The sequence below is a fragment of the Pirellulales bacterium genome (assembly GCA_036267355.1).
In the GTDB taxonomy this organism is placed as follows: Bacteria; Planctomycetota; Planctomycetia; order Pirellulales; family DATAWG01; genus DATAWG01.
In genome coordinates this window covers 57,672-101,041 of sequence record DATAWG010000008.1, presented here as the reverse complement: position 1 = coordinate 101,041, position 43,370 = coordinate 57,672, and the positions used below count along the sequence as shown (strand labels likewise).

The 43,370-nt window shown below is 61.0% G+C and carries 29 protein-coding genes (1 of these 29 only partly in view); 21 read left to right on the top strand and 8 right to left on the bottom strand.

Going from position 1 to position 43,370, the window contains the following annotated elements:
• Positions 1–136: 136 nt before the first annotated feature.
• Positions 137–397 (bottom strand): hypothetical protein, encoded by a 261-nt coding sequence (locus tag VHX65_02080; protein HEX3997315.1) that lies wholly within the window; start codon positions 395–397, stop codon positions 137–139.
• Between the two features lie 342 nt (positions 398–739).
• On the opposite strand from VHX65_02080, the gene VHX65_02075 reads away from it, so the two are divergent.
• Positions 740–868: a hypothetical protein gene (locus tag VHX65_02075; GenBank protein HEX3997314.1), complete on the top strand. Its 129-nt coding sequence runs from the start codon at positions 740–742 to the stop codon at positions 866–868.
• A 54-nt stretch (positions 869–922) separates the two neighbouring features.
• Here VHX65_02075 and VHX65_02070 read toward each other — a convergent pair whose 3' ends face one another.
• Both VHX65_02070 and VHX65_02065 read right to left on the bottom strand, forming a co-directional pair.
• Positions 923–1,219: a hypothetical protein gene (locus tag VHX65_02070; protein HEX3997313.1), complete on the bottom strand. Its 297-nt coding sequence runs from the start codon at positions 1,217–1,219 to the stop codon at positions 923–925.
• Positions 1,220–1,311: 92 nt separating this feature from the next.
• Positions 1,312–5,691, bottom strand: coding sequence for a tetratricopeptide repeat protein (locus VHX65_02065; protein HEX3997312.1), 4,380 nt, complete (start codon positions 5,689–5,691; stop codon positions 1,312–1,314).
• 607 nt (positions 5,692–6,298) lie between these two features.
• Here VHX65_02065 and VHX65_02060 point away from each other — a divergent pair.
• Positions 6,299–7,519, top strand: coding sequence for a polysaccharide biosynthesis/export family protein (locus VHX65_02060; protein HEX3997311.1), 1,221 nt, complete (start codon positions 6,299–6,301; stop codon positions 7,517–7,519).
• Positions 7,520–7,712: 193 nt separating this feature from the next.
• Positions 7,713–9,671: a hypothetical protein gene (locus tag VHX65_02055; GenBank protein HEX3997310.1), complete on the top strand. Its 1,959-nt coding sequence runs from the start codon at positions 7,713–7,715 to the stop codon at positions 9,669–9,671.
• A 12-nt stretch (positions 9,672–9,683) separates the two neighbouring features.
• Here the strand turns inward: VHX65_02055 and VHX65_02050 are convergent, their stop codons facing one another.
• From VHX65_02050 to VHX65_02040, 3 genes are all read right to left on the bottom strand, one after another.
• Positions 9,684–10,439 (bottom strand): exosortase-associated EpsI family protein, encoded by a 756-nt coding sequence (locus tag VHX65_02050; protein ID HEX3997309.1) that lies wholly within the window; start codon positions 10,437–10,439, stop codon positions 9,684–9,686.
• Positions 10,440–10,572: 133 nt separating this feature from the next.
• Entirely contained in the window at positions 10,573–12,885 is a 2,313-nt protein-coding gene (locus VHX65_02045) for a polysaccharide biosynthesis tyrosine autokinase (protein HEX3997308.1), read from the bottom strand.
• Between the two features lie 533 nt (positions 12,886–13,418).
• Positions 13,419–14,966 carry an archaeosortase/exosortase family protein gene (locus VHX65_02040; protein HEX3997307.1) on the bottom strand — a complete coding sequence of 516 codons (1,548 nt, stop codon included), beginning with the start codon at positions 14,964–14,966 and terminating at the stop codon, positions 13,419–13,421.
• A gap of 730 nt (positions 14,967–15,696) precedes the next feature.
• Here VHX65_02040 and VHX65_02035 point away from each other — a divergent pair.
• Positions 15,697–15,948, top strand: a complete 252-nt coding sequence (locus VHX65_02035) for a small basic protein (GenBank protein HEX3997306.1) — start codon at positions 15,697–15,699, stop codon at positions 15,946–15,948.
• A 132-nt stretch (positions 15,949–16,080) separates the two neighbouring features.
• Here the strand turns inward: VHX65_02035 and hemG are convergent, their stop codons facing one another.
• A complete protein-coding gene (gene hemG / locus VHX65_02030; GenBank protein ID HEX3997305.1) occupies positions 16,081–17,550 on the bottom strand; it encodes a protoporphyrinogen oxidase in 1,470 nt (489 codons plus the stop codon).
• A gap of 230 nt (positions 17,551–17,780) precedes the next feature.
• Here hemG and uvrA point away from each other — a divergent pair, with 230 nt between their 5' ends.
• Positions 17,781–25,445, top strand: coding sequence for an excinuclease ABC subunit UvrA (uvrA, locus tag VHX65_02025; GenBank protein HEX3997304.1), 7,665 nt, complete (start codon positions 17,781–17,783; stop codon positions 25,443–25,445).
• Between the two features lie 41 nt (positions 25,446–25,486).
• Positions 25,487–26,161, top strand: coding sequence for a hypothetical protein (locus VHX65_02020; protein ID HEX3997303.1), 675 nt, complete (start codon positions 25,487–25,489; stop codon positions 26,159–26,161).
• A gap of 238 nt (positions 26,162–26,399) precedes the next feature.
• On the opposite strand, the gene VHX65_02015 is transcribed toward VHX65_02020, so the two are convergent.
• Positions 26,400–26,939, bottom strand: coding sequence for a DUF2617 family protein (locus VHX65_02015; protein HEX3997302.1), 540 nt, complete (start codon positions 26,937–26,939; stop codon positions 26,400–26,402).
• Between the two features lie 314 nt (positions 26,940–27,253).
• On the opposite strand from VHX65_02015, the gene VHX65_02010 reads away from it, so the two are divergent.
• From VHX65_02010 to VHX65_01940, 15 genes are all read left to right on the top strand, one after another.
• Positions 27,254–28,345 (top strand): SMP-30/gluconolactonase/LRE family protein, encoded by a 1,092-nt coding sequence (locus VHX65_02010; GenBank protein HEX3997301.1) that lies wholly within the window; start codon positions 27,254–27,256, stop codon positions 28,343–28,345.
• Between the two features lie 58 nt (positions 28,346–28,403).
• Positions 28,404–28,778 (top strand): hypothetical protein, encoded by a 375-nt coding sequence (locus VHX65_02005; GenBank protein ID HEX3997300.1) that lies wholly within the window; start codon positions 28,404–28,406, stop codon positions 28,776–28,778.
• A gap of 26 nt (positions 28,779–28,804) precedes the next feature.
• Positions 28,805–29,722 (top strand): carboxylating nicotinate-nucleotide diphosphorylase, encoded by a 918-nt coding sequence (nadC, locus tag VHX65_02000; GenBank protein HEX3997299.1) that lies wholly within the window; start codon positions 28,805–28,807, stop codon positions 29,720–29,722.
• A 395-nt stretch (positions 29,723–30,117) separates the two neighbouring features.
• The gene (locus VHX65_01995) at positions 30,118–30,660 is read left to right on the top strand and encodes a hypothetical protein (protein HEX3997298.1); all 543 of its coding nucleotides are present in this window, start codon (positions 30,118–30,120) and stop codon (positions 30,658–30,660) included.
• Between the two features lie 316 nt (positions 30,661–30,976).
• Complete coding sequence (locus VHX65_01990; GenBank protein HEX3997297.1) at positions 30,977–31,753, top strand: hypothetical protein; 777 nt, start codon at positions 30,977–30,979, stop codon at positions 31,751–31,753.
• A gap of 266 nt (positions 31,754–32,019) precedes the next feature.
• Positions 32,020–33,456, top strand: a complete 1,437-nt coding sequence (locus tag VHX65_01985) for a hypothetical protein (protein ID HEX3997296.1) — start codon at positions 32,020–32,022, stop codon at positions 33,454–33,456.
• Between the two features lie 131 nt (positions 33,457–33,587).
• Entirely contained in the window at positions 33,588–33,836 is a 249-nt protein-coding gene (locus tag VHX65_01980; GenBank protein HEX3997295.1) for a hypothetical protein, read from the top strand.
• A 10-nt stretch (positions 33,837–33,846) separates the two neighbouring features.
• The gene (locus tag VHX65_01975; protein HEX3997294.1) at positions 33,847–34,440 is read left to right on the top strand and encodes a prepilin-type N-terminal cleavage/methylation domain-containing protein; all 594 of its coding nucleotides are present in this window, start codon (positions 33,847–33,849) and stop codon (positions 34,438–34,440) included.
• Between the two features lie 14 nt (positions 34,441–34,454).
• Positions 34,455–35,525, top strand: a complete 1,071-nt coding sequence (gene pilM, locus VHX65_01970) for a pilus assembly protein PilM (GenBank protein HEX3997293.1) — start codon at positions 34,455–34,457, stop codon at positions 35,523–35,525.
• 207 nt (positions 35,526–35,732) lie between these two features.
• Positions 35,733–36,569, top strand: coding sequence for a hypothetical protein (locus VHX65_01965; protein HEX3997292.1), 837 nt, complete (start codon positions 35,733–35,735; stop codon positions 36,567–36,569).
• Between the two features lie 19 nt (positions 36,570–36,588).
• Complete coding sequence (gene pilO, locus VHX65_01960; GenBank protein HEX3997291.1) at positions 36,589–37,140, top strand: type 4a pilus biogenesis protein PilO; 552 nt, start codon at positions 36,589–36,591, stop codon at positions 37,138–37,140.
• 81 nt (positions 37,141–37,221) lie between these two features.
• Positions 37,222–37,986 carry a hypothetical protein gene (locus tag VHX65_01955; GenBank protein ID HEX3997290.1) on the top strand — a complete coding sequence of 255 codons (765 nt, stop codon included), beginning with the start codon at positions 37,222–37,224 and terminating at the stop codon, positions 37,984–37,986.
• Between the two features lie 138 nt (positions 37,987–38,124).
• Positions 38,125–40,773, top strand: a complete 2,649-nt coding sequence (locus VHX65_01950) for a hypothetical protein (GenBank protein ID HEX3997289.1) — start codon at positions 38,125–38,127, stop codon at positions 40,771–40,773.
• 189 nt (positions 40,774–40,962) lie between these two features.
• Positions 40,963–42,222 carry a tetratricopeptide repeat protein gene (locus tag VHX65_01945; GenBank protein ID HEX3997288.1) on the top strand — a complete coding sequence of 420 codons (1,260 nt, stop codon included), beginning with the start codon at positions 40,963–40,965 and terminating at the stop codon, positions 42,220–42,222.
• A gap of 158 nt (positions 42,223–42,380) precedes the next feature.
• A protein-coding gene (locus VHX65_01940; GenBank protein HEX3997287.1) for an ATP-binding protein crosses the window boundary here: on the top strand, positions 42,381–43,370 show its 5' portion. The gene runs 510 nt beyond the window's last position; only the first 990 of its 1,500 coding nucleotides appear in the window; its start codon is at positions 42,381–42,383; its stop codon lies beyond the right edge, outside the window.

Here is a 43,370-nt window from a genome sequence, read left to right as displayed (position 1 = left end):
TAGCGGCGCTGTCGTTTACCCTGCCGCTCCTCTTCCGCCTGCCACTCTGGAACACATCTCCGCGCTACCGCTCCACCCACAGGCCAGCTAAAATCAGGCAATCAATCTCCGGAAAGCGACAAAACATCGTGAACGCTTACGGCGGAATCAACACCGGAGGCAAGTTGGTTCCGGGATTGTTGATTCGGGCGAAGTTCTGAATGCGGTTCGTCGGGTGAACCGTATTGCCAGGCAGCGAACGGCCGGTCGAGCGCGGGGCAAAGGCCGTCGGATGGGTGCTGCCGCCGACGTGTCCGCCGCCCGTGCCGCCAAAACCGTGCGCGAATGCCGCGCTCGCAAACAACGTGATTCCGACCACCGCGATTGCCATCGACAGGTTTTGATTGAAGCGACGCATGGCTCAGTCCTCCGAAGCTGGTTTGGTAGGGCGAGCGAAGTGCAAACCCTGATAGCTAGGAAATGACCGAACCGCCGCCTGGCCCGACAGGGATTCGCAAATTTTCCTCAAGAGCCGGAAAAACCGGCATCCGCGGAATAGAGAGCGCAGCCTAGGATACGCCAATTGGACCGCTGCGGTTGCTGGCGCGCAAGGTTGTCGAAAGGGAAATTACCGAGACGATCCGTCACGAAACGATCCGCCGTACGCCAAAAAAAAGGCGGGATGACGAATCGAAAATCCAATATTGGGTAGTTCGATCACGCGCCATTGCGTCGGGGCCGCCGTATCGGTGATTTGAAAATGCTCCGCGAACAAATCGCCACTTGGTCGAATGAAATCAATCGTTGGCAGCGCGGCGTTGAATGGCAGATGAAGATCGCAGATGCCCGCTGCAAACTAAAGTCGGTCTATCCCAAAATTGAGGTGTGACAAAGCACTTGTGTGGCACCATGAATAATCCGAGCTAGAGCGAGGCGTGCCTGTTCAGGGCTTTTCAACCTGAGCGCTGCTGGGGTCGCCGAAATGGGCTGCCGCGCATCGCATGCAACGTACTGCCAGATCGTCGATGCACTGGACCAAAACGAGGATCGACTCATTCTCCGACGACGTGTATTCATCGCGATCGACGTGGCCGTAGCCGCAATCCTCGCACAGCCCATACCTGCCGATTTCAAGATACGCGGGGATGCCGACCAACTTGCATACGGAATCGAACGACGGAACATGCGCGGGATCTTTCGATTCGGTCCAGGCGCGAATATCGCCGTAGGAAGCAGGCATTAAGGGGGCTCGGGGGATCGCGGAATTTTGGTGCTGTGCCAACTTGCTTGAATCGACGGTGACGGCCAGAGACCGGCATACGTTGCGTCGGCCTAAGGCCCGAGGTCCTTGCTCAAGCGATCGTAAAACTCGCGCTCGCTTTTGCGCAGAGCGGTGGGGTCGAGCTTTTGCTCTTTGGCTCGCGTGAAGCTAAGCACAGCGGCGGCGTGGTCGCCCGACAGGTCCTGTGCCAGCGCCAAGTGGAGCAGCTTAACAGGGGCAGGATCGGCTCCCAGGACCGCGTCGTTGAGATCGGCCAGCGCCTTGGGAAAATCGCCCATTGCCACGTAGACCATCCCCCGCGTGTCGAGCACGTCGGTCGTTTGGCCATAGAGTTGCGCCGCTTCATTGATGAATGAGAGTGCTTCGGCGAGGTCTTTTTTGCGCTCCGCCAGGGAAAACGCCAGGTTATTTAGTGCGTGGGAGCGCTGCGTGGCGTCGAGATCATTGCGACGGAGCAAGCCGCGATAGATGCGCTCCGATTCGTCGAAGTTGCCGCTGATCTCGCGGAATTGCGCGAGTTGGAGCAGCAGCGGCGCGGATTCGGGATCGTCGCGGAGCGCTCGCTGATACCATTTCTCGACGCGCTCGATATGTTTCGGCTGAATATGGCTCGGCTGGGATTGGAACACCTCGCCGGCGATCGCCATGACGGCGGGCATGGGAAATGTTTTGAGAGATTCTTCGCACAGATCGAGCGATTCATCCAAACGGCCGATATGGCCGAGGAAACTGGCCAAGAGCAACTTTCCTGACGGTTCGTAATTCGCGTATTCGCGGAACAGTTCTTCCGCCGCCGCATTCAGGCCCAATTGACCCATTTGCATGGCGACATTCCGCAACAGGGGCAGCTTGTCCGGCGGCAAAGGTCGGCTCGGCAAGACGCCATTCAGCAATGCAACCGCTCGATCGGTGTTGCCTTGTTTGACCAAAATCCGGCTCCGCAGCGCCACGGCCGGCGTCAGGCCGCTTCCCGGCATCGTCGGTTCGACCGCATCAAGGCGATCCAACCAGGAGGAAGCATCGGCGGCTTCGTCGTGCCGGATCAACATATCGATGAACGCGATGTAGGCGGCCGGTCCGGCCCTGTGCTCCGATACGAAGTTGACCATCTCGCGACGGGCATCGGCCCAATTGCCGAGTAATTCGTGCAGATGGGCCAAATGAATTTGGTTTGCCGGCGAAAGCGGGGTACACGATTCCAACAGCCCGACGGCCTCACGCCATTGCGACGGTTCTGACGGCCGTTCGCCGAGGAGCTCGGCCAAACGCAGTTTGTCGTCGGTGCTGCCGCTACTTTGCACATTCTCCGCCAACAGGGCCTTGGCTTTGAGAAAATCCGGATACTTGCCGGTGCTCGCCAGCAGGTCTGCCAGGGCACGGCGGGCCCACATCGCATTCGGCTTCTGCTTGGGATCGTTGGCCGCTAGTTTCAAAACCTCGAGTGCTTCTTTGCGGGCGTCTTCGGTGCGGCCGATTTGCAGATAAAAGTTCGCGACCATCCGATGTGTGGAAGAATCGTCGGGCGCGGCTTCCAGCGCCGCCAAGTAGTAGGTTAAAGCTTGCTCATACTGGCCGATCAACGCGTAGCCCGGCCCGAGCACCTGATTGACGCGATCTTCGGGCAATTGCTTGCGCGCTTCCAGCAGCACATCGCGGATCTTGGCGAGCTTATGGTGCGTCGCAAGATGCTCCATCAGCCGGGCCCAAGTTTCGGGCTGGTCGGGGCCGGTGGCCACGGCGCGGCGAAACGAGGCTTCGGCTTCATCCGACATTCCAGCCCGTTCATAGATCTTGGCGATCCAGATGTGGCCGCTTGGATCGCGAGAATCGTCGGGCACCTCGCGTTTCGCGCGTGCGATGGCAGCGGGAAAATCGCGGCTATTCACGGCGGTTTCGACGGCCCAATGGCCCAGCCCGAGTTCGGAGACGTATTCCGGGCTGACGAGATCCAAGGCGGCCTTTTCTTCCTCGGTGCGATTCTGCCGCGAAAGCAGCAGCACGAGCGGCCGGAGGATGAGGGGACTGGGCGGCCCAAGCTTGAGGGCTTTTTGATAGTCGGCGATGGCGTCGTTCTCATGTCCTGGGCCTTCGAGAACCTCGATATCGCCCATGACGCGCGCCACTTCGTACCAATTGGCGCGATCTTGGCTGACTTCTTCGAGCAGCTTTCGCGCGGAGGCGAGTTGCAGCTTTTCGGCGTCGTTGAGCGGGGCGGCGGAACGGTTCGTGGGCGTTCGTTCGCGAACGGATTTGCGCACCAGCGCCACGCTGCGGGCCGCGTCGGCGTAGCGTGCTTCCGCGCTGGCGACACCCATCAGTTTCTGGAACTGCTCGACGATTTTCGACATCATGGCCTCGTCGCCAGTTTCGCGCGCCAAGTCGAACAGGTTGAAACGGATCTTCAAATCGTCGGGGCTGACATCGGCTGCCTTGCTCCAGAATCGCATCGCCGTGTCTTGCTCGCCAAGACTGAGGAATGCCGCGCCCAAGCCGCTCCACAACCGCCCGCGATCGGCGGCTGAAAGCGTATCGCTGCCGGCATCGATCGCGAGCAGCGATGGTTTGACGTTCGGGCCGCCTTGCCGCAGCAGAATACCGGCCCGGTTCAATCGCAGCGCCATGGAATCGCGAATTTCGGGCGGTGCGGTGTCGAGAAATTTCAACGCCGCGGCCGGGCTGTCGGTCTGGGAGGTGATCGTTGCCAGCGCCGACCAGATACCGGGCTCCGCGGGATATTCTTTCCTGGCATCCAAGAGAATCTGGCGGGCTTTATCGAGATCGCCCTTGCGCAACTCGACCTCGGCCTTGACCAGCGCGAGCGCAGAACGCGCCGCTTTGTCGGTCTCTTTGTCCTTCGAGCCGGCGGCATCGCTCGAATCGAGCTGTTGGATGATTTCGTCGACGCGTGTCCAATCGCGCTCTGCCTTGGGCCGGCGCAATTGCTCATCCATTCGCAATTGCACGATCGGCCGCCAAATTTGGGGCGTCGAAAGTGCTTTATCCTTGCCGACGGCCTTGACCAGCAAGTCATAGCGGCGCTTGGCTTCATCGGTTTTTCCCATCGACAGATAGGCCATCGCGATGCCGACCTGCGCTTGATACGACGTCGGGTCCGTTTGGGCAACGCGCTGGCTGGCATCCAATTGCTTGTCGTATTCGCCTAGCTGGCCATAGCATTGGGCGGAATACAGGTCGATTTGTTTGGTGTTTTCGGGTGATTGGGCCAATAGCGGTCGAAGTCGTTCGAACTCTTGCGCCGCCTCGCGCCATTTGCCTTCGAAGAGCAAGACGCGGCCATCCATCAGGTCGATGAGCGGCTTGGCATACTTGGTGTTGCGCAGGGCCCCGAGCGTCGCACGAGCCCCCGCCACGTCGCGCTGCTGGAGTTTGATTTCGCAGAGCATCCAAAGCAGTTCCGGATTATCCGGCATCCGCTTCAGCCCGGCCTCGACTTGCGTGGCGGCGTCGCCGAGCTTGCCCTCGGTGCTCTTGAGGATGGCCCATTGCCGATACATGCTGACATTGGTCGGATACAGTTCGAGCCCGCGATTCAAGATGGCCTGGCATTCATCGAATTTCTTTTCGATGATCGCGGATTGAGCGGCAACGAGGATCACGTCCGGATCGTTCGGCGCTAGTTTGAGGGCAGCTTCCAGATCCTTTTTCGCGGCTGCGATCTTCGCTGCGCTCCCCTTCGCATACTGCTGCCAATAGCGGGCACGCTGAAGATGGGCTCGGTAGGAATCCTTGTTCGCCGCCACCAATTGATCCATCACCAAGTCTGCAACCTGAGGTTGCAGCACCGCGGTGCGTTCGCGCAGCAGGTGGGCCAGGATGTCGTAGGCGTCGATTTGGTGCGGAGCCGTCGCCTTTTTTTCGTCGAAAGTTCGCGCGGTGACGTCGAAGCCAGTCAGCGCGGCACACACGTCGACCGCTTTGTCGTAAAACGACCGCTGGATGTAGCATTGGGCCAACATGATATCGAACTTCGGATCGTGCTTCCCGCGCTCCGGCGCCGTGAGCCACAATAGCGGTTCGACGGCCTCGTCGGATCGCTGGGCGAACATCATCAGTTCGGCATAGGAAAGGCGCAAATCGGCGTTGTCCGGGAGTTGCCGAATTGCCTCTCGCAGCAACTCGAATGCCTGGGTGACCGTATCGCGGTTCGGCTGCTCGAACGCGACCGACTTGGCCAACTGAGCGGCATCGGTGAGCACTTGCGGATCGGGAGTGTCGTTTTGCCGGAGATAGACCACATATTGCCGCAACGCTTCCGTCCGTTTCCCTTCTTTCAACAGGGCCTCGGCCTGCTGCCGCGAGCTTATGGCCGCCTGACCGTACTGAAAGGCATGGGCGAAATACACGCCGACAATTGCCGTAACCGTACAGACCACCAGCACAACGACAAGTTTAATATTCAGACGTTTCATTCGATGTTGCAGTCTGGTTTGCTCGGCGGGACCTAGGTGTCACGCATGAAGGGGAAAAAGGATGCTTTGACGCTTCTCGATGCCTCGCAGATCGAATTTGTCGAAACACTTCTTCTGCGGGCGCAAGTGAGACTTGCGCTGGTAGAGATATGGGAAACTGAATTTGCCCCGGAAGGGAGCAGTTCGAAAGGAGTGCTATGCAAGACCGCCCGCCGCTAGCCAACTGCTAGCTTCCTCCGCGTGGGTGGGACCACGGGCAAACGGACACTTTGCCACAAACGCGTCGCCATGTTGGTGAATTACGCGTGGACGATTGCATCCCTAACGTCCACAACAAATCGAGCGTCCACACCAAAAAAAGAGCCTCTCGTCCCCCACTATCCCAAATTAGCGAGCCAATCGCACGATGGCCAATTCCTCTCAACCGCACCCATTACGCGCCGCCCTGGCAGGGCCTTGAATTACCTTTGCTCCATTGTATTTGCAGCGGCCGATCCGTCAATGAAACGGCGGGGAATTGACAATCCAGAGCCGGGGTCGAATGAGGTTCGCATTGCGCAATCTGGGAAGACTTTTCCGACAAAAGGGAAAGATTGCATGAAGGCCGTTGGCAGACCTTGCCGATTATTGGGCCTGTATGAATGCCAGAAGCTTTAACGACATGATAGCACGCAGCTCTGCTGGCAGTTATTTGCGCCGGTCTTTGCAATTTTCCTGGCTAACTCCGCTGCCGCGCCGGATTTTCGCTTGCAGCGCAGTGGCGGCGTCTTTCGCCATTTTAGTGGCCTTTGCCGGCTGTCACACCATCACGAGCCCGCCGTCGCCCGACGCTCTAATGGCAGCTCAAGCACCTGGCACCCCGCCGATTCCACTTGGCGGCGAGGTGCCGATTGAGAAGTGCAAGGTTTCGTTGCCTCCCTACCGAATCGAGCCACCGGACATCTTGTACATCGACGCCATCAAGATTGTTCCGAAATCGCCATACCGGATTTCGCCGCAGGACATTTTGCAGATCCGAGCGGCGGGGACGCCCGTGGGTCAGCCGATCAATGGCTACTTCACCGTCGAACCGGGAGGCGCTGTCGAACTCGGGCCCGGCTATGGCAAAGTGAACGTCGCGGGGCTTTCGCTCGACGAGGCCACCGAGGCGGTGGAAACCCAATTGCGACGCCTCTTGAAACAGCCCCAGGTCACCGTCGGCTTTGCCCAATTAGCTGGCAATCAGCAAATCGCCGGCGAGCATTTGGTGGGACCGGACGGACGCGTCAACCTTGGCATCTATGGAACGGTTTATCTGGCCGGCATGACCGTCGTCGAGGCCCGAGAAGCGATCGAATCGCATCTTGCCACCTCTCTGGACGATCCGCACATCGCCGTCGACGTCGGAGCTTACAACAGCAAGGTGTACTACGTTATCACGGAAGGTGCCGGCTATGGCGAAAGCGTAAGCCGCTACCCGGTCACCGGCAACGAAACGGTGCTCGATGCTCTGGCGCAGATCAATGGAATCTCGCAGTTGGCCAATAAATCGAAGATCTGGCTCGCCCGGCCCGTGCCGGCAGGAAACTGCTGTGACCAAATCTTGCCGGTGCATTGGAGTCAAATCACGAAAGACGGCCAGACGAACACCAATTATCAAGTGATGCCCGGCGACCGAATCTATCTGTCCGCCGACAAGCTGTATGCATTAGACAACGCGTTGGGCAATGTCATTTCTCCGTTCCAGCGAATATTCGGTGTAGCGACCCTGGCAGTGCAGGGGGTCTTCGGCATACAGCATCCGGGGGCATTGACGGGCTCCGGCGCCATTGGAGGCAGTCATTTTTAATTGCCGCATGGAGGCTTGAAACCCGCGAAACTATTCCGGCATGGATGGCCGGCCGTGCGGCAAATCGGACGAAACGCATACCAAAGGGAAATTTTCGCAGGAACGCTCGGAAGCGAAAAGCTCCATAAATGCCGGGCTCGAATAGGTTCGCTGCAACGAGCATTGCTGCGATGAGCGTTAAGGTGAGGAATCCATGTACCTGAAAATGCCGATCCGACAGTGGTTGTGCGTTCCGCTCGTGCTTTCGCTGGGAGCGGGAGTAGCCATCGGCGGCGACGGCCTGATCGTCGTTCCGAGTGCCCCGGGTTGTCCGTGTTGCAATGGCTATAGCGGACCCTGCCCGGCGAATGTGAAATACTACGGCTATTATCCAACGCATTGGCGTCAATGGCCCGGCACGCAGCCAGCGCCGGCCCCGGTTCCAGCGGTGATCCCACAACCGACCAACGTTCAAGTTCCGCCGGCCATTCAAGAAGCTCTCGGCAAGCCGGGCGAGACAACTGACACGGGAATGGGAAATGCGCAGGCCGCACCCCCAGCCGACTCCGGAGGCTCGGCAGTTCCTACGAATCCGGCGGTTCCGAACGGCACTGCTCCAGGCGCCAATCCGCTGCCGGCAACGTCAGGGCCGGCAACGCCCGGACCGACACTGCCGGGTGCGACACCGCCCGCAGCCGCAACGCCGGGCCCGAACACGCCGATGCTGAACGGTCTGCCGCTGCCGAGCGGATCGCAACCTCCGGGTGCGGCGCCGGTGACTGGACCTTTTTCCAATGACGGCACTACTCCCGGCGCTGCGCCATTTCCGGGCGGCCGCGCTCCCAATATCTTGCCCACTCCAGAGCCTGGCACGACCAAGGGCTCGCAACTTTTCGAACCGTCGGCAACTCCCATGGCGATTTCGATTCGTCCGCAATCTGTCGAGCCGGCCCGGCTGAACCAGGTTTGGCCTGGGCCTGCGCAACCGATGCCAAGCCAGGCGGTTTCGAATCCGCCGAACGCACTGCGAACCCTGTCGGGCCAAACTTCCCTCGCGGTTCTGCCGGCTGCCCAGCCTGATTCAGTTCCACCTGTCATCGCACCGACCACGATGACGGACAATGCCCAACCGACCACCCCGATGACTGCGCCGGCGGCGAACCAATGGCCGCCGGCGAACATGCTTCGCTCGTCGACAATCAGAACGGGCTTTCAATCGCCCGCCGACTCTGCCGCGCCGCGGCCGTCGAACTCCACGGCGGCAGCCTGGATTGAGCCGCTACCGCCGATCGAGCAACCGCGCAGCCGAATCGGCCTCGCCGGCGCCCAAGGATCGGGCAACGAGAATCTCGATTCGCTTCGAATCGTCGGCGAAAGGCCGGCGCAGGCAGTGCCGATAACCGCCGACGATTGGTCGTCCAAGTCTGAGGGCATGGCTTCAAATGCGAATCCGGGGTCGGCTCCGACGGCAACGGCTCGATGGTCGATTCCGAGCGGCCAGCCGGGCAATCAACCTATCCACCCTGCCAGTTACGAAGATCGATCGCACACCATTTGGCCAGCCGCCAATTTCCCCGGCGCGTGGGCTCCGATCGATCGCGGGCCGCCGGCAGCTTCGAACAATGTCCGTTCGGGCGTTGGCATGAGCGGCAATCCGGCGGCAAACGCGCCGGGGGCGATCTGCTCGGCGACGGGTCCAGCAAGGCCGCAAGTTGGCCCGGCGGCCGAAATTCGCTTCTCGCCGCTGCGCGACGCGGTGGCAAATCTGCACACGATCGCCGACGACCGAACGAGCACCTCCATGACGGCCATCGATCCATTGCAGATCGGACGGACGACGGCCGAGGATCAACAACCGGCAATGAAATCGCTCCCCATCGAGAATGGTCTGCCAAAGCAGCGGTTCGAGGCCGCCGACTACGTGTCGCCGGATCGCGGCGCGACAACGAGGGGATACACGGGTGCGCCGTGGCCGGTAGCGGGCGGATCAGCGTGGGGCGCGGGTGCCCCGTCGCCAGCGGGCCAACGCCCGACCGACAACGCGGTCCAACAGGCAAGTTTCCAGCAGGCGGGAGCGACCGCGCAAACGCAATTGCAATCGATCGATCCTTTGGAGGTGGCGCGATCGCTGGGCCCCATACCCTCCGGACCGGTTGCGGCGCCGGTCCGCTAACCAGCCGCTGGATTACGTCGATGCCACCGTTTGCGGCCCAGCGGCCTCGCCCGTGATCGCCTTCGGAACTGCCTTTGGAGCGGCAATCTTGTCGCCGGATTCGCCGGCCGGGAAGAGCACCCGATCGTATGCCGGAACAAGCACCTTGATCAAATCGACGGCCGGCCCTTCTCCATCGTGCTCGTCCGGTCGCCGCACGGTGGTATCGACGTACATCTTGTAGATCGGCTTGGTGCGCCGGAATTGCTTGCGCAGGCCATCTTCGCCGTCGGGGCCTTTCCAAACGCCGTCGCTGGCCCAGCTCCAATAGATTCGCGTCTTGAAGTTCTGTTCTTCCTTGACGTAGACGGCAGTGCGGAATTCGACCTTCGATTTCGCTGCCGTGGTAAACTTTTGCAACACCGCCTCGTCTCCCTCGGCCTTGTAACCTTGGGCCGGATAGCAGCGGTCGGGCCGGTGTTTCGACATATCCAACAGACGCCCGACCACGATGAACATATCGACTCGTTCGCCCGTCGTTTCGTTGGTGTAAATGATCTGGCGATCGCCTTCGGCGCCGGCGGCCTTGCGCATCGAATCCGCCAGTCCCGGTCCGGCCTCCCCGTGCCAGGGACCGATATTCATCGGAAGATCTTTCAGCCGGGCGGCGAATTGCTTCATCTCGGGGATTTCGCCCCACCGCTCGGTCTCTTTCCCCTGCCAAATCGCGGTGCCCACCAACAATGGCACGGCGACGACGAACGGCAGCACGACGGAAAGCCATTTCATGCTCGAAACTCCGTTGAAATAGAAAACACCCCTCACCCCCGGCCCCTCTCCCGCAAGGGGGCGAGGGGAGATCCTGGATCCTCGCCGCCAGCCACTCTCCCACGACAGGCGACGTGTGGTCGCGGATCGAGAACTATGCGGCGGGAAGTTCGACGTTGTAGCGATCGTAAGCACTGTGTTCGTCGACCCCGTTGACCACCGCGCCGACGACCTTCACGCCCGCTAGTTTCAAGCGCTCGCTGGCCTCGTAGACCTTATGGATCTGGCTCACGTCTCGCAGCGTGGAAAGAATTGCGCCATCGACGAATTGCCCGAGCAACATCGGATCGGCCACTTTCAGCACCGGCCCGGAATCGACGACGATGAAGTCGAACCGTGCTTCAAGCCGTGAGAAAATCTCTCCCAGCGCGTCCTTGCCCAGCATCAAGACGGCTTGAGCACAGGCCTGACCCGCCGTGATCATCCACAAATTGTCGGCCGGGGTTGGACGAATCGCGTCGTCGACGTGGACCTCGCCGCGCAACATTTCGCTGAAACCGTATTCATTCGTCAATCCGAACACGTGATGAGCGCCCGGATGCCGCAGGTCGCCGTCGAGCAACAGCGTGCGCCGGCCGGAGCGCGCCAAGCTGGCCGCCAATTGGCTGGCAACGGTCGTCTTTCCTTCCTGATCGACCGCGCTGCTGACGAGATACACGTTGCATGCGCCCGGCTCCGAATTGCGCACCAGCGCGGCGCGAATGCTATTGATCGACTCGGCCACAAGACCGTGGATCGCCCTTCGCGAACGTGCCCGAAGCGCGATTCGTCGGCGACGCAATGCGGGCAGATCGCCCATTACGCGGATGCCGAGCCCTTCGGCCACGTCGTTGGCGGAATTTACACGCCGCGAGAAGAATTCATAAAACGTCGCTGCCGCCAGCGCCAAGCCGAATCCCAAGAAGCCGCCGAAGCCGGCCATGCCATATTGTTTGTATGGATCGACGGCCCGGACCGCACTCGCCTCGCTTTGGAGAGTAACGCGCGGCGGAGCGTCCAATTCGATATTCCATTGCGTCAGCGTGTTGCTCATCTCGTTGACGACGGTTTGCAACTGGGTGATGTCGGTTCGCAGTTGGTCGGCGTCGCCATTGAATTTTTCCAGTTTTTGCACATTCTCCGCCTGCGTGGCCACATCTTGGGTCGAGTGCTTGAACTGGTCGACGTAAAGTTGCCGCTCGAGTTCGAGGGCCTTCATGTTGGCGCCGCCTTCTGCGCCGTTGCGGCGGATGCTTTCGATCAATCGTTGCCGATCGGCGGTGCGAAATTCCTCGATCGACTGTTCGACACTGCTGATCGTGTCGCGAATTCGAACCATCTCCGGCGAGCGAGCCGAATTCTTTACGACCTTGCTGAGTTCCCGCTCCTGGCGGTGGAGCAGAGCCAGGTCGTTGTTGGCCTGGAGGATTTGCGGGTCGCGAGCAATGAGTTCTTCGATTTGAGCGTCGGAAACATCCCCTTTTTGAGCGTCGGCGTACATCTGCTTCGCCATTTCGATCTTCATCGTCAGTTCGGCGATCTGCTTCTGCGCTTCGGCCCGCGATTGCATCAGGCCTTCCAGATCGGCGACCTCAATGCGGTATTTGATTTTGGCGGTTTCGGCGTCGGCGGTGCCGATCTGTTGGTTCAACTCGAAGAGTTGCCGTTCTTTGTCGAGTACGTTTTGTTTGTACGTGCGATACTTCTTGTCCAACTCGTCGCGGCGGCGGAGCTTATCGGTGCGCTCGGTGTCCAACACGCCGCTCATATAGGCATTCACGAGGGCGTTGACGATATCCGGCAATCCATGCGGGTCTTCGTAGCGCAGAGCCACCTTCACATATTCGCTGCCCAGTTGATCGTCGACCGTCAGGTTGTCGGACAGCCACGCCCCGGCATCCAAACCGTGCTCCTTGATGACCGGGACATTCTGAACCGCTTTCGAGTCGAGCACTTTCTGAATCACGAGGCTCGAAGTTTTGATTGCCGCAACCAGATTGCGCTTATACGCTTCGAACTCGACCCCTTCGCCATGATACAAGACGTGCGGGTCCTGGATTTTGACCTGTAACGTGGCTGCCGATTCGAATTTCGTCGGCATGAGTTTCCAGGCGGAATAGCCCAAAGCACCGCCCAGCACAAGTCCCCCGAAAATGGCCAGCCACAGCCGGCGCCGCAGGGCATGCATCAGATTGCCAAACGTCGGCGTGGCGGTCAGAATTTCCGGGCGCGTCGGACCGACGGCCCATGGAAAACCGCTGGCCGACATCATGCCGCCGCTATATGGCACTAATTCGTGGCCGCGATGGTCGTCGGCCGTGGCAGTGCCATTTGGCGAAGCCTTGGAGCCGCCCCCTTGGGGATAGCTGCTTTCGGGATAGCCGTCAGATGAGTTTTCCAGCGAATGGCTGTCGGGAGGAGGGAACACCGTGAAAGTCTCCAGATGAGTCGGGCCGTCTGTTTGCCGCAAACGCCAATCCTAGGGCTGCGGACGCACTTCTTGGTCCAGGCGGATCTCCCAATCCGCCGCTGTTTTGTAACGCCTTGCCAGGCTTTGGCTTATTTCAATTGTCGCGACTGCCCATCACTATGAGCTTGTTGCGCTTTCGCCACATTTTCGATGCCTGAGCGTTGTCCAATCTCGACGCATTTCTTGTTGGTCGCCAGCGATGGGCTGGAAGGGCTTTTTTCCTTGCGCAGGCATTCATGCCTGGGATGCCGATTCAATCAACAAATGGTTGTCCAGCCCCGTTCACGGGGCTTTTGATTTTTCGCGCCTTCAGCCATCGGCAGGGCCAGCGGCTAAAGCCAACTCCTCGGTAAGCCGGCTGAAGCCGGCTGCAACAATTTTTTCGTTGGTCGAAATCCCACGCCTGAAAAGGCGTGGGCTACGTAAGAACGTTCACGACGCCACCATCCCCAACACAATTTTCTTCCTCTGCTTCCTCGCTTACGTTCCGCTCAGCGACGCGCGGACGTTGCTTCTCCAGAAGGCACCGGTTGCGGCGGCTTGCTGGCAACCGAATCGCCAGCCGCGGCGGCCGGACTAACGGCCGGCGGCTTCGCGGATGCTAAATAGTTCGGGAGCGGTTTTGCCGGCAGCGGCTGGGCCGGAATGGGACTTCCAGAATTAACGGGTAACTGCTTGGCGGGCAGCGGCCTTGTCGGAAGGGGCCTCGCGGCAGCGGATGTGGCAGGCGGCGAACTCACTGGCTTGGCCGCAACCGGCCGCAATGGCAATGGCTTCGCCGGATTCGGTTTTTGGACCGACGCGGTCGGCATCGGCCTTGCCGGAAGCGGTTTGGCCGATATCGGCGCCATCGGCGCTGCCGCAGGCTGGGCGATCCGTTTCGGCGTCGCAGCCGACATTGCGACCGCACCGGCATTCGCGCGGCCACTGCCGTTTGTCGTCGCAGCCAATCCAAGCGGTGGAACCAGTCCTTCCTCGTCCTCGATGAACAAGTTCGTGAGAATCTTGTACTCCAAAAACAACAGCACCATCGCCAATGGCATCATTACCAAGCCGGCGCCGTCGTGGAAAAAGTGCTTGAGTTTTTCTTCGCTGCCGGGAAGCAGCGTAAACAAGACCCCGGTTGCGACAATTCGAAGAATATTGACCGCCAATGCAATCGGTACCGAACTCAGCACGATGATCACTCGCTGCCACATTGGAAGATCGATCAAAAGCGCCACGGCGAAGCAGAGAGCGCCGAAGATCGTGAGCATTCGCAGACCGCTGCACGCCTCCTCGACGTTCATCGGAACGCCGTTGTGTCCGACGCTGATTACCGAGCCGCTTCGCACGGCACCCACACCGATCGTCTGCAACACATAGGTGCTCGATGCGGTCGCTTGCGTCTGCAGATCTGCCGATAAGGTGCCATCCAGTTGCTGCGGTAGCGGAAGCATAAAGATCAAGAAAACGATGGGCCAGCCTGCCCAGCGCAAACTCCGCATGCCACCAACCATGACGAACACACCGCCCAAAGCCACGATAAACGAGAACCGTTCGGGCCAATAGTGCGAGGTGTGCGTTGCCCAAAGGCGCATCGCTTCACCGGCCAAAATCCCACCGAAACCGATCCATCGCTCGGCGGCCGAAATCTCGGCAAATGCAATCCGCTGCTGAATGACTAGCAATCCGCCAGCCGCGCTCAGCGCGACTCCAATCGCCTCGAGCAGTTCCACGCTCCGCGCGGGAAGCGTGATCAACGAATCGGGCAGAACGAACGGCAGCAGGCAAATGAATAAGCCGATTCCCAGCAGCGATCCGCCCAACGTGGCCAGCGATTTGATCAACGGGACGGATTCATCGCGCCGCAAGAAAAGCAGCACGCCGGCAAACAGCGGAACCAGGTAGCCGTGAGAGTATTTGGGGTTGTCCCAAAGATTCGCCGTTTCCAGCAGCGAGTTCCAATGCGTCCAAATCAGCAATTCAATGGCGGCGATCAGGATCAGCAGCGGATAAAAGGTCCTTAGCGCGTCTTTCAACCCGACCGACTTGTCCATGATGCGATCCCGCGCCTGCGCGGTCCTGAATCAAGATGCCAAACTTCAGTAGCAACCGCCTGACAAAGAAGAATTCTACGGTGCGCCGAAAAGAGCAGGAAAGCTACGCTATAGCGAATGGAGAACAAATCGAGAAAAGGGCGATGCCGAGCCGACAGCTGAGTTATGACAAAGAAAAGCTCGACGGCGAATCAGCGGCACGCTTGGATAACACCATCAGATTTTGGGCGATCAGATTTTGGGCCACACCGCGGCATGTTCCCTTATGCCAAGCGATGGAATCGAGAACCGATGCTTCCAAGCAAGGAGGTCAATCGCACCGAATCCCATCGCCGCAATCGACCTCCGCGGCAAAATGCGCTCGCGATTTGCTCCCCCTTTGAAGTTGACAGGCGCCACCGCCAACTTCAACTCCACGTGGCCCTACGGCCATCCCTCTGCCGCCGCAACCGCAGGCTTCATTTCACGATAGACACCCCCGCCGGGATTGTCAAACGATTTGTCGCTGAAATTAAGTCTGCCGGAAGCCGGCAACGATTCTTCTCCGCGATTCGGGGAGACAACGGCTATTTTTTCGCAGATTTTTCGCCAGCTCGCAACAAGTGTGGCTTGCCGTTCGTTGCAATTCGAAAAGTTGTTGGACATGTCCACCTTGATCGCGCGGCGGAGCGTTCCTTATACTGAGCGGTTTGCCAATTGGCCGAATGGTTTGATGTGAGGTTCGACGACCATGACGATGGACAAAAGCTTGCGAGTCCGCCGCGGACTGATCCGCGCCCGGGGCGTGTTGACTCGGGCCGAGCGGATTGCTCGCCTGCAAGAGGCCGACCGCTGGAAAGAAGGTCAAAGTGCATTGGGGCTGCCCAAGGTGCGCGTCTTCAAGCTGGCGGTGAAGAAGAAAAAGAAGAAGAAGGAAGAGGAAGGGGAGGAAGGGGCCGCCGCTCCTGCCGCCGCCACAAAATCGGCCGCCAAGGGGAAATAAGCGCGCTCCATCGCCCCGCGGTCCGACATTCCCCCGCGGGCTTTTTTGGCGACCGTGGCCCGTCGCTCGCTTGCGGTTTCGCGCATCGGCGCCGCGCCCCGGCTATTCCCGTCCCTGTTCAGCATCCAGCCTTTAAATCTCGGCCGGCGCCCGCCGCAGGCTTTCCAAGACCCGCTCCGCTGCGGCCTCTCCACTTGCCACGACTTGCGGAATGCCGACGCCTCGAAAGGCATTGCCAGCTAGCGCCAATCCGTGGATCTCCGCCACCCGTGACTCGATCCTGGCCACCCGTTGCAAGTGTCCGAGGTGATACTGGGGCATCGACTGCGACCATCGGGCGACAATCGCCAGCTTCGGCGACCCGCGTGCTCCGAGCAGTTCGGCAATTTCTTCCGTCGCGATTTGCTGCAATTCTTCGTCGCTCCGCTCGAGCAGGTCGGCTTGGCACGCCCCGCCGATGAAAATCCGCAGCAACACCTGGTCGGCCGGCGCCCGGCCGGCGAATTTCTGGCTCGAAAAACTGGCCGATAGTATCCGCCGCCCTTCGATCGCCGGCACCACGAAACCGAAACCGTCGAGCGGGTGGGCGATTTGGTGGCGATCATAGGCCATCGACAATACCGCAGTGCTGGCATAGGGAATCGCCGACAAGTCGTCCGACAACTGCGGATCGACCGCCGCCAGTAGCCGGCCCGCAGCCGGGGCCGCCGTCGCCAGCAGCACGGCATCGAATTCCATCTGATTCGATCGAACGTCGCTATCGGCTTGGATGCCGCTTGCCCTGAACGTCAACCGCCAGCCGGTATCCGATCGCTCGAAAGTGGATACTTTCGTGTTTAGCAGCACCGTCTGGGTCGGCAAACGGGCCTTGATCGCATCGACGAGCGAAGACAATCCGTCTCGCGGCGTAACGAACAGCGAATATCGTGCCCCGCTGGCGTGCGACACTCCGGCATCCCCCTTCGCTCGCTGCCGCAGCGCGCCGCGGATCAGGCTACCGTGGGTCCGCTCCATGTCGATAAACCGCGGGAGGGTCGCCGCCAAGCTAAGCTGCTCCGGGTCGGCGGTGTAGATGCCTGCCACAAGCGGTTGCACGAGCCGCTCGAACGCCTCGCGCCCCAATCGCCGCCGGACGAACGATCCTAAGCTTTCGTCGCCATCGGCTCGACGTCGCGGAACAAAATACTCCCATGCCAACCGCATCTTGCCCGCAGGGCTGAGAATCGGCGTCGTCAGCACCGGCCAGATTCGCGCGGGGGCCATTAACGCGAATCCTTCGGGAACCGCAAGCAAGCGGCCGCGGCGAACGACGAACGCCCGCCGGCCCGCGTGGTTGGTCGAGATCAATTGGTCCGCGATTCCGACCCGCCGGCAGAGATCGAGCGCGGCGGGCAAATTCGTGATGAAACTATCGGCCCCGCATTCGATCAGGAATCCGTCGCGCCGCACGGTCTGTAGCGAACCGCCCAACCGCGGCCCAGCCTCGAACAGCCTAATTTGGCAAGAAGGCTCGAGTTCTCCCAGCCGATGCGCCGCCGCCAACCCGGCAATTCCTCCGCCGACCACCGCAACCCGGAGGCCAATGTTCTTGTCATGTTCCATGGTTGCGATTGTAGCACCAAGCTCGACGCGCGAAACCTCAAGCGTGCCTCGCCATCTCTCGGTGGATTGAAGCACGCTTGCGGTTTCGCGCGTCTGCGTCTCATCCTTGTCCCTCGTCCCTCGCCTCTCGTCCCTAGCCCCTCACCCATCCCTCCCCTACAATACTTCTCGACCGCGACGGATGCGTCGTTCTTGCTATCCCGATTCACCAAAGGATTTCACGCGAGCGCATGCCCGCTTCGGATATTGTCGTCAAGGGCGCCCGCGAACACAATTTGCGGGACGTCGATCTGGTTCTCCCGCGAAACAAGCTCGTCTGCCTCACCGGGGTGAGCGGGTCGGGCAAGAGTTCGCTGGCCTTCGATACGTTGTATGCCGAAGGGCAGCGGCGCTACGTCGAAAGCCTTTCGACATTCGCCCGCCAGTTTTTGGGCCAAATGGCCAAGCCCGATGTCGATCACATCTCGGGGCTCAGCCCGTCAATCTCGATCTCGCAGAAATCGTCGGGGCAAAACCCGCGCTCGACGGTCGGCACGGTCACCGAAATCTACGACTATCTGCGCGTCCTCTACGCCCGCACCGGCCAGGGGCATTGCCCGAAGTGCAATCGCCCGATCACGGCCCAAAGCCGCGAGCAGATCATCGAACGGATCCTGTCGCTGCCGGACGGGACGCAGTTTCTCGTGCTGGCCCCGCTCGTACGGGCGCAAAAGGGAGAGCACCGCGATCTGTTCGTCGATTTGATCAAACAGGGTTTTTCGCGGGCAAGAGTCGATGGCCGCGTCGTGCAGCTCGCCGAAGACCTGCGGCTCGATCGGCAGATGCGGCACTATATCGAAGTGGTCGTCGATCGTCTGACGGCGTCGAGCGGCGTTCGGCCGCGGCTGGCCGAGGCCGTCGAGTTAGCGCTGCGGCTCGGCGAAGGGAGCTTGATTGTTGCGACGCGCGAAACCGCAAGCGATGAGGCTGCCGAGCGCGATGGTGGTGCGGCGGACGATGCTGTGCTCGTCGACGAAGATAATAAAAATGAACCCGATGAAGAGGACGGCCCGGCGAAAGCCATCAAACGCGTCGCCGCCCGCGGTGAGGGCGACATCGTGCTCTCGGCCCACTACGCCTGCACGCACTGCGGCCTGAGTTTTGAAAGCCCTAGCCCGCAATTGTTCAGCTTCAACAGTCCGCAGGGGATGTGCACGACGTGCGACGGCCTCGGCGAAATTTACGGCTTCGATGTCGCGCGGCTGATCCCCGAGCCGAAGCGAACCTTCAAGGAAGGCTGCTTCGAGTTGATGGGCCCATGGAAAGAAATGGGGCGCTGGCGGCGGCACATCTATCAAGGCGTCGCCGATACGATCGAACGGCTGCATGGCCTGCCGCGCGGCACGATGTTGGAAACCCCCTGGCACGGCCTGCCCGCCGAATTGCAGAATCTCTGGCTCTGGGGCACCGGCGAGCAGCACATCACGTTCACCTGGCGCGGCGGCTCGCATGGCCAAAAGTACGGCGGCCATTTCGAAGGCATCTTGCCGCAATTGCTCTCGCGTTATCGCTCGTCGAAGAGCCGCATCCAGCGCCGGCAATTGGAAAAATACATGAGCGTCGTGCGCTGCGGCGCTTGCGGCGGAGCCCGGCTGAACCCACAGGCCCGCTCGGTAACGCTCACGTCGGCGCAGACGAAGTTCGCAGACCGGCCGGAGCGCACGCTGCCCGAAGTGTGCAGTCTTTCGGTGGCCGATGCCGCGGAATTTTTCGGCGCCTTGAAACTCGACCCGATCGGACAAACCATCGCCGCCGAACTGGTAAAGGAAATCCGCGGCCGGCTCGGGTTTCTCGTCAACGTCGGCCTCGAATATCTCACGCTCGATCGCACCGCCCCCACGCTCTCCGGCGGCGAATCGCAACGCATCCGGCTCGCCGGGCAAATCGGCTGCGGGCTGGTCGGCGTGCTCTACATTCTCGACGAACCGTCGATCGGCCTGCACCCGCGCGACAACCAAAAACTTCTCGACACGCTGACGCAACTGCGCGACAAGGGCAACACCGTGCTGGTGGTCGAGCACGACGAAGACACGATGCGGGCCGCCGACACCATCGTCGATTTCGGCCCCGGCCCGGGCGTCCGCGGTGGACACTTGGTGGCGCAAGGCAATGCGACGGCGATCGCCCGTTCGCCTCGGAGCGTTACCGGACAATATCTCTCCGGCAAACTGAAGATCGAAGTGCCGGGCGAGCGCCGCATTATTGCCGTGCGGCCGGCGGAGCCCGCAGCGCTAGCAAGGGAAGGGGCGAGCGGCGAGGGGCGAGGGGCGAGTACGGAGATAGGCGGCGCGGCATGGGAAGTGGTGGATTGGACCGCTCGGCAAGCGGAGGTGTCGCGGCGGCGGCGAGCACGGCTCACCGCCGACGATGCCGATAAAAATGACCGCAATCGTACAAAGAATCAGGGCACGGCGGATCCGCAAGTTGCGGCACCGGCCGCCGCCCCAACGTCCTTCGTTTCGAATTTTTCAACACCCACGCTGCGGATTCTCGGCGCCCGGCACAACAACCTCCGCTCGGTCGATGTGGAAATCCCGCTCGGGGCGTTCGTGTGTGTCACCGGGGTGTCGGGCTCCGGAAAGAGTTCGCTGGTCAGTGATATTTTGGTCGAAGCCCTGCGCAGGGATTTGAACGGCGGTGTCGGTGCGCCTGGGGCATTCGACCGGCTGGAAGGCCTCGAGCATCTTGATAAGCTCATCGCCATCGATCAGTCGCCGATCGGCCGCACGCCGCGGTCGAATCCGGCCACCTATATAAAGGTGTTCGACGACATTCGCGACCTATTCGCCCGGCTGCCGGAATCGAAAACCCGTGGATACAAACCGGGCCGATTCAGTTTCAATGTCAGCGGCGGCGGCGGGCGGTGCGAGGCGTGCGAAGGTAATGGCTCGAACCGGCTGGAAATGGATTTTCTCGCCGACGTGTGGGTTACTTGTCCGGTGTGCGAGGGACACCGCTTCAGCCGCGAAACGTTGCAAGTGCGATTCAAAGGCAAGAACATTGCCGAAGTGCTCGAGATGGACATCCAGCAAGCGCTCGAGCATTTCGAAAACATTCCCGACGTGCGGCACAAGCTGCAAACACTGCACGACGTGGGCCTCGATTACCTCAAGCTCGGCCAACCCTCGCCGACGCTATCCGGCGGCGAGGCGCAGCGGATCAAGCTGGCTCGCGAGCTGGTGAAAAAGAGCACCGGGCGAACATTGTATCTGCTCGACGAGCCGACCACAGGCTTGCACTTCGCCGACATCCGCATGCTTCTGAAGGTGCTGCACGATTTCGTCGATGCCGGCAACACCGTCCTCGTGGTCGAGCATAATCTCGACGTGATCAAAACTGCCGATTGGCTGATTGATCTCGGGCCGGAGGGGGGCTCCGGCGGCGGCCGGATCGTCGGCGCCGGCACACCCGAATCGCTGGCCGCCATGCCCGAATCGCAGACCGGCCAAGCGCTCGCGGCGTATCTCGATCCGAAATTGCAGCGCGAAACGCAAAAGGCCAATGCAGCCGCAAGAGCCCAGCGCAAGAAGGCCGGCGGCAACAACGGCCCAAGCCGCGGCATCCGCGTCCGCGGCGCCGCGCAGCACAACCTCAAAGGCATCGATGCCGATATCCCGCGCGACAAGATGACCGTCTGCTGCGGTCTGAGCGGTTCCGGCAAGAGTTCGCTGGCGATGGACACGATCTACGCCGAGGGGCAGCGCCGCTATGTCGAAAGCCTCAGTTCCTATGCCCGGCAGTTTGTCGGCCAGATGCAAAAGCCGAAGCTCGAATTCATTGATGGCCTGTCGCCCGCCATCGCTATCGAACAAAAACACATGGGGCACACGCCGCGATCCACCGTCGGCACCGTGACCGAGATTTACGATTATCTGCGCGTGCTCATGGCCCGGCTCGGCCAACCCTATTGCCCCGCGTGCGACATCCCGATCGGCACCCAATCGGCCGACGAAGTGATCGACAAACTGATGTCCGAGCCCGAGGCAACACGGCTCTATCTGATGGCGCCGCTCGAAATTCACGTCGGCCAGGAATACGAAACGCTGTGGGACGAGATCCGCGCCGCCGGCTATCCGCGCATGCGCATCGATGGGAAGACGTATAACGTCGACGAGCCGCCGACGATCGATCGCCGCCGCAAGCATTTGGTCGAAGTCGTGATCGATCGAATCACGGTGCGCCCCGACGCTCGTTCGCGGATCGCCGGCAGCGTCGAATCGGCGTTGGCCATGGGCCGCGGCGTGATGCACGTTGCCTATGTGTCGGACACTGCTGCCGAGCCGCGCTGGCGAACCGAGGTGCACAGCCAGCACTTTGCATGCGACCGTTGCGGGCGGAGCTTCGAAAGGCTGACGCCGCACAATTTCTCGTTCAACAGCTCGCTCGGCTGGTGCCCGACCTGCGAAGGCTTGGGCGTGCAAACCGGCGCGAATCCGGCCGCATTGATCCACGACCCGAAACTGACGCTCGCGGAAGGCGCGATCCGGCTCTGGCCCGAAGTGGCGGCGGCGAAGAGCCCGCGCGAAGGGGGACCCGGCGGCGCGCAAAATGAGCCAGTCCCCGGCGGCGCGCCGCCAGTGTTCGCCGCGATGTTGGCCGCGCTCTCGGCTCACACCGGGGTGCCCGCCGACGTGCCGTTCGAGCAACTTACGGCCCGGCAGCGGCGTGTGATCCTCTACGGTTGCGGCGATGAATGGATCGAGGTGCCACAGCCGGCGCCGGCGAATGAACCCGCTCGACGGTCGAGCAAGAAGAACGCGGCCACAAAGGCCGATGGCAAGAACGCGTCGCTCTGGTTCCGCTTTCAATACAAAGGGCTCTATCCGGCGCTCGAGGAGGCCGGCCGATTGTCGCCCGCCATGCGCGGCAAGCTCGATCCGCTGATCGATGAAGTGGAATGCTCGACTTGCGACGGCACTCGGCTGCGCGACGACGCGGCCGCCGTGCGGCTCAAGAATCTCACGATTGGCCAGATCGGTCGCCTTTCGCTTGCCCGGCTTGTCGATGAGCTGGCCGGTTGGCAATGGACGAGCGAAGAAAAGAAGATCGCCGGCGAATTGATTCGCGAGGTGCAAACTCGCGTGCAGTTTCTCGTCGATGTCGGACTGGAATATCTCACACTCGCCCGACCGGCCCCGACGCTTTCGGGCGGCGAAGCGCAGCGGATCCGGCTGGCCAGTCAGGTCGGCAGCGGACTGTGCGGAGTGCTCTACGTGCTCGACGAACCGACGATCGGTTTGCACCCGCGCGACAATCGCCGGCTGCTCACCGCGTTGGAAAAACTTCGCGATTTGGGCAACACGCTGCTGATCGTCGAACACGATCGGGAAGTGGTCCGTGCGGCGGATCAGCTTCTTGATTTCGGTCCCGGCGCCGGTGAGTTCGGCGGTCAGATCGTCGCCCGCGGCACGCCGGCCCAGGTCGCCAAGCTCAAAGGTTCGGTGACCGGACCGTATCTTTCGGGCAAGAAGAATATTCCCATCCCGAGCAATCGCCGCATGGCGTGGGCTGGACCGAGCTTGATCGACTCGCGAAACCGCAAACGAGCTTCGAAGTCGACCGGCGAGGGAAAACGCGCCGGCAGTGTTGCGCGCGGCGCACAGCCGCCGTTGACGGAACCGCCCGGCGGCGGATGGCTCGAAATCGTCGGCGCGCGGCACAACAACTTGCGGAATGTCACCGCGCGCATTCCGCTCGGCACGCTGACGGCGATTTCGGGTGTCAGCGGCAGTGGGAAAAGTTCGCTGATCGAAGATGTGCTGTATCGCTCGCTGGCCCAGAAATTTCATCGGGCCCGCGTGATCCCCGCCGCTCACGACGAAATCCGCGGATTGCAGCGGATCAATAAAGTGATCCGCGTCGATCAGCATCCGCTCGGCAATTCGCCGACCTCGAATCCGGCCACCTACACCGGCGCCTTCGACCTGATCCGCACCCTGTTTGCCCAGCTCCCCGACGCCAAGGTGCGCGGCTATCAACCGCGGCGGTTTAGCTTCAACGCTCCCGGCGGGCGTTGCGAAGCCTGCGAGGGAAACGGCCAGAAGCGAATCGAAATGCACTTCTTGCCCGACGTCTGGGTCGAGTGCGACGTGTGCCGCGGCCGCCGCTACAATCCCGAAACGCTGGCCGTGCGGTTCCACAATCAATCGATCGCCGACGTGCTCGACATGCCCTGCGGCCGGGCCGTGCGGCTATTCGAAGACATTCCGAAAATCCGCCGCATTTTGCAAACGCTGTGCGATGTCGGCCTGGAATACCTGACACTCGGCCAACCGGCTCCGACGCTCTCGGGCGGCGAGGCACAGCGCGTCAAACTGGCCGCCGAATTGGCCCGGCCCGACACCGGCCAAACGCTCTTTCTCCTCGACGAACCGACGACCGGCCTGCATTTCGACGATTTGGCCAAGTTGTTGGACGTTCTCAATCGGCTTGTCGACTTGGGCAACACGGTCGTGGTGATCGAACACAATCTCGACGTGATCAAAACGGCCGATTGGATCATCGACATGGGCCCCGAGGCCGGCGAAGGGGGCGGCTATGTCGTCGCGACCGGCACGCCGGAGCAGATCGCACTAGGGGCGAGGGACGAGGGGCGAGGGGCGAATGGAGGTCAGGCTTTCCAGCCTGACAGCGTTGAAAGGGGCGAGGAAGTAGGGGCGAGGGGCGAGGGGCGACGGCAGAGCGTCGTATCCTCGCCCCTCGCCCCTCGCCCCTCGCCCCCACTTTTGCGGTCGCACACCGGCGAAGCGCTGGCGGCGGTGCTCGCCGCCGGGCCCTATGTCGAACGAGTGCCGCACGATTTCGCCGCGGCAACCGCGAAGCGGCCAAGCGATATCGATATTGCCGAAGTCGGCCGCGATGCCAAAATGCCCTGGGAAGCGGATGGCCGCCGCTGGCATACGCAAGATTGCATCAGCCGTAATGGCCAGCCATGTCGTTGGGACGGACAAATCCTCGCCCGCGTCGTCGACCGCATTCATGAATTAGGCGAGTTCAGTCCGACCGATTGGAAGAATCGTAGCGTCGTCGAAATCAGTGCGCCTAAGAAATCCGACGGTTGGTTCTTCCACGCGATTACGCTCGAGCAATGGCTGCTGAAGCTGAAGTTCCGCGTGGCCCGCAACACGTTCCAGCGCGACGATCTAGTAGCCCGGCTATGGCTCAAGCCGCTGAATCAACTCGCGGAATTGCCCGTCTATGGCAACGAGCCGCGCGTGCAATGCAAGAGCCTGCGTGGGCCGTGGCAGGAAGTGCAGTTGCACGTGCATTCGCTCGAGGAGATCGATCGGCCGGAATTCTGGCAATTCCTCGAACAGGCCGTCGCCGGATTCCAACGATTTACGCAGCGCGTGCAGCAGCGGCCGGAAGATGTGATGCCGTGGAAGGTGCTTGGGCAGAAATGGCATTTCGCTCGCAAGGGATTTCCGCCTGGCAAGAAAGTGCAATGGGACCTCGACCTTCTCGAAGGCCTGTGCGAGATGCTGGCGGAAGCGGCCGAGGGAGCGCAGTTCCTGTGGAACAATCAGCAGATCGTGCACTTGCTCGTTCGCGGCCAAAGCGAGCCCTGGGCAACGATCCACACGAAGCGAACCGACGCCGTGTACCTGCAACTCACCGGCCCGAAGAATCGCTTCGCTTTGGGCCAATTGACCGAATTGGGCAGCGATCGCAATCTCGATACCACGTCGCCGCATTTCGACCGCATCCATTTTTCCTTCCACTCGATCGACGATCTGGGTGACGGCGACATGCGGGCCTTCCTAGCCGATCACGCCGCCGCCACGATGGCCAATGCCCAGTCGTCGAAACAATCGATCTTCGAAAAATCCCCGCGCCTAAAACAAGCCGTCTCGTAGCTCCTCGACTCTTCTCCCCCCTCACCCTCGTCCTTTCTCCGATGCCCGATCCGTTACTGCCCGCGAGTTTTCTCTTTCGCTATAGCGTGCCATGCCGTTACCAGGCGGAGGCATGGAGCGAGGCGGGAGCGAATTTGGGCGAGACGTTTCGGCTGCCGAGCTTCGCGTCGCTCGATGGCGGGCCGGAGGGACACGATCTGCGCTGTGGATGGAGCGAAGCCGGGCTGACGTTTTGGGTGCGCGTCGTCGGAAAGCGGCAGCTTCCCTGGTGCCGCGAGAATCGAGTCGACGAAAGCGATGGCCTGCATCTCTGGATCGACACGCGCGACACCCACAACATCCATCGCGCTGGCCGTTTCTGCCACTATTTCGTGTTTCTGCCGAGCGGCAGCGGCAATCGGCTGGCCGATCCCGTGGCGGCGCAGATGCTCATCAATCGAGCCCGGGAACAAGCTCGTCCGGTGCGGCCGGGCATGCTGGGCACGCGGAGCCGAAAGCTCGCTGACGGCTACGAGCTCGAAGCCCACATCGCCGCAGCCGCGCTGACCGGCTTCGACCCGGCCGAGCACCCGCGGCTCGGTTTCATGTCGGCCATCGTCGATCGTGAATTGGGAACGCAAACCTTTTGCGCCGCCGCCGATTTCCCCTACCAGGAAGATCCCAGTCTGTGGGCCACACTCGAGCTCGCGGGCGCGAAATCAATCGCGCGGCGATGACCGCCCGGCGATAGCGAATCGACAAATCTGAGCCTGACGGGCTCATTCCACCAACCCGGGGCGGAGCCGCGCGAGCGGCGGAGCTGAAGGGGTCGTTTCACGATTCGCATCGCATTGAACGGCCCTGTCGGGCCGACGCGTCGTGCGGGGCGGTTGCGCCAGGCCTCCGCCGCTTGGGCGGCTCCGGCCTGGGCTGGCAGAATCGGCCTTTCAGGCGGGATCGATACGTCGCTTCGCGTTATGGCAACTCGAATAGCGACTGGCTTTTGACGATCGCGTAGTCGTCGGGGAAAGTGTGAAACGCTTGCACTAGCAAGCTGCGGTTGCGCGTTTCCACGTTGATGTAGCTCAGCGCGCCCAGCGCCATTCGGCCACTGGAATCGAAGCGGTGGAGCATGCCCTGGTGCTTTCCGTCGAGAGCTAGTTCCTGTTGAAACGTCCAGAAAAGTTGGGGATCGACGGTCTCGAGTTGGAAGCTCATCTGGTAGCGCACGCCGCCGCGGCATTCGACGCGATCGTTGCGCTCCCCCTTCAGCAGATAGGAGAGCAGCCGGCGCTTTTGCGGCAGCGGATGCTGGGCGCTGGCGGCCACTTCCGTGAGCGTGATGCCTTGGTAGCGCCAAGCGACGACGTGACCGGCGCTCGTGATATTGATCGTCGCCTGATAGCCGCCGCGCTCGACGGAGCGTGAGGAATGGACCTCGAAAAGCTCGGGGTGCAACGCGCGTCCATAAACATGAAACAACAACTCGGCAACCTTCGGTCGAACGGACAACACGGCGTAGGATTCCTTCTTGCGGACGAGCGGAGACAGAAGAGCAAAAACTGTTCACCACTGCCGGTTGATTTTATGCCAAACCGGCCAAGCGACAAAGGGTGATTTTTTTTTGAGCACTGGCAACCCGCAATAATTTCGCGCCGGCTCGTCTTGACATCGCTCGCCGGGCTTGGTCCGCGCAGCAAGGATGCGAAAGATCGACGGGATGGATCTTGCACTCGCCGCGATCGAAAGCGAGCGTTGACAGCGTTTTTGGTTATACTGTTGGCACGTGCAAAACAGGCGGCCCGTCGAAATCCATTCGGAGAATTTTCATGGCGAACGTTGAATTGATTCGGCCATTGTTTTGGGCACTGGGGCTCTCGCTCGCCGCGTGTGCCGCGGTTATTTTGCCCACCGCGGTTCAAGCCGACGAACCGCCGCCGCAGGCCGAGCCGCATGCGCTGCACGAGCATCCGACGTTCGGACAGATACGCGGCTTCGATTCGCGTTTCGACCGGCTCATTCCCAAGGATGCCAAGTTAGAAAAACTTGCCGAAGGCTTCGTGTGGAGCGAAGGACCAGTCTGGATTCGCGACGGCGGATATCTGTTGTTCTCCGATATTCCGCGCAATCGGATCATGAAATGGCATGCGGACAAACTCAGCGTGTTTCTCGAGCCGTCGGGCTATTTCGAAATGAAAGAGAAGCCGCGCGGCGGCGAAACCGGCTCCAACGCGCTCATCACCGACGCACAAGGCCGCATCGTGATGTGCCAACACGGCGCCCGGCGCATCGCGCGATTAGAAAAAGACGGCACGCAAACCGTCTTGGCCGACCGCTACCGCGGCAAGCGGCTCAACAGTCCGAACGACTTGATTTACAAGTCCAACGGCGATCTTTATTTCACGGACCCGCCCTATGGGCTCGAGAAAAACTGGGACGATCCGGCGCGCGAACTGGATTTTTGCGGCCTGTTTCGGCTCTCGGCCGACGGGAAGCTGGAAGTGATGACCAAGGAATTGGCCCGGCCCAACGGTCTTTGCTTTTCCCCCGACGAAAAAACGCTGTACGTCGCCAACAGCGATCCGAACAATCCGGTGTGGATGGCCTATCCGGTCGAAGCCGACGGCACCCTCGGCAAGGGGCGCGTGTTTTTCGACACCACGCCTTGGGTCAAGCAGAATCAGCCGGGCTTGCCCGACGGCATGAAAGCCGATCGTGATGGCAATCTGTTCGCCACCGGGCCCGGCGGATTGCATGTGTTCAGCCCCGACGGCACGCACTTGGGCGTCGTCGACACCGGAGAGCGAACGTCAAATTGCAATTGGGGCGACGACGGCTCGACGCTCTACATCACCGTGCACATGTACTTGGCCCGGATCAAAACGACGACAAAGGGCAATCCGGGGGGGCCCAAGAAATAGGGTTAGGCGCTAGGGGTTAGGGTGAGGGATTAGGGGCGGCAGAGGCGGAGGCACAGCGATGAAGAATTCGGCGATGCTGTTCGGCGGCGCCCTCGCGGGTGGGATCATTGGCTATTTCGGATTTTTCTGGATGGCTCAGCAGGGGTTCTATGCGCTTGCATTGCCCGGCGGACTGCTCGGTTTGGGAGCGGGGATTGGCAAATCGAAGTCGATCATTCCGGCGATTATCTGCTGCATCGCAGCGCTCGCGCTTGGGCTGTATACCGAATGGAAGTTCGAGCCCTTCAGCGTCGACAATAGTTTTAGCTATTTCGCCGGCCATATTCATCATTTGCGCCCCGTCACGATGCTGATGATCGCTGGCGGCGCGTTTGTCGGATTTTGGGTCCCGTTTCGACGGGTCGAGCCGCGCTCGGCGACGGCGAAGTCTTAGTTTCCTGAAGGCAAGTCGATTTCGCCATGTCCAAGGAGTTCGCGCAGATTGAATGGGACACCGCGCTCGAAGCCGAATGCCGGCGCATCCTCCAATCGGCATTCGATGAGGATTTGCAAAGCGCGGGCGATCTCACGACCGACGCGTTGGTCGACGCCACCGCAACCGGCCGGGCGGCAGTCGTAGCTCGGCAGGCGGGCGTCGTGGCCGGATTGCCGGCTGGAAAAATGGCGGTCGCGCAATTCGATCCGCGCATCCAGTGGCGGCCAGAATCGGCTGACGGATCGGCGATCGAAGCCGGCTCGGTTTTGGCAACGATTGCCGGGCCGGTGCGCAGCCTGCTCAGCGTGGAGCGCACGCTGCTGAATCTGCTGGGCCGGCTGTCGGGGATCGCTACGCTGACGCGGCGCTTCGTCGATGCCGTCGCGCCGGCGCCGGTGCGAATCTACGACACACGCAAGACAACGCCCGGCTGGCGGCGGCTTGAAAAATATGCGGTGCGGCGGGGCGGAGGGTGGAACCATCGCTTGGGCCTCTTCGACGCGATCCTCATCAAAGACAATCACCTTGCCGTGGCCGCGGCGGCCGGCTCGAATCTCACGCCGGCTGCGGCCGTTCGCCGCGTGCGCGAACGCATCAAGGTCGCCGCCGCGAAGCCGGGCGGTTCGATGATCGTGGAGATCGAGGTCGACACGCTCGATCAATTGCGAGAAGTCCTTTCCGCGGGACCAGATATCGTCCTGCTCGACAACATGCCGCCTGCGGTGTTGCGTCAAGCGGTGGCGATTCGGGACGAATCGGCCCAAGGTGTGGAGCTCGAAGCCTCCGGCGGAATCACGCTTACGACGATCGCCGAAATCGCCCGCACCGGCGTCGAGCGAATCAGCGTCGGCGCATTAACGCACTCGGCTATTGCGCTCGATATCGGCCTCGACTGGCAGTGATTCGGCGGCGCCATCGCCGGCGGAACAATCGGCATTCGCCTCAATCCCGTTATATTCGGATCGCTTTCATGCGAAAGAATTTGACGGTCTCCAACTCCGGCCTATCGTTTCATTGTCCTTGCGCTTTGGGGAGAGGCGCGGGGTACTGGGCGCGGCCGGGGACGAATCGGACATGAGGGGACCCTGCCGCGCCAGTTTTATTTCGCGCCTTCTCCCTATCGTTTTCAACTACCTTCCTTCGCCGGACGATGCGATTGCCGGCCATGTTGCTTTCACGCCACCATTTGCGGTCTCAAACAAGTCGCCGCCGATCCTTGCGCGGGCGAAGCACTCGGACCAATCGGCAGTGGAATCATCGAAGCGCGGCGCGGCGCGGCTTCACGTTCATCGAAGCAATGACGGCGGTCACGATTGCGGCCGTTGCCGGGGTCGCGCTTCTGACCGGCGTCAATTCGGCGCTGCAAAACACAACGTTCGCCATCGAGCAAACGATTGCCACTGGCATGGCGCAGCAACTGATGGATGAAATCGCGGGGCAGGAGTATGCCCGCGTGCCGTCGAGTCCGTACGACAGTCCGCTGGCGCCGAACACGGCTGAATCGGCCGGCCCGGGCCGATCGCAATATACGAATCTCGCGGACTACAACGGGATCAGCAATTTGCCGCCGCTCGATCCTTGGGGGATCCCGTTGGGAAACGACAACGGCCAAGGCGGGACCCGAAATCCGAGTATGCAAATCGCTTCGTATTTCGCGAACTGGCAGGTCACGGCATCGGTGTATTACGTCAGCGCGAGCAATCTTTCGACGCAACTTACCTTAGGGCAAACGAGCAACTACCGGGCGGTCGAGGTGCATGTCTCGCTGCGAGACACGACGGGCACGTTGCATCCGCTGGCCAACTTGCGTCAGGTTTTTGCCTATGTTCCAAGTTCATAAGACCATGCCGCGACAGCCCAAACTAGCCCGAAGCCTAAGCGAGGGTGCACCGCAAAAGAGCGTTGCTTATGCTTCGGGGTCATGTGGCGACCCGCGTGCCAGTGGCTCTGCTGTTGCCTGTGACGGGAATAGCGCGAACTCGCGGCGCCCCCTCGCTAACGCTCGGCCGAAAAATAACTTTTACACAGACCATCCTCCCCTTGCGGGAGAGGGCGGGGTGAGGGGTTTGAAATGCGGAAGTTATTTCGCGGCCGAGCCTAACCCTTCAGATTTATGTATTGGCTGCGGCAGCTTTCGATCTCCGAACCGCGGCGGCATGACCATTGTCGAATTGCTATTTGCGCTGATGATCATGGCGATGATCGCGGTCGCCCTGCAGGCGATGGTCAGTAGCGTCGAGTTTGCGAACGACTATTCACAAGGCTACGGTATCGCCACGCAACATGCCCGGGCCGCGCTCGACCGCATTCAAACCACCGTTCATCAAGCTTACGGCAAATCGATTTATCCAGGCGTCTGGGTCACGCAAGACACCGATGGCCAGTGGACGTATCCAAACACACTTATTGTCTGGCAGCCGAACGGCACTCCAGCCAATCCGTCGGGGCCGCCGTTGGTGCAAGAGTTGGTGATTTTTTGCCCCGACCCCAACGCTCCGAATGACCTTGTGCAGCTTACCGTGCCCGGCAATACGACCGCCGTGCCGACAACCAATTCCGCATCCTTGACGACGCTGGTCAACAGCCTGAAGACGAGTTCGTCGGCGAACAAAGTTGTGCTGACGAATCTACTGAATGTCGTGTCGGTCGCCGATTCCGGCAACAGCGCCTCGACAACGCGGCCGGCCGTATGGTTTATCGAGACGCTCAGTCCATCGGCGACGAGCTGGAATTCGTACCTGGCCGGCACGACGACATGGGCAAATCTTACATGGCCCCAAGGGATTTGCAGCGCGGCCGAGGGACGCACGCAAGTGTGGCTGCGAAGCGAAATCCAGTTGATGCCCGGCGTCGCGTGGTCGGGACAAAACTCGGCCTCGGCCACGCCGATCCCGTTTCTTGGCTCCGCCTGCTTCAACTATTCGCTGCCCTAATGCTTCGCCCCATGACACCATATTTCGAACGCGACCGTGAGCCGGCTACCGGCAATGGCGAAGCCGGCGGCACACGGTCCACCACACGAGCCCGAAGCGTTAGCGAGGATGCCCCGCGAGTTGACGTCTTCCGCGCTGCAGGCACTGGCAAAGCCAGTGGCACACGGCGGGCAAGCACTGGCAAAGCCAGTGGCACACTACGGACGGAGCCGATCACACGGCGGCGGCGCTCGCGACGGCGACGCGGCGTAGCCATCGCGCTGGTATTGGGGCTGATCTCCATCGCGCTGGCCATGGCGTATGCACTGTTGCGGTCGCAAGGCTTGAATGTGTTGATCCAGGGAAATGGAAACCTGCGAAACGAAGCTCGCGAGGCAGCGCTCTCCGGCTTGGCAGCCGGCTTGCAACGAATGAGCCAATCGGGCTGGAGCGGAGTGAATAGCACGTTCACCGGCGCGCTTAGCAGCACCGATAGCTACAGTGTCACCTTCACCGCCGGCGATCCCAATCTCACGACGCAAGACTCGCGACAACCATATCGCGTCACCGTTTTATCGACGGGTTATTCAACCAGTTCGCTGTTGCAACAATCGCAAACCACGAGCTACCGGGTGCGGGCCGTCGTGGCGCTGTCTCCTCGGCAACTCGGCACCCAGCCGACGAATTGGTCGACGATGGTGCAATATTCATTCTATCAAACGAAGAGCGGCACGGATTCGCTCGATCCACCATGCCAAGTGACCGGACCGGTATTTTTGCAAGGCGCCCTTTCGTTGGGGGCGGACTATGCATGGAGTTCCGCCGCTTCGCAACGATTTTTCACCGACCTGAATTCGATGCGGCTTGCCGGAGCGGGCGACGATCGGCCGTTCACCGGAAAAATCTCCTTGCCGACCGGCTGGCAGTCGGGCCAGACGATCTCGACGCTCGGCTGGCTTGGCCTTTCGACCACGAACGTGGCAATCGGCACATCGCCGAGCATTCCGCTGCCCACGAATCTCACGACGTATCAGATTTATCCCGGCGGACCGGTGTACACCGTCGGCGCCGTGCCATCGGGTGCTAGCAGTACGACGCTCGGGCCCGATATGGTGCGGAATCCACTGGGTATCTATTTCAGTTCAAGCTCCCTCTCGACCGGCAGCAACCTGACCGTCAACGGCACCTTGATTTGCGGCAGCAGCCTGACCATCGGCGGCTCGGGCACGACGATCACTCCCGTAAGCCTGCCTGCGCTTGACGGCAGCAGCACGCCTATTCAATTGCCGGCGGTGGTGAGTGCTGCTGGAGTTTCGTGCAATTCGTCGGCGGTCGCCACGTTCAACGGAGCGGTGCTATCTGGCGGCGGTTTTTCGATCCTTGCAGGGCCGCAGGCGAATGTGGTTTCCGTGGTCGGACCAGTGCTGGCAAATACGTTCAGCATCAGCACACGGAACGAGTGGAATCAATCATCGTTCATTTGGGGAATCTACTACGCCTTGTTTCAAAACCAGTTGGGCCTCGCGACGCCGCCGCGAATCGCCTATTTTCCCGTTTGGCTTTCTGGCATCGGCCTGAATCCAATTCCGACCTTGACCGTAATGCCCAATACGACTGTACTCACATACCAATGGCAGGACCTGACGGCTGGGCCGGTTTTCGTGATCAACCCCGCCGACGGCGGTCTCCGCTGGACGCTAATCTCGTGGACCGAAAATGTGTGAGAGCAGGGGACAACGAGGACAGGCCAGGCATCAGAGACGCGCAATCGCCTTAGACTTCGTTCTCCCTCCCTCACCCTCACCCTTACCCTCACCCTGCATTGCCCCCTATCCCTAACCCTAGCCTCCTACCCATGAACCGAACCAAACTCTCTTTTTTTGCTCTCTTGCTGGTCAATCTGGTCGTTTTGGGCGTGCTAGGCTTGTATCAGCCGAAAACCGGGCTGACGCAAGAAGCTGCGCCGCCGTTTGCCAATGCGGTCGAGCAGCGCAACGAAATCATCGCACAGCTCAAAGAGATCAACGCCCAATTGCACGAGCAGAATGAACTGTTGCATTCCGGCAACATGAAGGTGCTCGTGTCGTTGGACAAAAAAGAATAATCGCCCAACCATGACCGGCCGACCACGACATCGCAGTGGATTCTCGCTGCTCGAACTTCTAATCGTGGTCACGCTGCTGAGCATTATCGCGGCAGTTGCACTGCCAAGCGCCGCACCGTCGATCACGGTGCAACTCTCCTCGGCGGCCGAGGTGGTCGCCGGCGATTTGGCCTACGGTCGCAGCCTGGCGGTGCTCAACAACGATACCTACCAATTTCTCTTCGATCTTGTCGACAACCAATACACTCTCGAATACAGCGGCAGCAACCCGGCGCTAACGACACTGCCGCCGAATCCGTTTCACGCGTCACAAGATTCCGCGAGCCAATTCGTCGTGCGATTGGGACAATTGCCGCACGTCGGCGTGCCGGTGTCGCTCTACGACGTGCAGGAATTGAATCCTTCGCCGGTCGAAGCCGCGAGCGTGCAATTCGGACCGCTAGGCTCGACGACGCAAACGCCATCGACGGTTATCTGGCTCGTTGCCGGAACTGGTTCGACCGCGCGCTATCTGTCGGTGACGATCAATCCCGCCACGGGATTGACCACGATCGGCTCGATCCAAGCATCGGCGCCGACGGTCGGCACGACCAGCGGTTCTTAAAACGGTCCACAACCATGATTGCCAAACTAAAACGCAAACGATTCGGCCCGATCGGCGTCGACCTAGGCAGCCGCAGCATCAAGCTGATTCAGTTCAGCGCGGATCAAACCCGGGTGGTCGATGCGGTGCGCTGGGAACTTCCGGTCGAAGAGGCGCCGGCCGGTGACGGTGCGGCCCATCCGTGGCATACTTTCGGCGCCGCGCTGCGCAGGGCGCGGGAAGGGCGAAATTTCCGCGGCCGCGACGTGGTGATTTGCTTGGGCGCGCCGGAGTTGTTCGTGCAAAACGTGCGCATTGCAAAAGTGCCGGGCGGGGAAACGGAGCGGTTGGTGCAGCAGGAGGCGGCCGGCCGGCTGCCGTTTCCCATCAACGAGGCGGAAATCCGTTTTCTCGAAGCCGCCGACGTGCGGCAGGGCGAAACGACTCGCCGAGAAGTTATCCTGCTCGCCTGCCATAAACCGATGGTCCAGCAACTGCTCGGCGTCGTGGTGGAAGCCGGCTTGTCGCCGGTGGCGATCGACGTCGAGCCGACGGCTCTGCTGCGCTGCTATGCCAAGCAATTTCGCCGCGACGAAGATCATCAGCAGCGGGCCCTGTTTGCGCATATCGGAGCCTCCGGCACGATTGTCGTAATTGCCAAGGGCTCCGACGCGCTGTTTATCAAGTACATCGATGCGGGCGGCCGGCAAATGGATGAATCGGTCGCCCGGCATTTGGACATGACGCTGTCCGAAGCATCGGCCTTGCGGCGACACAACGGCGATCGCCGCGTCGATCAGCAAGATCCAGAAATCACACGCAGCGTTGCCGAAGCCGTGCGGCCGGTGGTCGATCGATTGGCGAACGAGCTATCGCTCTGTGCGCGATACCACAGCGTGACGTTTCGCGGTCAGCCGTTGGCCCGCGCCGTTTTCAGCGGCGGCGAAGCGACGCAAGCGCTCGTGGACCTGATCGCCCCGCGATTCGACCTGAAATGCGAACTGGGCGATCCGCTTCGAACTTACGAATTCACCCACCAAGCCGGCCGCAAAAGTATGTGGGACGTAGCCACCGGCCTAGCGCTACGTAGCCTTGAAACTTCCTGAGCGATGCAATGTCGAATGACGAAGCACGAAGACGAATGACTGACGAATCCCAAATGACGAAGCACGACGGACCCAATTGGCGTCCATCCACTGCACGCGCATCGATATTTCGTCATTTGGGCATTCGTCATTGTTTAGACATTCGGCATTAGACATTCGTCATTCTAACTTCGTAGCCCCTGACCCTAGCCCCTGACCCTAGCCGCCATGTCCGACATCGACTTCCTTCCGGCGTCGTACCGCCAGATGACGGTGCATCGCAAGGCGAATGTTTGGCGCCTGCTGGCCGGCGGGATTTTCGTCGCGCTGATCGGGTTTAGCGGCATTTATCAACACATGCTCCGGCGGCAGGCCGTCGCGGAGTTGGCTCGCACCGGCCTGCAATATGATCGTGCCCAGGCCCTCGTGGCACGGCAGGCGGAGCTGAAGCGGCAGTTGCAATTGGCCACCCATGAAGCCGATCTTTTGACCTATCTACGTCATCCTTGGCCGACGACGCAAGTGCTTGCGGCGGCCCTTGAGCCGCTGCCGGATTGCATCACGCTTCAGGAAATTCGGCTATTTCAAGGCGAGCGGCCGCCGGCGATCGCCGCTGCGAAGCCGCAGACCGACGCGGAGAAGAAAGCAAGTGAATCCCGGCAGGCCGCGCAGCGCGATCTTGAAACGCTTCGCCACGACAACGAAGGCCGCCCGCGACTATTGGTTCTCTCGGGCGTCACGACGAATTCGGCCGCCTTGCAACAATACGTGCTCGCTTTGGGGCAAAGCGATTTGTTCCTGAAAACCGAACTCAGCAAGCTCGAAGCCGACAGCGCCGACCAAACCGGCTCGATGCATTTTACGGCGCGGCTGGTCGTGCGCCCGGGCTACGGTGAAGCCGGCGGTCCGCCGATTCCGCGTGACGCGAAATCGGCGAAAGATGTCGCGCTGCCAACACCGGCACCGGCAGGTCAAGCACCGTCTGAAACAGCGGGCGACCGTCCGGCCAACAAAGCGGCGAACACGTCGAAAGCGGCCGTAACTGCATTCCGCAGCGCTCGCTGATCCATAGAAAGCTCGCACCATGGCGGATTCGCCCCTCAAACGTGGAAGTTGGTTAGTCACCCTGGCCCTTGCCGGCGGCGGCTTGCTGTATCTGTTTTGCGCGTTCATGCCAAACGCGCGGTCAATCCATACGCTTCGCGAAGAAATCTCTTCGCGGCAACGATTCGGCGCCGAAACGCCCGTCCTCACGGCAGGCGTTCTTATGTTGAAAAAGCAACTGGACCGCACCAAGGCCTACGTTGCCGAGAATCGCCGGCGATTGCCTTCGGCCGCCGAATTGCCCGAACTCGGAAGCAGGATTACTCGAGAAGCCGACTTGGCCCGTACCCGCACATTACGATTCGAGCCGCAATCGCCCAAGGATCTGGCCGGGCTGCGGATGGTTCCGGTGGCGTTCGACGCGCAGGGCAGCTATGGCGAAATCGGGAAAATGCTAGCAGGTCTGGAATCACTGCCCGAGAGAATTTGGGTGGAAGAAGTGAAAATCGAGGCGTCGCGCGAATCTGCCAAGGATGAGCAGTGTGTCCTCAAATTAACCGTCTTTGCGTTAAATTCCGAGAATTCCGATTAGGTAAGCGGCGAGTATTACCGATATTACACGGGCTCGAGGCCAGAGCGTCTGGTTTTTCGCGCTCCGGGATAGGTGGTTCCGGTGAATAGTCCACTAGTTCGCAGAATGCGGCGCGAAGCAGCGGCCAACCCTGCAAAGGCCGGCGCGCTGGCGATTGTCTTGGTGGTGGCAATATGGTTTTGGGTTCCACTGGTGGTGCATTGGTGTTCGCCCCCTGCGGCGCCGTCGGGCAAGGCCGCGGCGGCCGGGGCCCCGCCGAATGCAACGCCCGACAACGGTGCGAAGGAACTCGCTGCCAGCAGCGCGACGCTCGCGACAGCTTCGAGTGCAAATTGGCAAGATTTGGATCAAACGATCGAGCAAGACCGGCGGATGCGGCCCAATGTGCAGCTCAGCGGCTGGCGCGACCCGTTCGGCCCATCGGCGGCCGCCCTCGCGGCAGAAAAAACCATGCAACAGCACGAGCAACAGCAAAAGCAACACCAAGTGAAAAAGCGGGCTCCGCCTCCCGACTTGCTCCCGGCGGATGCGGGACTTGTGCTGAACAGCACACTCGTCGGCAGCGGCCCGCGGATGGCACTGATCGGCGGAGAGCCGTATTGGGAGGGCGACATGGTGCCGGCGCCAAGCAGCAGCGACGGTTTTCGCGTGGCCGAAATTTATCCGCGGCAAGTTGTGCTCCAGCGGCACGGTAAGCAATACAATTTGGAAATCAAAGTAAGCCAGCGAGCCGGACAGGACGAACCCGTGGCCAGCAACGCTGCAATTCCGCATGCCGAAAATACCATACACGTGCACACACGCGGCGCCGCGTCGCGCGGCAAAGCCGCCGCGGTAGGCAACTGAATTCTCCCAACAAGTTCACCAAAATTAATGCACCGTAGGAATCGTCCGTGCCAAGGCGATCTCGCTTGAGCCAACGGATAGCGGCCGCGCGACCGTAGCGGTCGAACATTGTTGCGGAACATCGTCACGGAAGGCGTTATGGGCAGTTTGCCGCGAATCACGCTAGTAATTCTTTTCGCCGCGATCGGCGCTGGCGCGGCAATTTGCGTCGCGCTTGTCGCCCTGCCGGCAAAGCCGAAATCGGCAGTCATGTCTGCCGACCCCGTCGCAACGGCCCCGCTCGAGATTCGCTATCCCACGGAAGATTTATCCGAGCCGGCCTCACCGCCAAACTGGTTTGTCATGCCACCGCGTAGTTCGGATTTGCACGTGCTGCTGGCAAAACGCAATGCGACTGCCGTGAAGGATCCGGTGCAGGTTCCCGTGCCGACTGCGATGTTGGCTCCGAGTTCCGGCACTCTCGCAACCGGCGCTGCAGCCACTCCTACGGCGCCGCTTTTCGCGCCTCGCACTCCGCCGGCCAACGTTCGGCAGGTTTCCGCGACGATGGCGGTTGCGCCGGATGCCGATTCGCCGCAACCGCGGAATAAGTTCGTCAACATGCTTCGGCCGGCCGTTGCGGAGAATGCCATTTTCGCGGTTGCAACGACAACTGTTCGAACCGCAACGGCATCGAGTGCGCATCAACCATTCGCAACTGCGATCGTTAGCATGCCCGACTTACCCGCTCCTGCCTTGCTACCGCCGCCGATTGCTCCCCAGCCGCTTTCGTCGGTGATGAAATCGCCAGATAGTTCGATCGTCGCCTTGCAGGTGGGTGATGCGCCGGATTCGGTAACTGATTCCACGGCCCCGACTGCGCCGGCGCCGATGCCGGTCGTGCCCACGCCTGCTCAATCGCCGCCACAATCGCCGGCCCCGAATAGTTCGGCAGCGAAGCAACAAGTCCACGAAGGCATGGATGAACTGCGCAAGATGCTGGAAAGCACGGCGCACGAGCCGAGCGCCGAGCCAGTCGCCAAGCCATCGCCCACTGCAAGCGCGACGGCCGAAAGGCCGTCCAAGACCCGCGCAAAGATCACGCGCGTCGGCGAAGGAGACGAGCATTTTGCGCTCGATATCCAAGATGCCGACATTCGCGATGTGCTCGAAATGATCAGCCGGCAGGGTCAAATCAATATTTTGCCGAGCAACAGCGTGAAGGGGAAAGTCACCGCATCGCTGCACGATGTCGACTTGGATTCCGCGCTCGCCGCGATCCTGAAATCGACCGGCTATGTAACCCGACGGCACGGCAAATTCATCTATGTCGGCACGTCGCACGATTTCGAAAGCCTCGAACAATCGCTTGATAAAATCGGCACCCGCATTTATCGCACGAATTACGTTCGCGCGGCCGATCTGCAAGCGCTGATCACCCCGCTGCTCACCCAGGGGGTCGGAGCAATCAGCGTCACCACTCCTTCGGAGACCGGGATCGCGGCCGATTCGACCAAAGCCGGCGGCAACAGCTTTGCCGGCGGCGATGCCGTTTTAGTCCGCGATTATGAAGCAGTGCTCGCGCAGATCGATCAGGTGGTCGCGGAGATCGACAAGCGGCCTCTGCAGGTGGCGATCGAGGCGATGATCCTTAGCGTCGCGCTCGACGATAGCGATCAATTCGGTGTGAATTTCCAATTGCTCCGCCAAAACAGCCATATCGCGCTGGCAAGCGGCAGCCCACCGACAAGCACGTCCGACGTGAATTTCAGCAGCGGCGGACTGACCTTCGGATTCCTCGACACCACGCTCGGCGCGTTTTTGAGCGCCGTGGAAACGGTCGGCGACACCCACGTCATCGCCACGCCGCGCGTCGTCTGTCTCGACAAGCAGCGGGCCGAGATTCTCATCGGTTCGCAATTGGGCTACATCAGTTCGACGGTCACTGAAACAAGCACCGCGCAGAACGTCAATTTCCTGGAAGTCGGCACCCAGTTGCGCATTCGGCCGTTCATTTCGTCCGACGGTTTGGTGCGGATGGAAGTGCATCCGGAACTTTCCACCGGCCAAGTGATCACGCAAGGCGGCTTCACGCTCCCCAATAAAGACCTCACGCAGGTCACCACAAACGTCATGGTTCGCGACGGCGCAACGGTCGTCATTGGCGGCTTGATCCGCGAAGATCTGACGACGAACACCACGCAAATCCCGCTGTTGGGCAATCTACCCGGCGTCGGTTTCTTGTTTCGCCAGAAGCAGGAGACGACGCAGCGCAACGAGATCCTGGTGCTGATCACGCCGCACATCGTCTACGATTGCGAAGCCGGCGCCGAGGGTGCTCGCGGCGCTACCGAGTTCCATCGCCGCGAGGCCGTTTATGCCGACCAGATGAGCCCGATCGGCAAGCGCCATTTAGGCCGCAAATATTATCGGCTCGCACAAGAGGCCTTTGCCGGCGGCGACCAACCACGGGCCCTGCGATTCATCGATCTTTCGATCCATTTTGATCCGCTCAATCGGGCGGCCATCGATCTGCGAACCGACATCGTCACCGGCAATCATTTCGGAGCACACACCGAAGTGAAATTCCCCACCGTCACGGCCCCGGCGGCGACGATGGTCGCCCAACCCGAGGGACAAAACCTCCCCGGCTGGATGCTCAACGAACTCGATCATCCACCGCCCGAGGGCACGGCAGCCGCGCCGCCCGACGGCGCCGTGCCGCCTCCGCCGGCGCCGATGCATCCGCTCGATCCCGGCCAGCCCGGCAGCAGCACCACGATCCAACGACCCTATCAATTCGAATAACCGTAGGTCAGGCTTTCCAGCCTGACTGCGCCCGCGAGCCGCCGTGAACTCCACCACAGGTTTCGCCGCAATCAACCGCCAGTCGGTATCGGCATGAGCAAGCTCATCGCAAATTCAAGTCGCTGCCGCGCACGCCGGATGCGATGCGTCACGGTCGTTTGCCTAGTCGCGCTCGCGGGCTGCACCACCGTGCACGAAACAAAGCCGGCAAGTCTTGCCTACGATCGGCCGGCGGCCGGCTCCACGCTGGACTCCGGCGACCCGGCGGCGCCGGCCGATAAATCGGTGATCGAGGCCGCCGATGGCCCGATCGAACCTGCCGGCGGTACGGCTTCAGACCTTTCACCGAATAAGCCGGCCGCCAAAGCAGCGAATCAAAAGAGCCCGACGGCCGGCGTTAGCGACACGCGAGAACAACGATTGCGCGAGGTTGCCGCCGATTTCGATCGACGGCGCGATGAAGCCCAGTATCAGGCGGCGCTCAATCGCTGGCGCGAGGATGATGCGGCCGGTTGCCGGGAAGCGCTCCAGCAGTTGCTCAACCGGTCTCCGAATCACTGCCCGGCAAGATTGCTGCTCGCCGACGTGGAGCTTTCGGCGGGAAGCGCGAAGACGGCGATGGAGCAGGCCCGGCAAGTGTTGGTGCTCGAGCCCGAGAATGCCGAGGCCCATCATGTGATGGGTTTGGCGCTCGACGCTCTCGGCGAAACGGGGCCGGCGATCGCGCAATACGAGCAAGCAACACGCCTGGATAGCAAAAACGACCAATACGCGGCCTGCTACCATGCGGCGCTCGATGCCTCGATTCCGCCGGGGGCCGATGCAAATCGGCAACCCGACGCGATCCCATCGGATGCAATGCCGGCTGATCCAGCTCCGGCCGAAATGGCCCCGCCATTGCCGGCTTCCGCCGGAACCGGGTCGCCGGGCAATGCCCCGCCGAGTTCGCTCTCCTTGGCGACCATCCGGCCTGAAGATTTCGAATCTACCGATCGAACCGCTTCGCGCTTCGCGGCCAATCGAACCGGCAATGCCAATCCTGCCGACGAAACCGACGCGGCGGATCGTGTCGTGCAAGCTTCGGCTACCGCGCCGCAGGCATCCGATTCTGACGATTCTCCGGAAGTGAAGCGGGCGGTTTCGCATGCGACGGAAGCGCTGCGCGAAAACCATCCGCAAAATGCAATCGAGGTTGCCAAAGCCACGCTCGCAGGGCACCCAAAAGCCGCTTCTCTCTATCGGGTGCTTGGGGCGGCCGAATATCGGGCCGGCGATTTTCCAGCGGCACAAGTAGCGATCGCACAAGCACTTTCGTTGGACAAGTCCGATGCCTTGGCCTATTTTTTGATGGGCTCAACGCTGGCTCGGCTCGGACAGGCCGAGGCCGCCAAAAGGCAATTTGCCGAGGCGGCCCGACTCGATCCACGATTCGCCGAAATCCGCGACTGATTCGGCGTTTTTGTCCCCCTGCGAAGCCGAACCCGCATTGCGCGTTCGGCATCCGAACCGCAAATGGGGACAGCATCTCGCAGCCATCTTGGGCCGCGGCATTCTGCGGACGGCTACGTGCTGCTGCTCCCCCGTCGTCTTCGAAGCAGCGTCGGACTATGAAAGACAGCAAAGCCCATACTCTGTTGATCGCCGCCGCGACGTGCGCGCTCGTATGGCTTGCCGATTGGAGCGCGGGGCTATTCGTGAGTCTCGACGCCGCGCGGGGGCCGCATTATCTGGCCCTGGGTTTTCTGTTTCTGCTCGCCGCCGGCGCGATCATGCTCTGGACGCGGCTCCTCGCGGCGCGGCAGCAGCAGGCCCAGCGCTTTTTCGAAATGCTATTGCGCGCCGACGCCGAGCAACTGAACCGCATGGCCAGCGGAAAAGATCCACTTCCCGTCCTGCCCGGCAATCCTTGGTTCGCAACGGCTCACGATTTCTGCGAGCGGTTCGCGCAAAACTGCTCGAAGCTGGAGCACGCCGAGGAATCCCGGGCGGCGCTGGAAGTTCGCTTGCGGCGCGGCGCAGGCCGCCAGGAGCAGATCGAATCCATCCTGGCAGGCCTGGCCGAACCGGTTTTGGCGGTCAACGGCTTCGACGAACTGGTCCTGGTGAACCCAGTAGCTCGATCGTTGTTCGAAATCGATGAAAAGGCTGACATCGGTCAACCGGTCGGGCAAGTGCTGCACTGCGCAAAACTGGTCGAATTACTCGTCGAAACAAGGCGTCGCAAAGCTGCCAATCGGCGCAGCGAAATCGAATTGATCGACGACGCCGGAAATTCCAAATGGTTTACCGCCGCCTGCTCGAGCTTCGCGCCCTGCGAAGGCGATTCCCCGGGCAAAGCTCCGAACGGCAACGGCAAAGCCGCGGGAGCCTTCGCCGTATTGCGCGATGCAAGCGAATTGAAAGCCGGACAGATGCGCTATGCCGAATTCGTCTCCGCGGTGAGCCACGAGATGAAATCTCCACTGGCGGGTATCAAGGCATACGTCGAACTGCTTGCCGACGGCGAGGCCGACGATGCGAAAACACGCGAAGAATTCTTGAACGTCATCGGCGCCCAAGCCGATCGGCTGCAACGCTTGATCGACAACCTGCTGAAT

What these genes read in the sequence shown, in the direction of transcription:
- VHX65_02080 (HEX3997315.1), bottom strand. Translation starts at nt 397, where the DNA reads ATGCGTCGCTTCAATCAAAACCTGTCGATGGCAATCGCGGTGGTCGGA.
- VHX65_02075 (HEX3997314.1), top strand. Translation starts at nt 740, where the DNA reads ATGCTCCGCGAACAAATCGCCACTTGGTCGAATGAAATCAATCGTTGG.
- VHX65_02070 (HEX3997313.1), bottom strand. Translation starts at nt 1,219, where the DNA reads ATGCCTGCTTCCTACGGCGATATTCGCGCCTGGACCGAATCGAAAGAT.
- VHX65_02065 (HEX3997312.1), bottom strand. Translation starts at nt 5,691, where the DNA reads ATGAAACGTCTGAATATTAAACTTGTCGTTGTGCTGGTGGTCTGTACG.
- VHX65_02055 (HEX3997310.1), top strand. Translation starts at nt 7,713, where the DNA reads ATGTACCTGAAAATGCCGATCCGACAGTGGTTGTGCGTTCCGCTCGTG.
- VHX65_02050 (HEX3997309.1), bottom strand. Translation starts at nt 10,439, where the DNA reads ATGAAATGGCTTTCCGTCGTGCTGCCGTTCGTCGTCGCCGTGCCATTG.
- VHX65_02040 (HEX3997307.1), bottom strand. Translation starts at nt 14,966, where the DNA reads ATGGACAAGTCGGTCGGGTTGAAAGACGCGCTAAGGACCTTTTATCCG.
- VHX65_02035 (HEX3997306.1), top strand. Translation starts at nt 15,697, where the DNA reads ATGACGATGGACAAAAGCTTGCGAGTCCGCCGCGGACTGATCCGCGCC.
- hemG (HEX3997305.1), bottom strand. Translation starts at nt 17,550, where the DNA reads ATGGAACATGACAAGAACATTGGCCTCCGGGTTGCGGTGGTCGGCGGA.
- uvrA (HEX3997304.1), top strand. Translation starts at nt 17,781, where the DNA reads ATGCCCGCTTCGGATATTGTCGTCAAGGGCGCCCGCGAACACAATTTG.
- VHX65_02020 (HEX3997303.1), top strand. Translation starts at nt 25,487, where the DNA reads ATGCCCGATCCGTTACTGCCCGCGAGTTTTCTCTTTCGCTATAGCGTG.
- VHX65_02010 (HEX3997301.1), top strand. Translation starts at nt 27,254, where the DNA reads ATGGCGAACGTTGAATTGATTCGGCCATTGTTTTGGGCACTGGGGCTC.
- VHX65_02005 (HEX3997300.1), top strand. Translation starts at nt 28,404, where the DNA reads ATGAAGAATTCGGCGATGCTGTTCGGCGGCGCCCTCGCGGGTGGGATC.
- nadC (HEX3997299.1), top strand. Translation starts at nt 28,805, where the DNA reads ATGTCCAAGGAGTTCGCGCAGATTGAATGGGACACCGCGCTCGAAGCC.
- VHX65_01995 (HEX3997298.1), top strand. Translation starts at nt 30,118, where the DNA reads ATGACGGCGGTCACGATTGCGGCCGTTGCCGGGGTCGCGCTTCTGACC.
- VHX65_01990 (HEX3997297.1), top strand. Translation starts at nt 30,977, where the DNA reads ATGACCATTGTCGAATTGCTATTTGCGCTGATGATCATGGCGATGATC.
- VHX65_01980 (HEX3997295.1), top strand. Translation starts at nt 33,588, where the DNA reads ATGAACCGAACCAAACTCTCTTTTTTTGCTCTCTTGCTGGTCAATCTG.
- VHX65_01975 (HEX3997294.1), top strand. Translation starts at nt 33,847, where the DNA reads ATGACCGGCCGACCACGACATCGCAGTGGATTCTCGCTGCTCGAACTT.
- pilM (HEX3997293.1), top strand. Translation starts at nt 34,455, where the DNA reads ATGATTGCCAAACTAAAACGCAAACGATTCGGCCCGATCGGCGTCGAC.
- VHX65_01965 (HEX3997292.1), top strand. Translation starts at nt 35,733, where the DNA reads ATGTCCGACATCGACTTCCTTCCGGCGTCGTACCGCCAGATGACGGTG.
- pilO (HEX3997291.1), top strand. Translation starts at nt 36,589, where the DNA reads ATGGCGGATTCGCCCCTCAAACGTGGAAGTTGGTTAGTCACCCTGGCC.
- VHX65_01950 (HEX3997289.1), top strand. Translation starts at nt 38,125, where the DNA reads ATGGGCAGTTTGCCGCGAATCACGCTAGTAATTCTTTTCGCCGCGATC.